Here is a 52,469-nt window from a genome sequence, read left to right as displayed (position 1 = left end):
GAACCCGGCGAAGCCGAGTGCGGAGACCAGCAGGCGCCTGATACCGGGGTCGTCGTCGATCACCAGCACGCGGTCTGCGGGGTCCTGTGCTTCGACGGCGTTCATGTGTGCTCCTTGTACGGGCCGGACGGGCCGTGGGACGTCCACCGGTGTCCGTACGCCGGAGGTCGCGCATGTCCCGGTATCGGCCGGGGATTTCATCGCCTCAGCGGCTCACGGGGGCGGGGGTCCTGACGGGGTCCTGCGGTGCCGCGTCGGGCGTGCGGCGGTTCCCGCCCTCGACGTCGAGATGCGGAAGGAGGCGGTCGAGCCGGCGGGGCAGCCACCAGGCTCGGTCGCCGAGGAGCGCGAGTGCCGCCGGTACCAGGGTCATCCGGACCAGGAAGGCGTCCACCAGGACGCCGAAGGCCAGCGCGAACGCGATCGGCATGATGTCGGCGTCGTGGGAGAACAGGAAGCCGATGAACACCGAGACCATGATGAGGGCGGCCGAGGTGACCACGCGGGCGGCGTTGCGGGCTCCCGCGAGGACGGCGGCGCGGGCGTCGCCGTGCCGTACGTAGTCCTCCCGGACGGCGGACACGAGGAAGACCTCGTAGTCCATGGCGAGGCCGAAGAGCACGGCCATGACGATGATGGGCATGAAGCTCGGGACCGGGCCCTCGCCGCTCACGCCCAGCAGTCCGGCGGCCCAGCCCCATTGGAAGACCGCGACGGTCGCGCCGAACGCGGCTCCGACGGACAGCAGGAATCCGATGGTCGCCTTGACCGGCACGGCGACGGACCGGAAGGCGATCATCAGGAGGAGCAGGGAGAGGCCGACCACGACGATCGCGAAGGGGACCAGTGCGCCGCCGAGTTTTTCGGAGACGTCGATGCTGACGGCGGTCATGCCGGTGACGGCGGCGTGGGCGCCGCCGGCTTCGGCGGCCCGACGCGCCTCGGTGCGCAGTCGGGAGACCAGCGCGCTCGTCTCCTCGGTCCGCGGCCCGGTGCTGGGGATGATCCGGATGCGCGCGGCCGTGCCGTCCTCCGCCGTGTCGACGTCGCCGATGTCCGCGATGCCGTCGACGTCGTGCAGCCCGGCCCGGACGTCGGTGGCGGCCGTGCCGACGGCGGCCGGGTCGTCGGCCTCGACGAGGACGACGAGGGGGCCGTTCGCCCCGGGCCCGAAGGCGTCGCCGATCACGTCGTAGGCCTGGCGGGCGGACGTGCCGGTGGGGCTGTTGCCCTCGTCGGTGACCGCGAGTCGGAGCTGCGTCGCCGGCAGGGCGAGGGCGGCGAGAAGGAGCGTTCCGAGGACGAGCGTACGCACCGGGCGGCGCAGCACGCCCGCGGTCCAGCGCTCCCCCAGGGTGACGCGCCCACCGTGTGTCGCGGTCCGCCCCGTACGGCCGTCGGACCCCGGGGTGCGCCCGCGGCCGGCCGTTCGTGCGGCGACGGAGGAGAGGCGACCGACCACGCGCAGGGGAAGGCGCAGCAGGCCCGGGACGCGGCGCGCGCCCGGCGTCCGGTCCCCGTGCCCTGCCGGCCGGTCCTTGCCGGGCCTCGGGGTCAGCCTGGTGCCGGCCATCCCCATGACCGCGGGGAGCAGACCCAGCGCGAGGACGACGGCCATGGCGACGGCTCCGGCGGACGCGAGTCCCATGGAGGTCAGCATGGGCACCCCGGCGACCGACAGGCCGGCGAGCGCGATGACGACGGTGGCACCGGCGAAGACGACGGCGCTGCCCGCGGTGGCGTTGGCCTCGGCGACGGACCGGGCGACGGGCATCCCCGCGGCGAGCTGCGCCCGGTGCCGCGAGACGATGAACAGGGCGTAGTCGATGCCGACGGCCAGTCCGAGCATGATCGACAGGGTGGGCGCGCTGTCGGTCACGCCGACCACGGTGGCCAGGCCCGTCATCGCGGCCATGGTGCCGACGACTCCGAGGACCGCGGTGACGAGCGGCAGTCCCGCGGCGACCAGCGAGCCGAAGGTGATCACGAGGATGACCAGGGCGACGCCGAGTCCGACCATCTCGGCGGGTCCGAAGGGTGAGGTGGACTCCTCGAAGGCGTCGCCTCCGTAGATGGTCACGAGGCCCGCCCGCTCGGCGTGCGCCCCGGCGGCCCTCACCGCGTCGAGCGTGCCGGCCGGTACGTCCTCGTCCTCCTTCGTGGTGAAGGCGACCTCCGCGACCGCGGTGCGTCCGTCCTCGGAGACGGCGCCCTCCTCGACCGGGTCGCCGACCTCGGCCACGCCTCGGACGTCACCCGTGGCCGCGAGGGTGGCGGCCAGCGGCTTCCGCAGTCCGGGGTCGGTCAGCCTCTGTCCCGGCGGGGCCCGGAAGACGATCTGCGCGGACTGGGTGTCCGGGGAGGGGAAGTGACGGTCCATCCTGTCGAGCGCCGTCTGGGCCGGTGACCCGGGAATGGAGCTGCTGTCCTCGAACGAGCCGGCCAGGGAGAAACCGAGGCCGATCACCGCGCCCAGGGCCAGGAGCCATCCGACCAACATCGTTCGCCAACGTCGGGCACCGAATGCGCCCAACCGGTACAGGAGCGTAGCCATGTCTGCATCCCTCATCGCCAGTGGATTGAGGTCCCGATCCTGCTCGGCGGACTTGACGGACCACCCCCGGCGAACCTGACGGTTCCTTGACGGCCGCGCGGTGCCGCCGTCAACTCCCTTGGCACCCAAACCGATTCGGGGGTGGGTACTCAGCCGCCCGACGCCAGGTCCACGCCGCGCACCAATCCGACGCGGGTCCTCGGCCGCCCGACGGCGGGGCCACGCCTTGCACCGCACCCGGCAGCACGACACGGCCGGGCCGTACGGTGGCGGTCCCGCGCGACCTCGGCCCGTGTCCGCCGGACGCCGGCAGTGATTCGCCCGGGATGCGCGAGGTCGCCTCCCCAGCCCCACGGCGGACCGGCGGCACGCGTCCCGGCCTGTCGACCGGTCCTGCGCGAAGCCGCTACGTGCCCGCTGCCGGCCGATTCGCCACGGGAGCGGCCCGCGAGGGGCGTGCCGCCCGGTCAGTCCGCGAAACGCCGCGCGATGCGGGAGACGTTGGAGCTGTGGCTGTGGGACCGCATCAGCTCCTCCGCCCGCTCTCCGTTGCCGGCGGCGATGGCGTCGTAGATGGCCCGGTGCTGCCGGTAGCGCTCGTCGAGCACGCGCCAGTGCTCACCGCGCACCTCGGACAGGACGCTGCTCCGGCGCTCGTCCGAATCGAAGGCGTCGACCGTGCACAGCATCTGCACCAGGGTCGCGTTGCCGCTGGCCTGGTCGACGAGAGCGTGGAAGTGCCGCATGAGGGCCAGGATTTCGAGGACCAGGTCCCGCTCCCTGTCGGTCCCCGGGTCGACGCCGCGCATCTCGCCGCGCAGCGCGTCAGCCGTGTCGAGGCACTCGGACATCTCGCGCCGCTGGGCCGCCGTGGACTTCTCCGCGGCGAGCCTCGCCGCGAGTGCCCGGAGAGCGTCCTCGATCATGGTGAACTCGCGCAGCTCCTCCTTGCCGAACTGCGCGATGCGGACCGACCTGGGTCCCGTGCGTTCCACCAGGCGGTCCTGCTCAAGGCGCCGCAGTGCCTCACGCACAGGGGTCGCACTGATGCTGAGCGACTCCGCCAGGCCCCGCTCGGTGACCTTCTCGCCACGCTTCAGGGTGCCGGTGATGATCGCCTCGCGAATGGCGGCGTACGCCTGATCGCCGAGCGTCACCGGTGACGAGAGTTGAGGTAGCTGAGCCATGAAGAGTATGTTATTTGCTACAGCATGAATGTCAACCCGCGAACGCGCTGTTCCGGCGCACCCACCCCGCCTCAGGTGACGGGGAACCGGGGCCGGCCCTCCAGCGCGGCGACGAGTTCGGCGGCACCCGCGAGTCCCGCCGCCCGCCGGGCCTCCGCGGTCTGGCCCGCGAGGTGCGAGTAGACCGTGATCCCCTCGACGTCCCGCAGCGCGCTGTCCGCCGGGAGGGGCTCCTCCCCGACAACGTCCAGCGCCGCACCCGCGATGGCACCCGTACGCACCGCGTCCGCGAGCGCCCGCTCGTCGACGACGGCGCCCCGCGCGGTGTTGACGAGCACCGCCCCCGGCTTCATACGGGCGAACGCCGAGGCGTCGAACAGCCCTCTGGTCCGGTCCGTGAGCGCGGTGTGGATCGAGACGTGGTCGGAGACCGCGAGCAACTCATCGAAGGGGACGAACCGCACGCCGGGGTCGGCCCGTCGACTCTGGGGGACGCCCGTGGTGCACACGACGTCCATCCCGAACGCCCGGGCCAACGGCACGACGGCGCGGGCGGCGGCACCGTACCCGACCAGCCCGAGCGTCGATCCCCGCAGTTCGCGGCCGTCCTCGCGGGGCCATCCCCCGCCGGCCACCCCGGCGGCGCTCTCCACGAGGCGGCGCGCCGAGGCGAGCAGCAGGCCGAGGGTGTACTCGGCCACGGCGTTCGCGTTGATCCCCGGCAGGTTGCTCACGCTGATCCCGAGCCGCCTCGCCGCTTCGACGTCGACGGAGTCGTAGCCGACCCCGGTGCGTACCACCACACGCAACTGCCCGGCGCGGGAAAGGACATCGGCCGTCAGCGGCTCGTGGGCGACGAGTGCCGCGTCGATCCCGTCGAGCACGGAGACGAGTTCCTCGGGATCGCGACGACCGGTCATCGGGGCGTGCACCGTTTCGAGACCGGCGGCCCGGAGCCGCGCGTCGACCTCGTCGCCGGGGCGCAGGTAGTCAGTGGTGATCAGGACACGGGGCACGTTCTTTCCCGTCCTTCCTTCTTCGGGTTCCCGCCGGCCGGGTTCGTGCGGGCGCTTGCGCGCAGCCGAGTCCGTACCGGCGGTGGGCGACTCGGTGCCGGCGGAGTGCCTGTCCGGCGAGTCCCTGCCGGCGGAGTGCGCGTCGGTCGAGTCCGCGCCGGAGGGAGCCGGACCCGCCGTCACCCGGTGCCCGCCGCCCCGCGCGCCGGGCGGTCGCCCGCGGCAGGCCGTGCACGGGTCCCGACCGCGATCTCGGCCGCGACGGCGGACCCCAGGGCCACGGTGGTGCCGCTGCCGCCGAGGTCGGGGGTGAGGACATCCGGCCGGCGCTCCAGGACCGACTCCACGGCGGCGACGACGCCGGCGGCGGCCTCGGTCTCGCCCAGGTGCTCCAGCATCATCGCCCCACTCCAGATCTGCCCGACCGGGTTGGCGATGCCGCGTCCCGCGATGTCGGGGGCCGACCCGTGCACGGGCTCGAACAGGCTCGGGAAGTGCCGCTCGGGGTTGATGTTCGCGCTCGGGGCGATCCCGATCGTGCCCGTGCAGGCGGGACCCAGGTCGGAGAGGATGTCGCCGAACAGATTGCTCGCCACGACGACGTCGTACCGGTCGGGCCGGAGCACGAACTTGGCCGCCAGGATGTCGATGTGGTCCTTGTCCGCGGTGACCCGCGGGTACCGCAGCGCCATCTCGCTCGCCCGCTCGTCCCAGTAGGGCATGGATATCGAGATCCCGTTGCTCTTCGTCGCCCAGGTCAGGTGTCTCCGCGGCCGCGAGTCGGCGAGTTCGAAGGCGAAGCGCAGCACCCGGTCGACACCGACGCGCGTCATCACGGTCTCCTGAAGCACGGTCTCGCGGTCGGTGCCCTCGAAGATGCGCCCGCCGATGCTGGAGTACTCGCCCTCGGTGTTCTCGCGCACCACATAGAAGTCGATGTCCCCGGGACCCCGGTCGCGCAGCGGACCGCGCACCCCCCGCAGCAGGCGGACGGGCCGCAGGTTGACGTACTGGTCGAAGCCCCTCCGCATCTGCAGGAGACTCCCCCACAGGGACACGTGGTCGGGTACGACCTCGGGCCACCCGACCGCGCCGAAGAAGATCGCGTCGAAGCCTCCCAGGACCTCCCGCCAGTCCTTCGGCATCATCTCGCCGTGCCGCACCCAGTAGTCGGCGCTCGCGAAGTCGAACTCGTCGACCGCCAGCTCGAAGCCGTACGCGTCGGCGGCGGCACGCAGGCACCGCAGCCCCTCGGGCACGACCTCCCTGCCGATGCCGTCCCCGGGAACGCTGGCGATGCGGTGGCGCTGTGGCACGGCTGGTGCTCCTCGCTCGACATACGGAGGGCGCCGGTCCGCCCGGCCCCCCGTCCGGGCTCCCACTCTGGGCCTCGGCAGGACCCGCCACAACAGCCGGTGCGGCAACTTACGCTTTCCACAACGGAAAGCCACTTCACACGTCGGGAACCCCATGAAGATGTCCATCGACGACCTGCGGTTCTTCCAGGTCGTGGCGGCCAGCGAGACGCTCACGGCGGCCTCGCGGCACCTCGGCTGCTCACTGCCGGTCACGAGCAAGCGGCTCAGCGCGCTCGAACGCCGCCTGGACGTCCGGCTGGTCCAGCGCGGCACGCGGCGGCTGGTGCTGACCTCCGAGGGCGCCCTGTACGCGAGCCGGCTCGACTCGATCCTCGACCAGGTCCGCGAGCTCGAGGACCTGGTGACCGACGGTTCCCGGGACCTGCGCGGAGCCCTGGTCGTCCAGGCGACCCTCGGGCTCGGCCGGGCGCATGTGGCCCCGCTGCTCGCGGAGTTCGCGGCCTCGCATCCCCAACTGCAGGTGCGACTGCACACCTCGGCGCTCCCCCTCCGGCCGCACCGGCAGAAGTTCGACGTGGCCGTCCACGTCGGCAGTCCGCCCGACTCCTCGCTGCGGATGCGCCGCCTGGCGGAGAACCGCCGCGTGCCGTGCGCGGCACCGTCGTACCTGGACCGCCGGGGCGCCCCCACCCGCGTCGAGGAGCTCGCGGACCACGACTGCATCGTGCTGCGCGAGAACGAGGGCGACTCCGCGCTCTGGCGGTTCGGCGACGTCAGCGACCCCCGCCATGTGCGGGTGCGCGGCTCCCTTTCGAGCAACGACGGTGACATCGTGACCGGTTGGGCCCTGGAGGGCCGCGGTGTGATCATGCGCTCCGAATGGCACGTCCGGCCCCACATCGAGCGCGGGGAACTGGTCCGCGTGCTCCCGCACGTCACGACGCCCGCAGCCGACATCTACGCGCTGACAGCGGACGACACGCATGTCCCCCGCCGTGTCACCGGGCTGATCGAGTACCTCGCGTCCCGTATGCCGGGCCGCCTGGGCCGGTCGGGATGACCGCTGCCTTTCCCTGGAGGAAAGGCCGCATTGCCGGATGACTCCGTCCCCGCTCCCACCCCGGACGACGCGCGCTCCTCCCGCTCGGCCCAAGTGCCGCTCCCCGCTTCACTATTGACTGCATGCTATAGCGCAGACTAGACACGACGACCACACAGAGTCGTCCTGTGCCCCTGCGGTGTCCGACGCCCCGGGCTCGACACGCATGCCGTGACACACCACGAAGGAGCGTTTCCTTGAAGACATCCGACGCACCCCCGCACGGCGCGCGGAGGAGTCCCGCCGGCCCGGCACGCCGAACGGCCGGCCGGCGCCGACCGGCGGTGCTGGCGGCGGTGATCACCGCGACGCTCCTCGGCACGCTCGGCAACGCCCCCGCCACCCGCGCGGACACGACCCGGCCGACGGCCACCGCCTGCCCGGCGGACCTGGCGGACCTGGCGGACAAGGCCGAGTGCTTCAACGGCCGCGACGCCAACGGCGCCTATTACACGATGGCCGTGCCCAGGCGCTGGAACGGCTCACTCGTCGTGCACGCCCACGGCGGACCCGACTTCTCCTACGACTCGTCCGGCCCCACGGAGGACCTGGCGCGCTGGGCCGTGATGGTCGACCAGGGCTACGCCTGGGCCGGCTCCTCGTACCGGCGCGGTGGCTACGGCGTCAGGATGGCCGCCGCCGACACCGAGAACGTGCGCCGCCTGTTCACGGACACCTTCGGCCGCCCGGACCGCACCTACCTCCACGGTCAGTCCTGGGGCGGCAACGTCGCGGCCAGGACGGCCGAGACCTACGGCCGGCAACCCGGCGCCTACGACGGGGTCCTGCTCACCAACGGCCTTCTCGCCGGCGGCTCCCGCGGCTACGACCACCGGGTCGACCTCCGGGTGGTCCACCAGTTCTACTGCCGCAACCTGCCTCGTGCCTCAGAGCCGCAGTACCCGCTCTGGCAGGGACTCCCCGCCGACTCCGACCTGTCCCCCGCCGACGTCCACGCCCGCCTGCAGGAGTGCACCGGCATCGACTCCGACCCGGCCGAACGGACCGCGCGGCAGCAGCGCAACCTCGACGACATCCTCGCCGTCACCGGCATCCCGGAACGCTCGCTGGACACGAACCTGCTGTACGCCACCTTCCTGTTCCAGGACATCGTGTCCAAGCGCCTCGGCGGTCGCAATCCCTTCACCAACCAGGGTGTGCGGTACGGGGGTTCTCATGACGACAGGGCACTCAACGCGGGTGTGGCCCGCTTCTCGGCCGACCCCACCGCCCGCCGTGACCTCTCCTACGACAGCGACCTCACGGGCCGCGTGCCGCTGCCCGTCCTGACCCTCCACGCCATCGACGATCCGCAGGTCGTCGTGGAGCACGAGGCGGCCTACCGCGCCACGCTCCGCAGCGCAAGCCAGGACGACCATCTCGTCCAGACGTTCACGACGGAGTCCGAGCACAGCGAGCTGAGCGACTCGGAGTACGCCAACTCCCTCTCGGCACTGGCCACATGGGTACGCACCGGACGGAAGCCGACTCCGCGGTCGATCGCGCGGACCTGCGAGGACTTCGACAGCGCCTACGGCACCGGCTGCCACTACGACCCGGGGTTCAGCCCAGCGCCGTACGCAACCCGGATTCTCCCGCGCCCGGGCGGTCTGCACTGGCCCGTGATGACGGCGGCCCAGGAGCGCGCCTGGAGCCGGATCGACGGCGTGGGAATAGCGCCCTGACCCTACCGGGACCTTGACCCTCGGCTCCGGCTCCGGCTCCGGCTCCGGCTCCGGCTCCGGCTCCGGCCGCAACGCCCGCGTCGCGGTCGGGGCGCTCCCGGTCAGGCATGAAAACCGCGTGGGCGGCAACCCACTCCCCATGGTGCGGCGATTCGGATTCGGACATGAGGACGCGCGGGAGAACCACCTGCCGCGGCAGGGCGCGGCAGGTGCAGACGGGTCCGGCCGCGCGGAGCACACGCACGGCCACAACCTGGCGTACGGCCCCGCGGACGATGTGGAGAAGGCCGCACCGGACACGCCCGCGAAGCTGCCGCGCGGCTCCTGGGGCAGGGTCCTGAAGGGCACGCTGCGGGAGTTCAAGGACGACGAGCTGACCGACCGCGCGGCGGCGCTGACGTACTACGGGGTGCTGTCGCTCTTCCCGGCGCTGCTCGTCCTGGTGTCGCTCCTGGGGGTGGCGGGCGAGGCCACCACCGACAAGGTGCTGGACAACGTACGGCAGCTCACGCCCGAATCCGCCCGCGGCATCATCACGCGAGCCGTCGAGGAGCTGCAGGGCAACGCCGGCACCGGCTCGCTCTTCGCCGTCGTCGGCCTGGTGCTGGCGGTGTGGTCGGCGTCGGGCTATGTCGCCGCGTTCATCCGGACCGCCAACGTCGTCTACGACATGCCCGAAGGGCGGCCCGTCTGGAAGGTCCTGCCCGTACGGATCGCGGTGACGGTCGTGCTGATGGCGCTGGCCGTGGCAAGCGCGCTGATCGTCGTCTTCACCGGTGCGATCGCCCGCCAGGTCGGCCGGTCCCTGGGCATCGGCGACGGCGCGCTGACCGTGTGGGAGATCGCCAAGTGGCCCGTGCTGGTGCTCCTCGTCACGGGCATCGTCGCGCTCCTGTACTGGGCGTGCCCGAACGCGAAGGTGAAGGGCTTCAAATGGATCACGCCGGGCAGTCTGGTCGCCCTGCTGATCTGGCTGGCCTCCTCCGCCGGGTTCGCCCTCTACGTGGCCAACTTCGCCTCGTACAACAGGACGTACGGCACGATGGCGGGCGTCGTCGTGTTCCTCGTGTGGCTGTGGATCAGCAACCTGGCCCTCCTGCTGGGCCTGGAGTTCGACGCGGAGACCGTACGCCAGCGGGCCATCGCCGGCGGGTATCCGCCCGATGCCGAGCCCTACACCCAGCCCCGTGACACCAGGACGTGGGACGAGGCGGACCGGCGCCGCATGGAGGACATCTGAGGCGGGCGGTGGCCAACCCGGCGTGCACCGGCCCGACTTCGCGGATCGCCATCCGTCGACGGCTCCGACGTCCCCGGCCGCCGCACGTGCGAGGCACCTTGCCTTGAGCGCCCCCGACGCCGGCCGGCGAGTCGGACCGGCGGCCCGCACGCTCGGCCGTCCACGGCACTGGTCGCCGTGCGGAGCCGTACGTGCGAGCATGGCCCCATGGGGTCTGGCATTCCGGCCGCGGACTGGGCCCGGCAGCAGGTCGCCTCGGTCCGCGACGACCCGGCAGGCCGGATGGCCCTCATGGAGCGCTGCTACTACGGCCCGCTCGGCAAGGCCCCGCGCCATCTGCCTTTCCGCCGAGCCGCGCTGTCGTTCATGCGCTGGCAGCTCCGCCGGGGTCTGCTGCAGCCCCTCTCCGACCATCGACCGGGCAGCCCGTGGTGGCGCGCGGTGAACGAGCGCATCCTGCGAGACGGCTGCGAGGCGGTGGCCCTGAGCGGGGAACTCGCCGGACCGCCCTCGTCACCCACCGTGGAGTCCTGGACCTCCTTCGCCGACCGCCCGACCGCCCGGGCCTGGTACCGGGCGCACAACGGGAGCGTGGTCGCCGCCTATCTGGAGCACCGCGACCTGGCCGAGGCGGAGAACGAGGCCGAGCGCTTCTTCATGAACGTGGTGCTCTGCCGCGTGCTGTACACCCACGCCCTTGTCGCGGCACCCCGGATCTCGCTGGGATGGCTGCGCCCTCTCGGCCCGCTCCTCGGCGACCCGCGGCTGGGCATGATCGGCGTCTTCCTGCAGCTCTCCCGCGTCCTCCCGGACGAGTACCCGCTCAGCGCCGGCGCCCGGTCCTACCTGAGCGACGAGCACAAGTTCGGCCGGCTCCTGGACTACGGGGTGATCACTCCGAGGCTGCGGCAGCTCTACGAGTGGTCGGCCCGCGAACTCGACGAGCCGGATCTGCTGGATTGCATCCGCGACGGGTCGTTGACCTACGCGTGGCCGTTCGAGGAGCGCGGGGTGTGGCAGCCGCCGAGGTCGTTCCTCGTCAGAACGGCGCACCGGGTACTTCCACCTGCCGCGTGACCGCCCGAGGCGGTCCCGTCCCGGCCTTCCCGTACAGCCCCGGCTCTCCGGGCAGCCCTTCCCTCCCAGGTTTGCGGTACCGAAATCACGGGACTCAGCACATGGGGGAAACGCCGGGATCGGAGAACATAATGATCATCCTCGGAATTGTTCTGCTCGTCATCGGTCTGGTGACCGGCATCGGCATCCTCTGGACCATCGGCATCATCCTGGCGGTCATCGGCCTGATCCTCTGGGTCCTCGGAGGTATCGGACACGCGGTCGGTGGTCGCCGCCACTACTGGTGACTGCGACCGGCCGTCAGTTCGGCGGGGCCGGGGCGTCGGACACCAGCCCCGCGGCGAGGGCCGCGATGTCGTCGTGCAACTGGTCGCCGCTGTACGCGACCAGGTCCCGGTGCAGACGGTCCAGGAGCGGGCGGGGTTCCAGCGGACCCCACCCGCGGACGCGTTCGAGCAGTGGGTAGAACACGCCGTCGGGACCCCGGGTCTCGGTGACGCCGTCCGTGTACAGGAGGAGCTGGTCGCCCGGCAGGAAGGAGTGCTCGTCCACGCGGCAGCGCTCGCCGACGAGCATGCCGAGATTGAGCGGCGGCGCGGACCGGCTGGGCTCCAGCTCCCGCACGTCGTCGCGCCGGATGAGCAGGGGCGGCGGGTGGCCGCAGTTGACGATGCGGACGACACGGTCCTCGACGGCGATCTCCGCGATGAGCACGGTGACGAACCGCTCGTCCATGTCGCTGCCCGCGAGCTGCGACGCCCTGCGGGTCATACTGGTGTCCAACCGGGCCGCCAGCGCGGCGAGATCGGGCACCTCGTGCACGACCTCGCGGAAGGAGCCGAGCAGTGTCGCCGCCGTCTCCACCGCGGGCAACCCCTTGCCGCGCACGTCCCCGATCAGCAGACGTACGCCGTGCGCCGTCCGGACCGCCTCGTACAGATCACCGCCGATGCGCGCCTCGGCCGCCGCCGACAGGTAGAGGCTCTCCACCAGTACGTCGCCGATCCGCCGCGGCACCGGCCTGAGCAGGACGCGTTGGGCGATCTCGGCCACGGACCGCACATTCGCGAGCGTGAGCTCCCGTCGCCTGCGGTGGACGGCGAGGAAGGTTCCCAGCGTGCCGATCAGCGCGGTGCAGACGTACGCGGCGACGTAGTGGCGGTCCCACATGTACCCGACGGATCGGCCCGCGCAGCACGGCGTTCCGGCGAGCACCCCCAGGAAGACGATGGCGAACACGGTGACACCGAGGACGCCGACAGGCCCGTGTCCGAAGGCGGCGACCAGCGGCAGGGCGATGAGGAGGAAGCTGACCGGCCATTCCACCGGCGTGATCGGTTCGAGCACCAGGACGCCCGCGACATAGAAGAGCGGCAGCCGGCGAAGCCACGTCGGCGGGGTCGGCGCGCCCGGTCCGACACCGACGGTCGCGCCCCGGCCGCGGCCTCCGTCCCGGCCTTGGCCTGCGCCGCGACCGCTCCCGGACCACCTCACCGCACCCTCCCGCGCCCAGGCCCGCGCGGGGAGTCGGCGGTCTCCGAGGAGGGCCCCGGAAGCGGTCGACCCACCTCGCGGCCGCGTGGTCGCTGCTTGCGCACTCGGAACTCCTGGCACGGACATGGATGAGGTGCCCAGCCTGCGGCACGTCACCGCGACCCGCCCGGCATTGCTCCACTCAAGGGCATGTCAGGCGACGCGGCCCGGTCGTCCACCGTCGGCCCGGGTGCCCTTTCACCGGCCCGCACGGGACGGCGGACCGGGAGGGCCGCGAGCACCGTCGGAAGGAGGGCCGTTCAGTCCAGGTCCGGCCGGCTCAGGAAGTTCCGCAGAGTGGCCCGGTCGCCCTCGCCGCGCAGGCTGTCCAGGGGGAGGCGGCCGTGCAGCGTCAGCAGCAGGTCGCTCGCCGGTCCGCGCAGACCCGCGTCCGTCCCGTCCCGGCCGCTGTCGACCACGCGCGATCCCGACGCCGTCAGCTCGACCACCCATGACCGGCCCTCGTCGGTGTGCAGACCGATCCGGACCGGTTCGTACGGCCAGGGACCGGCCGTCCCGTGCCCGACGCCGATGAACTCGTCGATGCCGTCGAGCGCGACGGGCGCGGGAACGGGCTGGGGCGCTCCGGCGGCCAACTGCGCGTCGAAGGCATGGACGGCGGCCTCGTGCACCTGATGGCGGGCCACGGCCCCACTGGTCATCGGCACGTCGGCGTCGCCCCACCAGGTCCAGCAGCCGGCCGCGGGACCGGCGGAGCGCAGGACGGCGACCAGCCTCTCGGTGGCGACGACGGAACGGTCCAGCAGGTCGGCCGACGCCGGCGCGTCGGCCGGTGCCTCGGCCGACGCCCCGGCGGGCGGCCTCCCGGCCGGTCCGGCCTCGACCGTGTCCGCCCAGAACCGATGGACCCCGGTCAGGTGCTCGACGAGGTCACCGAGCGACCAGTCGGGACAGCTCGGTACGCGGACGCCGGGATCGGGCGAGGCCGCGAACTCCGCACGCAACGCGGCGGAGCGGTCCTCGATCAGGGACAGCAGCTCTTCGAAGTCGGGTGTCGGGGTCATCCCCGCTTCGTATCACCCGGCGCCCGCGACGGGCATCCGGTTTCCCGGCCCGGGCCGCCGTTCGCCGTCACTCCTTGATGTACGCGTTCAACGGCGACAGTCCGTCCAGGTCCGCCTGGAGGCCCTTGAGCCTGGCGGAGTAGAGGAACGTGCGCACCGGCACGTACACCGGGACGGCGGCGGCCTCCTCCATCACCCGGCGGTCGACGGTGGACCACTTCTCGCCCGCGGCCGCCACGTCGGTCGTCGCGTTGGCCGCGTCGATCGCGCTGTTGACCTTCTCGCTGTCCAGCCGGGAGAAGTTGGACGTGGTCGGGTAGGTGTGGCGGCCGTCGAACGAGTCGGGCAGGTACGCCGACGCCAGCGGGAGGCCGTTCACGTTCATCGGCACGCGGAACAGGTCGTAGGAGCCCTCGCCCGCCTCCTCGTAGAGATCGGACACGTCGACGTTCTTGAGCGTCACCCGGAAGCCCGCATTGTCCAGAGCCTTCTTCACCGCCTTCGCCCGCGACTCGTCGGCCGTCGTCGCGTAGCCGATGGTGAGCGGATAGTCCTTCTCCCCCGCCTCGGTGAGCAGCTTGCGCGCGCCGCTCGGGTCGCCGTGCTCCCCCGCCCCGTACAGGTCGAAGTCGCGTGAACCGGGGATGCCCGGCGGCATGAGGTGGTGCGTGGCGACGCCGTCCTCTCCACTGGCCGCCAGCACATCGGCCGCCGGATAGGCGGTGGCGATGGCCTGACGCACCTTCAGCTCGGGCACGCGTTCGGTGTCGATCGAATACACGTGGACGTAGGGGGCCGGCGATGTCACCCGGACCGTGCCACTGCCGGGGGCACCGTCCGACTCCCCCAGCCCGTCCTTGTCCAGCGAGCCGGTGAACGTCATCACCGCGGACTTCGAACCCGCCGCGCGGATACGGGACTTGATCTCGTCGATCGTGAGTGAACCGGTGATCTGATACCGGTCGGGATACGCGGTGCGAACCGGGTCGGAGTCCGGCGACCACTTCGGATTGCGGGTGAGGGTCAGGTTCTTGGCCCCGGTGTAGGAGCGGATCTGGTACGGGCCCGTGGACGGCAGGAGTTCGGAGGTCGCGGCGATGTCGGAGACCCGCTCGGGGACGGGGGCGCCGTTCGGGCCCGCGAGGACCACGTTGAAGTCGGGGTGCGCGCCGTCGAGATGGAAGACGATCGTACGGTCGTCGGGCGTCTCGATGGCACCCGGCGGCATCGCGTGCTCGTCGCCGATGCCGTCCGCGTCCTCGGGCCCGAGCAGGAAGCTGCGCAGGGTGCGGTCGCCCAGCGGGAAGTCGTCCGGACTGAGGGTCCGTTTGATCGCGTGGGCGAAATCCTGCGCCCGCACGGGCGATCCGTCGTTGTAGGTGAGACCCGGTTTGAGCGTGAACGTCCAGTCGCGTCCCCCGACGGACGACCGGCCGGTGTCCTCGGCGAGATCCCCGACCAGGCGTACGGAGCCGTCGGGCAGGGTCTCGAACGTGGTCAGGCTGCGGTAGACGAGGCGTGAGATGAGCCGGTCCGTGCCGTACCACATGTTGCCGGGGTCGGCCGTGTTGATGCCGCCGGGTTCGAGCACCTCGACCGTGCCTCCCTTCCGGGCGCCCCGCACCTGGGGAGCGGGTCCCTTCGAGTCGGCGGCGGAGCCGAGGGTGAGCGTCTGGGTCCCGGCCACCGCGGCGACCGTCACGCTCTTCCCGCCGCCCGGTCCGCTCTTCCCGCCTCCTTCCTCACCGTCTCCGTCGCCGTCGAAGGGGTGGAGGACGGTGAGCCCGGCGACGAGCGCCGACACGGCGACCGAGGCGACGACCCACGCGGTACGCCGTCCGCGCAGGCGGGTGGCGGGCGGCCGTTTCGGAAGGGGCGGGGCGAGCACGTACGAGGTGGTGTCTCGGCTCGCGGGCACGGCGTCGGCGGCCGGATGCCGACCCGCGGCCGGAGTTGCGGCGGAACGCTGCTGCCCGGCGGCGCCACCCTTCATCTCCGGGGCGACCGGCGGCACTTCGGGCCCCGGTGCCCCCGCGGCGACGCCGGGCCTGTCCGTGGCCGCTCCGGGCGAAGGGCGCGCCGACGGGCCCTGGGCCAGTCTCTCGAACTCGGTTCTCGCCTCGTCGGCCGTCGGCCGCCGGCCGACCGTCTTCGCCAGCATCCGCCGCACCAGCGCGTCCCACTCGGGAGCGATCCCCGGTCGCCGGACCGACACCGGATCCGGAGTCTCGTACACATGGCAGTGCATGAGCGCGGGTGCCGACGTGGCGTCGAAGGGCGGCGCGCCGGTGAGCATCTCGTGCACCATGCAGCCCAGGGCGTACACGTCCGTACGGCCGTCCTCCGCGCCTCGCGTGAAGCGCTCCGGCGCCATGTAGGCGAGGGTGCCGATGGGCGAGTCGGCGGTCGCGGTGAGACGGCCGCTGCTCGTGGCGTCGAGGAACGTGGCGATGCCGAAGTCGAGCACCTTGACCATGTCCTCGCCCGTGAGCATGACGTTCGCGGGCTTGATGTCTCGATGCACGATGCCGGCCGTGTGCGCGGTCGCGAGGGCGCGGCAGATCTGCGCCGCGAGGACCGCGACCCGCTCAGGCGGCAGCGGGCCTGTCGCGAGGAGCTCGCGCACGGTCCGGCCGGAGAGCAACGGCATGACCAGATAGGGGACTTCACCGTCGGCCCCGTGGTCGAAGACCGGCACGATGTAGGAGCTGTCGAGCGCGGCCGCGGCCCGCGCCTCCCGCCCGAACATGGCGAGCAGCCGCCCGCGTTCGACAGGGTCCGTACCCGGAGGCAGCCTGAGCAGTTTGACCGCCACGGCACGGTCGAGCCGCCCGTCCCTGGCCCGCCACACCACACCCATGCCGCCCGCGCCGACCCGCTCCGTGAGCGTGTATCGGCCGTCCAGGACCATGCCGCGCATCCCCACCCCCTCGGTCGAGCAATTTCGATCTCAATGTACCTACGCAGAAGTGGAGTTGAGAGGTTCCGCGTCAGGTGTGAAACCTGGCCCGGAGCGGCACGGAAGCACACACCGGACGGCGCTGCGCGGAACGACGATCCGGCGGGCGGCGGCGAGCGTGTCCCCGTCGTCGTGGGCGGAGACGAGGGCAGAGGGCAGAGGGCAGAGGGCAGAGGGCAGAGGGCAGAGGGCAGATCGTCCCCCTGCCGGGCCCGCTTGTCCTCGACGATGCCGTGGAAGAAGCCCCGCAGGCTGCCCACCGCTTCCTTGGCCCGGTGCGGTCCGGCCGGGTCGGGCACGACCAGCGCGTCCGTCCGGGCCCGGAAGTCGGGCCGGTCCCGGACGGGGCCCGGTGCACCGGACCACGGGGACGGACGGCCTGCCGGCATGGCTCGTGACGCGGTACGACGACGTCGGGCAGGCGCTCTCCGACCCCGGCCGGCCCTGGACGAACGCCGTGCGGCGCAAGGGTCGGCGAACGCGGCCGCGGCGTCAAGGGAGTCGATGTTGTCGGGAGCCTTCGTCATGACTCATGCCCAAGCGGACTGCCACCGCGGATCGGTCGCCCGCGGTCCGCCCTCCGGCGGTCGCCGACTCCGTCGAGGGGCAGGCAACTCGACTACTGGAGGCTCCGGTTGAGCCCGGGCCCGGCAGGCCCTTCACGACGTCGGCGCCGGCCGTGGTTCAGCCGATGAGGTCGGGCGCGAGCAGCCGGTACCGTGCCAGGACCACGTTGAGTCCGGCGATGATCAGGACGGCGGCCGCGACGGCGAGCAGCGCGCGACCCGTTCCCCACGGCGTGATGAGGGTGCCGAGGACGCCGCCCGCGAAGATGCCGAGCACGGTCGCGACGAGCCGGACACGGATCGTGTGCCGGTGCGGTGTCTCGGGAGTGTCGCTCGTGAGGCCGTGGATGAGGCGGATCAGCGACACCTGGAGCAGCAGCGTCGGCATACCGGGAACTGCCGCGCGCAGTGCGGTGTCCGCGCGCATGCCCATGGCGAAGGCGACGATGGCGATGACCAGGTTGTCCGGGTCCTCGGTGAGTGAGCCGGAACCGTTGCGCGCCAGGGCCGTCGCGCCCGCGACCGCCAGGAGTGCTCCCTCGCCCGCCAGGGCTGCCGCGAACCAGTGCCTGCGGTGCGCGACGAGGCGGCTCGTGAGGAGGGATCCGGCCACCGCCCCCAGCACGAAGGCGAGCAGGGAGACCACGGGGCGCAGGGCCGACGACTGGCCCTCACCGGCGACCGCGAAGGACAGGAACAGCACATTGCCCGTGGCCAGCGCGGTGAAGACGTGCCCCATGGTCAGGAAGCTGATGGCGTCGACCGCCCCCGCCAGGACGGTGAGCGTCGACATGACGATCGTCTGCTCACGTTCGCGTCGACGAGCCGACGACGGCGACGGCGACGGCGACGGCGACGGCGACGGCGACGGTCGGGATTCTTCGTCCATGGGCTCAGTCTCGGGATCGCGTCCGCTCACGCGCCGGTGTCCGGGGCGACACGCGAACGCATGCCGCGAATGGCCGTCCGCGCGGTCCGGCCCTCACCGCGCCCACGGACATCCCCCGGCCCGAGTGTCAGTGCCACCTCCTACGCTGCACCTCGAATCGAACTGCGCGAGACGAGGAGAAGCATCACCATGGGTGGCGACTGCTGGACGCAAACAGGCCCCTACCAGCCGGATCTGGCAGCCGCGTTCCGCCGGGCCCAGGAAGTGCAACTGGCCGAGGACGACCACGGGTTCACCGGAACGACCGTGGAGGAGCTGTGGCGGGACCCCGAGTGGCACGAGTACATCTTCACCGGCGGCACGGGCACGGTCCTGGACCAGCCCGGGATGATCGACGCCGGTGACCTCTCCAACGACGGCCCCTACATGCGTCCCCTGACGGACGAGGAGGTCAGGGCCTGGGCGCCGGACGGACTGCCGACCTTCGCCGACTGGGAGGCCGCGCTGGACTCCGGCCGGCTGGACTTCCCCGACCGCGGGCAGGGGAGATGCACGGTGCTCCATACGGACGGCGAGCCCACGCACATCGGCTACTGGGGAGTCACGTCGGACTAGCCGTTCCGCCGGAGCCGCACCGCACGGCTCGTGTCCTCACCGAGGATAAGTAGTCCATAAGGGCGAGGCCCGTCCCGGTTGCGCCGCGGACGACCTCGCGCTTGGGTTGAGTGGTCTGTAGCTGTTCCGGGAGCCGCCATGTCGTTGCCGTCGCACAGTCCCGGCCCGTACGGCTCAGCGGGTGTCGCGCCGAACCGGCCGCCGGACCCGCCTCCCCGCATTCCCACCACGGGCTCGGCCCGTGCGCTCCTCCCCGGTGGTGGACCGTGTCGCCGCCGGGCTGCCCGATCGGGCCGGGCGACGGACAATGAAGGGCAGGCCGCCTCCGGCACCACCACGGACGGGACGGACCCCGGCAGACGCGCCGCCCCTCGGTCCGTGGCCGCTCCCCACCTCACCGAGCCGCCGACAGGCCCCGGCATCCTTCACGACCAGGACCCGGCACCGGACCGCAGGAGCACTCCTGACCCGTCGGAACGCACACGTGTACGGACCGACACTCGGGTACGCACTGGGAGGAGCACGTACACATGACGCATCACCACAAGTCCAACGCAGAGGTCGAGGGCGATCCGGACTACGGTCACAGCAGGGGAATGCCCCGGCGGCCGGACCAGGACCAGCTCGACGAGCGGACGGTACGTGCCCGGGAGGAGCTCGGCCTTTCCGCGAGCGCGCCCGAAGGCGCCGAGGGGAGCCGCATGCCCGGCGGGGCGTGACGCGAAGCGCGGCACGACCGACGGAGGGACCCCGAGGGCACGACCGACAGCGGGGAAACAGCGGACGGAGGCCGACCGGACAGGTGGACGGCACGGTGAGGCGGACACCCGCCGAACCGTGCCTGTCACCATGCCACGGACCACTTGGCGCTAATCGGCATCGCTGTGACGCCGCCGGTGCGGCGGTCGTCATGACGTGCGCGGGCGCGCAGCCGCCGTGGCCTCGACCGGGCCGCCCACCGACGGGAACGGCCGATCGGGCGGCCTGCCGGCGGAATGCAGGTCAGCCGGTCGGGCCGCCGATGGAGACGACCGTCGCGCTCTCCTCCCCCTCGGGAGCGTCGTAGACCACCGAGTCGCCCGGCTTGCCGCCGAGCAGCGCGCGTCCGAGCGGGCTGTCGGCCGTGACCAGCGTCCGATCCACATGCGCGGCCCCCGCGCCGATCTGGACCGTCTCCACCGAACCGTCCGCGAAGCGCACGGTGACCGTGCTGCCGATCCCGACCTCGTCCGTGGCGGGCGGGCCCGCCTCGGCCGCCTGCCGCAGCCGCGTGTCGATCTCCTCGATGCGGGCGTCGAGCCGGTCGAGGTCGTCGGCGCGCTGCAACTCGTCGGCCTCGTCCGCGCTGTCCCCGACCTCGTCGGGGTCCTTGAGAGTCGCCGCGACCTTGGCCCGTTCGGCACGGACGTCGTCACGCTCGTCCTCCAGAGCGCGCCGGGCGGCATCGCTGATCGGTGCGGGTTCGCTGGTCATACCGACTCCTGAGTTCGACAGCGGCGAAGGAAGCGAGTGGAGCTGATGCGCAAAACACCTGAAAGAGCACCAATTTCGACCATATTAGATCCGCGTCCGCGGCGGCACCGCCCCAGAGCCGGGCCCCGCCTCGAACGGCGTGCCGGCGGACTCCGCGCGCCGCCCCGGCGTCTCGCCGCCCCGGCGTCGCGCTGCCCCCGCTGCCCCGGCGCCCTGATTCAGCCGGGCTGCGGAGTGAGGCGCTTGTGGCCCTTGCGGTCGTAGTAGCGGGTCATCGCGAACCCGAAGAGCAGTGCGGCCGCCGATCCGACCGCGATCATCAGCCAGGCCCGGCCGAGCCCCGCGTCGGCCCGGGCGTCGAAGTACAGGATGGCCCGGACACCGTCGCTGAGTTGGCGCATGGGCTCGAACACGGACAGGAAGCGGTAGAAGTCGGGAACCGCCTGCAAGGGCACCGTGGCACCCGACGACGGCAGGCCGAGCACGATGAAGACGAACATGGACACGAGCTGCCCGATTCCGCCGAAAGCCGCGTTGATGGCTTGCACGCCCAGGCCGACCGCGAGGCTCGCGCAGTACGAGTAGACCCACAGGAGCGGCAGGTGAGAGGCGTCCATGTCGAGGATTCCGATCGTGACCAGCATGACCAGCGTCGTCGTCAGGGCGGCGATGCCGGCGGACATGGCCATCTTCAGCAGCAGGGTCTGGGTGCGGTTGATGGGCACGGTCGGACGGCGGGTGTGCCACGGGCCGATCTCGTTGTCGGCGTAGCCGAGAGCGGTGTCGACTCCGTTGCTGATGACGTTGCCGCCGAGGAATCCGCCCAGCACGAGCAGCAGGGTGTAGTAGAAGGCGCTCAGCCCCAGGCCGCTGTGTTCGCCGATGGGGTGGCCGACCTTGGTGACGACGGCAACCGGGTCGGCGATGAGCAGTTTCGCGGTGCCGCCGGGCTTCGCGTCGGCGGTGGCCTCGGTGAGCTGCTTGCCGATCGTCTGCGAGGCCTGGTGGGCGGCCTGTGTCGTGATCTGGGTGGCCAGGGAGGAGCCGAGGCTCCCCTTGCCCGGGTTGGTCAGCACGGTCAGTGTCGGTCGGGTCGAGGCGTCCGCGGTGGTGAGCGCGGTCACCGTGGCGGTGAAGTCCTCGGGGATGACCAGGGCGCCGTAGATCCTGCCGGTGTCCAGCTGGTCCTGGGCCTGCGCGCGGGTCAGCACGCGCCAGGCGGCCTTGTCGGAGGTGCCGGACGCGATGGCCCGGGCGAGCTGGGTGCCCACGTTCTGTCTCTGTCCGGGCGGCGGCTCGCCGTCGTCCGCGTTCACCAGGCCGATGGGGAGGTCGTGCAGTTCCCGGCCGGGGCTGACGACACCGCCCATGTAGAGCAGGGACAGCAGGAACGCGAGCAGTCCCGTGAGGACCGTCGGCACCAGCCACAGCTTGGGGCGCCGCACGAGCGTGGCGGCACGCACCTGGACGTCGGCTTCCGGAGGGGTGCTGTCGGCGGCCATGACTCTCCGTAGTTCTGGGACGGCACGGGTCGGCGGAGGCGCGGGGCCGTGCCGAGGGCGCGGTGATCGCCCGTGCCGTCATCATGGACGCGGGATCGCACGGCCTCTCGGGCGACTCGCCGGAGGCCCTCACCGGCTCGGCACCCCTGGACACGCGTGCGCGCAGGAGCTCAGGGGGCCCGAGTCATCACCGCAGCCGTCACGCCCCGTGCGCGAAGGACCCGCACTCCTCGGCAGCCGCGGACACGGCTGCCGGCCCGCCCGGCGCGCTTCGGGGGCGTCCCACCCGGTGGCATTCGGCGCGCGCCAGGCCTTCCGGCGGTCTACGCGCCGTGCACGATCTGGATCAGATTGCCGCAGGTGTCGTCGAGGACCGCGGTGGTGACGGGCCCCATCTCCAGCGGCTCCTGGGTGAAGTACACCCCGAGCCCGCTCAGCCGCTCGAACTCCGCCCGCACGTCGTCCACGGCGAACGAGGTCGCCGGGATGCCGTCCTGGACCAGTGCGGTCCTGTACGGCTGCACCGCGGGGTGACCGGAGGGTTCGAGGAGCAGCGCCGTCCCGTCGGGGTCCTCCGGCGAAACCACGGTCAGCCAGCGGTCCGTACCGACCGGGACGTCGTGCTGCTTCACGAAGCCCAGCACGTCGGTGTAGAAGCGCAGGGCCTTCTCCTGGTCGTCGACGAAGACGCTGGTGAGGTGGATCTTCATGGGGTGCTCTCCGGTGCGTCGGGTTTGAGCCATCGGGTCACGATGCGCTCCAGGGGTTCGGTGCGGAGGTCGTGGAACTTGTAGCGGCCCTGGCGTCGCGACACGACCAGCCCCGCCGACTCCAGTACGGCCAGGTGCTGGCTGACGGCCTGCCGGGACGAACCCAGGCCGTGCTTGGTCGTCAGCCTCGCGCAGATCTCGAACAGCGTCTGACCGTTCCGCTCCGTCAGCTCGTCGAGGATCTTCCTGCGGGTCGGGTCCGCCAGCGCCTTGAAGACATCCTCCGCCATGGCCCCACCATAGGCAAGTAGCGACTTGCCTATCAAGCCGGTCCCCCGGAGCCCTCCGCACACGCGCCCCGCGCAGGTTCACCGGAGGTCGGCGAACCCGTACTCCACAGGGGGTACTCACGGCGGCGTACCCCGATCAAGGTGGTGCGGCCAAGGCCGACGCGTCTCAGATGTGGGCCCTGACCTGCCGCACCGGATGCCCGAGCGCCTCCCCGATGACCGTCAGTTCCTCCTCGCCGAACCAGGTCCGGGCGGGGTTCCAGATTGCTGCCTCGAATCGGGCGAATCCGCAGGGCCAGTCGTATTCCAGCGCGTTCAGCGTGGTCGCGGTGCCGCAGCAGGGAACCACGGTGGCGAGTGTCGTGAAGCCGTCGTCGCAGTGGGCCTCCAACAGGTCGGCCCACCAGTCGACGCCGATGGACCCGCCGCAGTGCGGGCAGCCGATCCCCTGGAGGTTCCCACCGCAGTCGACGGCGGTGATCGTGTCGTACCAGGTGACGTCGATCTCCACCTCCGCGCCGTCCGGCAGCCCCGGTGCCAGGTCCTCCACGAGTGACGCCACCAGGTCGGCAGCGGCCCGCGTGGGCTGCCAGTGGGGGTCGGTCGGTATGACGGACAGAACGTCGTCGCTCATGACGCGTCACTCCTGGAGCACCCTCGGCAGCACGGAGGGAGAACGTACCAAGGGGCGCCACGGGTCCCGGCGGCGGTGGGGGCGGCCGGGACCAGACGCCCGGCCGGCGGCGGTCAGTCCTCGCCGAGGACGATCGTGGCGCCCTCCGCGGCGCACTCGTCCTCCTCGCCCGCTGCCGGCAGCGTCTCCGCCAGCATGGCGGGCCGGCAGGTGCGGACAGGTTCCCCGCTCATGTGCTGACTGGTTATCAAGCCGCTCTCGGCCGCTGACCCGTTCACCGTCGTGCGCCCCTCTCTCCGGTTGTCCGGTCGGTTTCCGGCCCTCCGCGCGCGGCGCGTGGACCCCTGTGTCCGGGTACCCCCGCACGGTCGCGCGAGGCACTGCTTCGCACGGCGCACGGGGCGGGCGCCCCGTTCAGTCCGCCTTCGTCAGGAGCCGCAGGTCGACCTCCTTCTCCTGGTCCCCCGACGCGGTGCCGGCCTCGTTCACGGTGAACGCGCCGTCCAGCGCCGCGCGGAGCCGGTCCACAGCCACGTATCCGCCCTGGAGCGTGGCGCTGACAGCGCCCTCCAGCGCGGTCGGACCGGTCGTGATGCGGTCCTCGGTGGGCTCGAACTCCGCGGTCCACACGGAGGGGCGACCCCCCGACTGGTCCTGGGCCACACTGCGGGCGGGCCTGTCGGTGGGAAACGCCGTCCGCAGGACGTCGAACACGGTGGTGACGTCCTCCGGGGACGTGGCGGTCAGTGACACGGTGACCATCGGGCGCGGTCCCTTCTCTGGGGTAGGACTCCGGCCGCGTGTTCCGCAGCCGCTGCTCTCCTCGCGAGCCTGTGCTCGCTGCACGCAATCCGGGACCACCCGTTCGGCGGTGTGCGGGCTCGTTCCGGACCATCGCGCGTGCGCTGTCGGCGCGGGCCCCTCGCCGTTCCTGACGGGCCGACCTGCATCTGTGCGGCCGGCCCCTCGCCTTCAGCGTTGCGCACCCCGGCTCCCGCGTCATGCGCAGCGGGTGAGGCGGGTGACCCGCCGGAGGCCGCGTGCCGGCGGCAGGACCGCATCCGGTGCACAGGGTTCTCCCTTCCTCGCTCGGTCGGGGGCGTGGCGGGGCATCGGGCGCGGGTACCCGGTGAGCCGACGATGACACGGTCGGATCCGCCGCACCTCCCGTGACCCGTTCGGGTGATCGCCGTCCGCGCATGCCCCTCCGGGCACCCCGGACGTCCTCACGACCAGGGCCAGGCAACCGCCTCTTCACCCCGTCCGCGCGACGGGCCCGCGTGCCCTCGTCAGTCCTCGCGGCTGGACAGGACCTCCTTGACCTTGGCGATGGCGAAGCCCCACCCCTGCGCGACCGTGGGCCTGCCCGGCACGGCCACCTCCTCGGGATTGGTCAGCACGTCGAGTACGACCGGTCCCGGCGTGTCGAACGCCCGGCGCACGCCGTCGTCGAGTTCCGCCGGGTCGGTGACGCGGATGCCGGTGAGCCCGAGAGCCGTCGCGACCGCTGCGAAGTCGGGGTTGTCGAGTTCCGTGCCGAACTCGGGCAGACCCGCCTGCTCCTGTTCCAGCTTGACCATGCCGAGGCGCCGGTTGTCGAAGACGACCAGTTTCACCGGCAGCCGGTACGTCCTGATCGTCATGAGGTCCCCCAGCAGCATGCTGAGTCCGCCGTCGCCGCAGAAGGCGACGACCTGGCGGTCCGGTGCCCACAGTTGCGCACCGAGGGCCTGCGGCATCGCGTTGGCCATCGAGCCGAGGTTGTAGGAGCCGATCAGTCGACGGGAGCCGCTCATCGTGACGAACCGTGAGAGCCACACGGTCGCCATGCCCGTGTCCGAGGTGAACACCGCGTCCCGGTCCGCACGGCTGTCGACCGCTGCCGCGAGGGCCTCCGGGCGGATCTCGTGGTGGCGGTTGTCCAGCGCCGCGCGCAGCTTCCCGGCCAAGCGGCGTTCGTGGCCCGGGTCGGCGAGCCGCCGCTGTCCTTCCTGCCAGGGGGCGAAGCGGTCCCGGCAGTCGTCCAGGTGCGCGCGGTCGGGTATCGCCTTCAGCAGGGGAAGCAGGGCCCGGAGGGTGGCTCCGACGTCGCCGGCGAGGCCCACGTCCACGGGTACCCGGCGGCCCAGGTGCTCCTCCCGGGCGTCGATCTGTACGACGCGGCAGTCCTTCGGATACCAGTCGCGGTACGGGAAGTCGGTGCCCAGCATCAGGAGTACGTCCCCCTTGGCGAGGGCGTGGGAGGCGGCCGGGTTGCCGATCAGACCGGTCTGGCCGACCTGGAAGGCGTTGCCGTCCTCGAAGCCCTCCTTCGCCTTGAGGGTGAGCACCATGGGCGCGGCGAGGAGTTCGGCTGCGCGCAGCACCTCGGCCCGGGCGTCGCGCGCGCCGCGTCCGACGAGCAGGGTCACGCGGGAGGCGGCGTTCAGGAGTTCGGCGGCCTCGGCGAGCGCCGGGTCGTCGGGCCGGGTGACCGCACGGTCGAGGGCGAAGCGCGTCGGGCGGTCCTCGGTCAGTTCCTGGTCGCCCAGGTCGCCGGGGACGGTCAGCACGGCGACCCCGTCCTGGCTGACGGCGGCGCGTACGGCGGACTCGAACATGCGCGGCATCTGGTCCGGGGAGGTGACAGTCGCTCGGTAGACGGCCACGTCGCGGAAGAGCAGGTCGTTGTCGACCTCCTGGAAGTACTCGCTGCCGAGTTCGGCGAGGGGGACCTGACCGCAGATCGCCAGCACCGGGGTACGGCTCTTCGCCGCGTCGTAGAGCCCGTTGAGGAGGTGGACGGAACCCGGTCCCACGGTTCCCATGCAGACTCCGAGGTTCCCGGAGAGCTGCGACTGGGCGCCCGCGGCGAAGGCCGCGGCCTCCTCGTGCCGGCAACCGACCCAGTTCACGTCGTCGGTGGTGCGGATGGCCTCCGTCAGTGGGTTCAGGGCGTCCCCGACGACTCCGAAGACGTGCCTGACGCCCAGTTCGTTGAGTGCGTCGACGATGACGCGGGCAACGGTACGTGCCACAGCGGTGCCTCTCGATCGGTCGCGGGCGCCCGGTCCGAGGGCCCGCGCTCAGCGGATGGAGCGATACGGGTCGTCTGCCTCCCGACCCGGTTTCCCAGGTCTCGGGGACCGATGCGGGCAGGCGCCCGGACTTGGGCCGCTCATGGGGTCGTTGGCGGATTCCGCTCGGCGGGGACGGTGTGATGGCCGGGCCGGCCGCGTCGGGCCGCGTGGCGTGGCATCGGGCCGGACCGGGTCGCGTCGGCCCGGGTCGCGTCGCGTCGCGTCCGCCCGGTCGAATCGAATCGGATCGGATCGGTCGCGTCGGGTCGTCCGGCCGCGGAAACGGCATGCGGGGGTGCGGGGCGGGGCGACGCGGGCGCACGGATCGGTCGTGCCCGTCGCCGTGCCGGAGCGGGAGGTCACCCGACGGGAACGGCGTTGTCAGTGGTCGCCCGTATGTTCATTCGTGTCCCGCCGATCAGGCGTGGACATCCCCCTGGATGCATAGGAGATGGTGCGTTGTCGCACTGGGAGAGGTCGAGCACGGCACGCGTGATTCCGAGCGCACGGCCGCGGAAGCTCGCCAAGGTCCCGTTCGTCGAACTGGCCGACGGACGTCTGCAGGGTGTCGTGTCCAGCGGCTCGGACATCGAGCGGGTCTACGTGTCGTCGGTCGCCGTCGGTACCTTCGCGTTCGCGTGCAGCACCAACAACAACCGCCCCTGCGGCGGCGCCCGGGGCTCGTTCTGCAATCACATCCGGGCCCTGGTCACCGAGGCGGTGCTGCAGTACGGGGCCTCCCGCGTCGCCCGCTACCTGAAGATCGACACCGGCACGGGTGAGGCCGACGCGCAGACCCTCACCGGCGTAATGATCAACTCGCGGCCGGCGCAGGGCGACACGACGGCCGCCGCGCCCGTCTTCAGCAGATTCCTGCGCCACTTGGCCTACTTGGAGCTCGCGCCCACCACGGCCCCGCTGCCGGAGATGCAGTGGTTCCCGCCGACCAGGGCGGTGGCATGATGCGCGCCGACCTCCTCAGCGAGAGCGTCGACGGACTGGACGAGGCGCTGGCTGCCGTCGACGCCTTCGACCGGGTCCTCGTCACCGGACTGCTCAGGCCTGGGCCCGCGCAGGCCGCGGGTCTCGCGGAAATCGCCCGGGCCGTCACGGGAACGCCGCTGGCCGCCAAGGTCTCAGAGGCTGCGGAGAAGGCGTCGGCCGGTGCCGCGGGCGAGGACCACTTCGTCGCCCTCGCGGCCGCGCGTGCGGCGCTGCTCGGCTCGGTCCACGACGCTCTGGCCGCCCGTACCGAGGAAGCGACCGGACGCCCTCGCGGCGAGCAGGGCACGCCCGAGCCCGCCGGACAGCAGCCCGCCAACCTACTGGCGGCCGCCCGCTCCTGGCTCTCCGACCTGGCGCGCCGCGGATGGCGGGGCCTCGACCACGACGTGGTGTCCGGTGCGGCACACGTGGTCTCCGCGATGCTCCCGGACCCCGGACTTCGCCGCCTGGCCACACTGCTCGACGGCTTCGCGGCCGAACTCGCCGCGTCCTGCCCCGGTGCGACGCTGGAGCGCGTGCCGGAACGGCGCTGGGCGGACCTGTGGTCGCGCGGGATGCTGCTGACGCTGCCCGGCGCGGCACAGGTGCCCGTGACCGGCACGGTGACCGGCCGTCTGCTGCCTCTCGGCGTCGACCTGCAGGAGCACGCGACCGCCGTACAGGCACAGGTCCACGCGGTGCTCGAACCCGCGGAGGGCGGCGCGTCCCGCCTGGTGCGCGCGAGCGTGTCGGTGCCGAAGCCGGACACCGTCGTGGGAGCGGGCCTGTGGCAGTTGCTGCGCCCGCACATGTCGCTCCTGGCGGCCGTCGGAGAGGGGTGCTCCATGGACCTCACCGACATGCCGGTCACCGTCGAGGGCGACCTCATATGGAGTGACGCCCACGCACGGCAGGGTGCGCCCGCCGACGCCTTCGCCACCGCCCGCGTCGCACTGCCGACGGCCGCCGACTCCTACGTGGCACCGCTGGACCGGCACCCGGCGCGCCTGGTCGTACCGGTGTTCCTGGAGGGCTACGCCGTCGGCGGGGACGACGACGCGGTCGTCCTCACAGCGGCAGGCAGTCCACTCGTCGTCGACACGGACCGCATCCCGTCCGCGGGCCCGTTGACGCCGGAGGCCGTCGCGGCGTCCGGCGCGTGCATCGGGCTGCTCCGCTGGGACGCCGGGTCGTTCCGCGTCCAGCCGTTGGCGGTCGAGACCACGGTTCGGAGGAAGGTCGTCCCGCTGCATGCCGGAGGCTGGGCAGGCGGCACCACCGACAAGACGGGCGTGCGGGCCGAGAAGGCGGCCACCGACGCAGTGACCGTACTGAGGGAGCGCGCCGGAAGGTTGCTGCGGAAATGACGGAGCACACGACCGGGCGACCGGTGGACGACGCGCAGCGAGAGGGCCACTCGGCCGACCCTCACGAGAACCGCAGGCAGGTCCTGTACTGGCGGCTGCTGGCCCGCCTCTTCGACCCGGAGGAGCAGGCCGGCCTGGAGTCGGCGAGCCTCGCCGTCGTCGAGGACATGGGCCTGCCCTCCGCGCTGCTGGATCCGCAGGCCTCGGTCGACTCGATCGTGCAGCGCCACCCGGAGCTGGCCGCCGAGTTCGACTCCCTGATGGTGCCGGCACCCGACGAGGACGCCACCTCCGGTCGAGCCGCCGAAGTGCGGCGCGCGGCACTGGTGTCCAAGGTGCTGCTCGGCGTCTTCGCCACCGGCTCAGGAGCGGTCAGCGCCGGAGAACTGGCGCGCTGGCAGTCGGACGCCGGCTGGCTCGAACGCGCACTGGGTTGCGAGCCCGGCGGGTTGCGCGGCGGCCGCCCGGGGGCGGGAGCGAGCGGCGCGGGAGGGGGTACGAGTCCTGTCGGCACCGGCGGGCGCCGTACGAGCCCCGATCTCAGCCGGCTGTTCCCGGAGATCGGCCCGGAGCTGGGCGCCATCGAGGCCGACCTCGTGAGGCGGATGCGTCTGCGCGAGGTGCTGGCCGATCCCCGGCTGGCCGCGCAGCTGACGCCGAGCATGTCACTGATCGAGCAGTTGCTCCGGGACAAGGGCAATCTGTCGGGCGTCGCCCTGGCCAACGCCAAGTCGTTGATTCGCCGGTTCGTCGACGAGGTCGCGGAGGTGCTGCGCACGCAGGTGGAGAAGGCGAGCGTGGGCGCTCTGGACCGCTCCGTCCCGCCCAAGCGGGTCTTCCGCAACCTCGACCTGGACCGCACGATCTGGAAGAACCTCACGAACTGGAGCCCGGAGGAGGAGCGGCTGTACGTCGACCGCCTCTACTACCGGCACACCGCCCGCAAGACGACACCCCAGCGGCTGATCGTCGTCGTGGACCAGTCGGGCTCGATGGTCGACTCGATGGTGAACTGCACCATCCTGGCGTCGATCTTCGCCGGGCTGCCGAAGGTCGACGTCCATCTGATCGCGTACGACACGCAGGCACTGGACCTGACCCCGTGGGTGCACGACCCCTTCGAGACCCTGCTGCGCACGAACCTCGGTGGCGGCACCGACGGCACGGTCGCCATGGCGCTGGCCCAGCCGAAGATCGCGGAGCCCCGCAACACCGTGGTGGTGTGGATCTCCGACTTCTACGAATGGCAGACCGAGCCGCTCTTCGAGAGCATGGCCGCCATTCACCGCTCGGGAGCGAAGTTCATTCCGGTCGGCTCGGTGACCAGCTCCGGCCGCGGGAGCGTCAACCCGTGGTTCCGCGAGCGGTTCAAGGACCTCGGCACTCCGGTGCTGTCCGGCCACGTCCGCAAGCTCGTCCATGAGCTCAAGACGTTCCTCACCTGAGCGTCGCCCGCCCGGTGCCCCTTGCCGCTCCGCTCTCCTCCCTTCCTCACCTCTTCGTCTGTCGTCACCCGTCCTCATCTGTTCACGCTTGAAAGGCCCTGACATGTCCGAACTGCTGCGCGCCCCCGCCGAGATCAAGTACGCCGAGGAGCTGGACTGGCTGGAGTCCGTCGACGACGGCCCGAAGCCGTTCTCCTGGCGTCTGTCCCCGAAGATGGTCCGCCTGTTCGTCCTGGGCTCCGAGCGCTCCGACGGCCTGGACCGGGAGATCTCCCAGAAGTGGTTCGGCGACCGCAGTTTCGTCGAGCGTTCCATCGTCACGCTGGCCTCGGACCGCGGCCTGCTGCTGATCGGCGACCCGGGCACCGGGAAGAGCTGGCTCGCCGAGCTGCTGTCCGCCGCGATCTCCCGCAACTCGACACTGGTCGTCCAGGGCACGGCCGGCACGACCGAGGACCACATCAAGTACTCCTGGAACGTGTCGATGGTCATCGCCAAGGGCCAGTCCCGGGAGTCGATGATCCCCTCGCCGATCATGAACGCGATGGAGACCGGCTCGATCGGCCGTTTCGAGGAACTCACCCGCTCCACCAGCGACGTTCAGGACGCGCTGATCTCGATCCTGTCGGAGAAGTACATCTCCGTGCCCGAACTGGACAGCGACGGCATCGTCTTCGCCAAGCCCGGCTTCTCCATCATCGCGACCGCCAACAGCCGCGACCGGGGTGTCAACGACCTCTCCTCGGCGCTCAAGCGCCGCTTCAACTTCGTCCGCATCCCGGTGGTGACGAACAAGAAGAGCGAGGCCGAGATCGTCCGCTTCCGCACCGAGGAGCTGCTGCGCCGCCACCAGCTCGAACTGGAGGTGCCGCCGACGCTGCTCGACGTACTCCTCCAGAGCTTCGCGGACCTGCGCGCCTCGGCGGCCGCGGCCGGCAGCGACGACGAGAAGCTGGAGTCCGCGCTGTCCACGGCCGAACAGATCGGCGTACTGGAGGACGCGATCCTGCACAGCAACTTCTTCGGCGAACGCGCCCTGTCCGCCCACACGCTCGCCTCCTCGCTCGTCGGCTCGCTGGCCCGGCGCGAACCCGAGGACCTGGCCATCCTCAACAAGTACCTGCACGGAGTCGTCGAGCCGCGCAGCAAGAAGGACGGCGGCTCCTGGCCGGAGTTCCTGGAGGGCGGCCGCGACGCGATCGCCACCCTGTCATGAGCGGCGCCCACGAAGGGACCTTCGACGCGCTGCGCTCCCAACTGCAGGAGGCCGCCGCGACCTTCGCCGACGGTCCCGACGCCCTCGAGAGCATCCTGCTCGGCCTCGTCGAGGACGTCGACCGCGCGGTGAGGGAACCGCTGGAGATCTTCCCCGTCTGCCACCACTCCCCCGCCTCGGCGATCGCCATGGCACGCCGGCTGCGCGAGAAGCAGCCGAAGGTCGTGTACCTGGAGCTGTGCGAGGACATGGCGCCGCTGCTCACCGAGCTGCGCAACTGCAGGCTCCCGGTGGCGGTGCAGGCCTTCGCGTCGGAGACCGACGGGTTCCCCGCCGACTGGGCCCCGCTGTCGGTGGTCGCGCCGATCACGGAGGCCTCGGCCGAGTACCAGGCGATCGCCTACGCCCTCGACACACCGGACGTCGAACTCGTCCTCGTCGACCGTTCGTCCGACCACGTCTTCCAGTGGGACGCCCGCGCCGAGGTGCCCACCGAGCCGGCCGACCCGGACGCGCCGCCCGCCGAGCAGGAGGCGGCGCTGCACGGTGACGCGGTCGGTGTGGAGATCGGCGACCTCCGTCCGCGCTTCGCCGAACTGGAGGAGCACCTGCTGCGCCACGGGAAGGTGCGGCACTGGTCGGAGTGGTGGCACCAGTACGTCGAACTTCCGCTCGGCGACGGTGACCACGACACCTACCGACAGGTCATGCTGCTGATCGGCAGCCTCTTCCGGCGTCTGGCGCCCGGCGAACCCCACCGGGTACAAGTCGACGAGGACCGCGAGCGCTACATGTGGACCAGGATGCGTGAGCACCTGGCCGCGACCGGCACCGATCCCGCGGACTGCCTGTACGTCTGCGGCGCCTTCCACGCGTCGAGCCGTGTCGCGGAGTTCGGCGTCCACGGCACCGACTCCTTCGAGATCGGCCCGCGTACCGCCACCAAGTGGCAGCACGGTCTGATCCCGTCGAGCCACTCGGCGATCGAGGCGCAGTTCGGCCTCGCCGCCGGCTCGGTGTCGATCGCCGCGACGCTCTGGGCGAAGAACATCCGCCGCACACGCGTGAAGCCCTACCGCCTCGCGGGGCAGACGGGGGCCAAGAAGTCCGGAGCCCGGAAGGCCGTGCCGCCGGCGGCTCCCGTACCGGCCCTGCCGCCCGCGGACAGGCTCACGGGCTTCCTCCGGAAGCCGCCCGTCCTGGACCGGCTCGACGAGGCGGAACTGCTCGGCTGGTCCGTGGAGATCGTGCAGGCGGCACGCCGCAACGGCTATCTCGCGTCCACCGCCGACGCCATCGCCGTCTTCGAGACGTCGATCCTGCTCGCCGGGATGCGGGACCGGGCCAAGCCGACGCCGTACGACTTCCAGGACGCGGCCGTCACCTGCATCGAGAAGGACAGCGTGCCGGGCCGCCGGGACGTCCGCCGCCTCGTGGAGATCATGCTCGGCGGCGACCGGATCGGCCAGGTCGGCTACGACGCCCTGCCGCCACTGGCCCGCGATGTGCACGACCGGCTCGCGCCGCTGAACCTCAGGCTCCAGCAGCGCGGAGTGCAGCGGGCGCTGCTCGACATATCCGGTCGGCCCGAACTCGAGCAGTGCTCCGACGTGCTGTGGATGCTGCGCTACCTGATGCCTCAGGGCACCGCACGGCCGATCATGGGTGAGCGGAAACTCGGCGAGCGGCCGATCCAGGAGTCGTGGGACCTCGCGCTCGGCACCCACCAGCGCGCGCTCATCGAGCTCGGCTACGAAGGCGTCAGCATCGAGCAGGTCCTGGAACAGCGTCTGCGCCGCAAGGCGTACGCTCCCCGGGCCACCGCCGCGACCGTCCTGGAGGCCGTCGAGGACGCGACGCTCCACCTGGGCGGCCGCCGCCTCGCCGACGAGCTGGGCACCCGGGCCCTGGAGGTGCTGGCGGGCGAACGGAGCGTCGACGGCGCGCCGGAGGTACTGCGCCGGGCGCGGCGGCTGCTGGGCCACTACCGCACCAGTGAGCCGGTGCTCCCCCCGTGGATCGAGTCCTTCGTCAAGGCCGGTTACGCGCACTACTGCACGCTGCTGCCGACGGCGTTCAGCGACGAGGACGCCACGGTCCGGCAGGTGGCGGCGATGCTGGGCTTCCTGTTCAGCATGGAGGGCCTGGCCCTTTCGCTCGGCTGCGACCGGACCCAACTGGAGCTGGCCGTGGCCCAGTCGCACCCGCAGGACCCCGCCAGGACCGCGCTGCTGTGGGCCGCCCAGGTGCACCTCGGTCGCCTCTCCCGGACGGAACTCCGTTCCAGGTGCGACGAGTTGCTCGGCAACCCCTTGGTCGTGCCCGCCTACCCCCGCTATCTGAGCGGCTTCCTCCATGCCCTGGAGCCCGTCCCGGGTCTCAGCGACTTCGTCGTGGAGGCGGTGTCCAACGCCTTCGGCCGACTGCCGGACCCGGTGCTCCTGCCGTGGCTGCCCAGTCTGATCACCAGTCTGCGTGCCGAGGGCGCGGAGCTGGCCCCGCTCCTGATCCGTGAGGCAGGACGGATCTTCCCGGGCAGGCTCGCCGAGCTGGACGCCTGGGTGCCGCCGTGGCTGGCGCAGCCCATCCCGCAGACGACGGATGCCTCGCGGCAGGCCGAGGGCAGCGCGGGCGTGGCGCTGCTCGCCGCCCACCCGGGGACGTGCGACGCGGTGGCGGGCCTGCTGGGCTGCGACGAACCGTGGCAGGTGACGGAACCCGGCCCGCGGGGCGCGGCCCTGGTCGCCCGCCACCCGGACACGGCGACGGCCCTGGGGGCGCTGCTGACGAGCGCGTGACGGGGCGGCGGAAGCACCCGGAACACGGCGGCATCACCGACGGCACCCGCGGCCGGTGATGCCGCCGTGCTCATCACGGGCGCCGCCTGCTGGCACTCAGGTCATGCCCCCCGCTCAAGGAGACCGGCGCCCACCCCCTCCCGGGCCGACCCCGCACCCGGCTGCCCTGCCGGAACCGTGCCCGTGCCGTGCGTCTCCGGACATACCCTCAGCCATGCACGTGATGAAGACGATGAAGTCTCCGATTCTGGAGATCCGCCCGCTGCTGCCCGCAGTTGCGCAGACCGTGGTGTCGGGGACATCGGCCGCGGGGGCCGAGGCCACGCTGTCGGAGCGGCGGATCTGCTCCCTGGCCACGGCGGGAGAGTGCGAAGGCCTGCTGGTCGCCGAGGTCTACGTACGGTTCGCCGACGGCATCGTTCATCGGTGGCTGGTCTGCGCCGAGTGGCTGACGGGTCATCCGGACTCGCTGGCGCACATCGCGGCACACGGCTTCTCGGAGCCCCGCAGCGAGAAGCCCACCGGCGCCTGACAGCAGCGGGCCCCGCCGGGCATCACTCCGGCGGGGCCTCAGCAGCATCCCCGACTTGGTCGGTGTGGATGCTTGTCCGTTCAGCGTAGACGGCACCACTGACAGCGCCCGTGCACGAGCCGGGCAGCCTCCGGCCGCGACCGCTCAGCGCAGCGTCAGCCGCGTCTCCGAGTCCACCCGCGTGAGCTTGTCCGGGTTGCGGACGTAGTAGAGGCCGGTGATCCGGGCGTTCTCGACGCGGACCGCCATGATGCCGTCGAGCCCGCCGTGCAGCCGTACGAGCAGCGCCGGGCTGCCGTTGATCACCGTGGGATGACCGGTGAGGCCGCCGTCGGCCTTGCCGGTGCCGCCGATGAGGAACGGGCCCACCTTGCCCGCGCCGCTGATCGGCCGCAGCGCCGCCTGCTTGACTCCGCCGCCGTCGTTCACCATGACGACCTCGGGGGCGAGTACGTCGAGAAGACCCTGCAGGTCCCCGCTCTCCAGCGCGTGCTGGAACGACTCCAGGGCCGCCCGTGTCTCGCTCGGGGAGACGACCTCGCGGGGGCGGCGGGCATCGACGTGCCGGCGGGCGCGGTGCGCGATCTGGCGTACGGCGTCGGGGCTCTTGTCGACGGCGGCCGCGATCTCGTCGTACCCGACGTCGAAGGCCTCGCGCAGCACGAAGACCGCGCGCTCGGTCGGCGACAGCGTCTCCAGCACGAGCATGAGCGCCATCGACACGCTCTCGGCGAGTTCGACGTCGTCGGCGACGTCCGGCGCGGTCAGCAGCGGCTCGGGGAGCCAGGGGCCGACGTAGGCCTCCTTGCGGCGTTTGAGGGTACGCAGCCGGTTGAGGGCCTGCCGGGTCGTGATGCGCACCAGATAGGCGCGTTGGTCGCGGACCTGGTCCAGGTCGACGTCCGCCCACCTCAACCAGGTCTCCTGCAGCACGTCCTCGGCGTCGGCCGCAGATCCGAGCATCTCGTAGGCGACCGTGAAGAGCAGGTTCCGGTAGGCGACGAACGTGTCGGTCGCCGCGTCGGTGCTGTCCTGGCTCATGGCCCGGCCTCCAGGTCTCGCAGCCGGCCCCGGTTGCCGAAGACCTTCAAACGTACGTTCACTGCATGGTCCATTTCATTGGCGGCCCTTCGATCCGACCACCTGTCCGGTGCCGTCGCCACCGGACGCCACCGCCGTGCCCTGGAGGTGACTCGTCGTCATCCGGTGAACGGCTCGACTCCCAGGCGGCCCCACACGACGAAGGCCGCGAGCGCCAGGTACGCCAGGTTGAGCGCGACGAACGCGAACTGCCCCAGGCGGCCATGGGTGATCATCGCACCGACCATCAGCACGACCCAACACGCGGCGGTCACCGGCACCATGATCGGTGCGATGCCCAGGACGGCAGGCAGGATCAGGCCCACGGCGGCCAGCAGCTCCAGGACCCCGAGGGACTTGACGAATCCGGCGCCGACGCGTCCGGTCCATTCGCCGCCGTGGTGCGCCGCCAGGGTCTCCCGGGGCACGAACGCCTTGCTGACGCCGCCCGCCAGCGCGACGGCGGCCAGCAGACCGGTGGCGATCCACAGAGTGGTGTTCATCGAGGGCTCCTTACGAGGTGGGAGGGCCCGCGTGGGCCGCCCGGGGCCTGGCGGCCCGATCAGTTCTACGAGGCGACGGCGTACGGCCCCTGCGGCGGCACGGTCCGGCCGCGGTGCCGCGACGGCGGCGGCGCCAACGTTCGCGACGACAGCCGCACACGAGACAACCAACGAACAACCGGACCGACAGTCACATCGGTGACAGCGAGCCACGGGAGCCGGTGGCGCCCGGCGCGGGCCGTACGCCGCCACTCTCGGCGCGACGGGCCGCCGTCGCCCGCTTCCAGCACCGCACCGCGCGCCGGGGCCCGCCGTCACCGGCACCCGGCACCACACGGACACGGCGGACACGGCGGACACGGCGGACAGGCATCCGCACCTGCCCGCCGGCACCGGACCTACGCCGCCCGTTCGGCGGTCGCCGCGGCCTCGCCGCGCTTCGCCTCCACCAGTTGGCGGCGCTTGCCGTCCTTGAACGGCCAGGTGTGCGAACCGGGCTTGCGCGCCTCGTCCGACAGGTGCTTCAGCAGGCCCGCGTAGCTGCTCTCCTTCACCTTCAGCGCCAGCCGGCCGCCGATGGCGAACCTCTTCGCGTGGTCGTCCTTGGACGCGAGTTGTACGGTCGCGGCGCGCCGCCCCACGCTGACGCACAGGCCGAAGAACCCGACGCTGATGTCCGCCGGCAGTCGGCCCGCGATCCGGTTCAGCACCGTGTCGGCGGCATGCGCGCCCAGCGGACCCGCGGACTGGCAGCTCATCCGCAGCGGGAGGTCCGAGGGGGCGGCGGAGTCCCCGGCGGCAACGATGCGCACGTCGTCCACGCTGGTCAGCGTCTCGTCCGTGAGGAGGCGACCCAGCGCGTCGGTGCTCAGCCCGCTGCGCGCGGCCAGGTCCGGCACGCCGAATCCGGTGGTCCACACGGTCACCCGGCTCGGCAGTTCGCGGCCGCCGCCGAGCCGGACGGCATCGCGCGTCACCGCCGTCACCTTCGTGTCGGGGCCCTCGAGGACGGTCACTCCGAGCCCGGTCAGGCGCTTGGCGACCGAGCGCCGGACCCGCGGGTGCAGGTACGGGCCGAGTACCTCGCCGCAGACCAGCGTCACCGCGCGGCCGGCCTCCGCCAGTTCCCCGGCGACCTCGATGCCGAGCGTGCCCCCTCCGACCACCGTCACCGCGGGCTCACCGGGCTCCGCGTCGAGGACCGACCGCAGTCGTTCCGCTTCCTCCAGGGTGGCGATCGGGTGGGCGAACTCGGCCGCGCCGGGTACGCGCGGGTCGGCGCTGCCGCTGCCCACCGCGTAGACCAGGTAGTCGTAGCCGATCGTCGTGCCGCCAGCCAGGGTCGTCCTGCGTCCGGCCGTGTCGATCCGGGTCACGGTGTCGGTCACCAGGCGAACGCCCTGGTGAAGGACGTCCTCGTAGGCGACGACCGCGCCGTCGGATCCGGTCGCCAGCTGGTGGAGGCGGATCCGGTGGACGAAGGTCGGGCGCGGGTTGACCAGCGTCACCGTCACGTCGTCGCGCTGCATCAGGCGGTTGGCCGCCATGACGCCGGCATAGCCGCCGCCGATCACGACCACATCGATGTTCTCGGTCATGGTGTCTCCTCCATTTGCGGGCGTTCAACCCCAGGACACCGCCTCATCGATCTTTGTGACAGCACGTGCGGCAGATCACTCCCATGGCCCATTCCCGCGATCAATGGAACAGATGTCTGAGTATTGACAGCCGGACGCGTAGGCCCCTCCAGGTCCTGGAAAATACCCCGGGGGGTATAGCTGCTACAGTGCGGAACAGATACCCCCCGGGGTAAACGACGATCGAGGGAGCCGACCGTGTTCTTCGTGGACACCATCGAGACCGAGGGCCTGGGCAACCGCGGCTACCTGGCGGGCGGAAGCACGACCGCGGTCGCCGTCGACCCCCCGCGCGACGTGGAGCGGGTCCTGGCGGCCGCCGCCGCCCGCGGGGTGCGTATCGGCCACGTGGTGGAGACGCACGTCCACAACGACTACGTCACCGGCGGTCTGGAGCTGTCGCGCCTGACCGGTGCGCACTACCTGGTCCCGGCCGCGGCCAGGGTCTCCTTCGACCGGGTGCCGGTCACCGACGGCGACAGCGTCGTCGTCGACACCGGACTGACCCTGCGGGCACTCGCCACCCCGGGCCACACCCCGCACCACACCTCCTACGTACTGGCCGAGGACGGACGCGAGGTGGCCGCCTTCACCGGCGGCTCGCTCCTGATCGGCACGGTGGGTCGACCGGACCTGGTGGAACCGCGCCTGACCGCCGAACTGGCCCGCGCCCAACACGCCTCGGTGCACCGACTGGCCCGCGAACTCCACGACGACGTACGGGTTCTGCCCACCCACGGCTTCGGCAGTTTCTGCTCGGCCTCGCCTCCCCGGGACGGCGGCGGGACCCTCGGCGAGGAGCGGACCGGCAATGACGCGCTCACCCAGGACGTCGACACCTTCACCGAACGGCTGCTGGCCGGACTGGACGACGTACCCGCCCACTACGCGCGGATGGGCCCGATCAACGCGGCGGGTCCGGCACCGGTGGACCTGACACCACCGGGGGTCGCCGACGGGGAGGAGATCGCGGAGCGGCTGGCCGCCGGGGAATGGGTCGTGGACGTGCGGAGCCGTACGGCGTTCTCGCGAGGGCATGTGGCCGGGACCTACAACTTCGAGGCCGAGGGCAGGCTCGCCACCTATCTGGGCTGGCTCCTGCCGTGGGGCAGGCCCGTCACGCTTCTCGCGGAGACCCGCGGCCAGCTCGCCGACGCCCAGCGGGAACTGGTCCGGGTCGGCATCGACCGCCCCGCTGCCGCCGCCACGGGCGGGCCGTCCTCGTGGCTGCGGGCCGGCGAGGAGCCGCGCTCCTTCCCCCGTGCCGACTTCGGCGCCCTGAAGCGGGCGCGCGAGCGCGGCGAGCACCTGGTCGTACTGGATGTGCGCCGCGACTCCGAACGCGCGCGGGGCCATGTGCGGGACTCGGTGCACATACCCGTCCACGAACTGCACGGCCGTTCCGGCGAGATACCGGCCGGGACGGTCTGGGTGCACTGCGCCGGCGGGATGCGTGCCGCCATCGCCGCGTCCCTGCTCGACGCGGCGGGCCGCGACGTGGTCGCCGTCGACGACGGCTTCGACGCGGCCCGGACCGCCGGGCTGACCGTCGATGACTGCGGCGAGGACGGTCACGCGGCGTGAGCGCCCTGCTCCTGGCCCTGGCGGCCGGTGCCGTGGTCGGTCTCGCGCTCGGCGCGCTCGGGGGCGGCGGCAGCGTCCTGGCCGTTCCGGCCCTGATCTACCTCCTCGGCTTCACCGCGGAGGCCGCCACCACCGCGAGCCTGCTCATCGTCGCCGCCACCTCGGCGACCTCCCTGTACGCGTACGCGGGCTCCGGCCACGTCCGCTGGAGGGCCGGAGCCGCGTTCGCCGCGGCGGGCATCGTGCCCGCGGCCCTCGCCGGGTTGATCGCCACGCGCCTCCCCCAGCCGACGCTCACCGCGGGATTCGCGGCCGTGGCGGCCGTCGCCGCCCTGAGGATGCTGCGCCCCGCAGCGGGGCCCGCCGACGGAACCGCGCGGGCCGTGCGCCCCCTGGAGGCAGGGGGCGCGGGGGCGGGCCTGGGCGCGGTGACGGGGCTCCTCGGAGTGGGCGGCGGATTCCTCGCGGTGCCCGTACTGGTGGCCGTCCTGGCGTTCGAGATGCAGGTGGCCGTGGGGACCAGCCTGCTGGTCATCACGGTGAACTCGCTGGCGTCCCTGGTCACCCGTTCCGGCGGGGCGGCGGGGCTGGACTGGGCGGTGGTCGCGCCCTTCACCGGCGCCGCGATCCTGGGCGCCTGGGACGGCAGACGACTGGCGGCGAAGGTGTCCGGGCGACGGCTGCAGCGGCTGTTCGCCTTCGCGCTGCTGTCCGTCGCCGCGTTCATGTTCGCCGACGCGCTGGTGTGACCGACGGTGTCAGGCCAGGGACAGGAACAGCTTCTCCAGGCGGGCCCGCATCTGGTCCCGGTCCCCCGCCGCCTGCCCGCCCTCGGCCATGCAGTGCTGGAGACCGGTCGCGATGATCGCGAACCCGGCCCGGTCCAGGGCGCGGGACACCGCGGCGAGCTGGGTGATCACGTCCTCGCAGTCGCGACCCTCCTCGATCATCCTGATGATCCCCGCGATCTGGCCCTGCGCCCGCTTGAGCCGGTTGAGCACGGACTTGAGCTCGGCGGCCGCCATGTCCAGCTCCACGCTTCCTCCTCCGTTGACATCCCATTGATACCCCTAGGGGTATTCTAGCCTGTTCCGGGCCCATCACCCCGGTCCCACAAGGAAAGGGAACACCGCGCATGAGCACCCCCTCCCCCGTGCTGCCGGCCCAGGCCGCCGCACGGATCGGCCACTACACCGTCATCGACGTGCGCACCCCGGGCGAGTACGCCTCCGGCCACGTGCCCGGCGCCCACAACGTCCCCCTCGACCATCTGCGCGCGGCGCTGCCCGCGCTGAAGGCGGCCGCCGCCCGCGGAGACCTGCTGATGGTCTGCGCCTCGGGCAACCGCTCCGCCACCGCGTGCGGCGAACTCGCCGCCGCCGACATCCCGGCCGCCACCCTCACCGGTGGCACCGCCGCCTGGGCGGAGCAGGGCCACACCCTCCACCGGCCCGAGGGCGCCGCCCGCGCGTGGGCCATGGAACGCCAGGTCCGCCTGACCGCCGGTTCCCTCGTCCTCCTCGGCATCGCCGCGGGCACCCGCTACCGCCCCGCGCGCTGGCTCGCCGCCGGCATCGGCGGCGGCCTCGTCTTCTCGGCGCTCACCGACACCTGCGGCATGGCGGCCGTCCTGTCCAAGCTCCCCCACAACCGCCCTCGCCCCGACGACCTCACCGCCACGCTCACGGCCCTGGAGCGGGGGTACGCCTGAGCGCACGGCCCGGCGGACGGGGCCTGCGACGGCCCTGGGCCGGACGGTGACAGGGTGCGGAGCGCGATGCGCCGGGGCGACGCCGTCACTTCCATCCGTAGGCGTACGCCGCGACCCAGGTGATGTCGAGTTGCGCGCTGCTGCCCGGCGCGGCACCGGGACCCTCCAGGGCGCTCTCGTTCTGCAGGACCCAGGACAGCGGATGGTCCGGGACGGAGCGGGTGTCGTGGCCGGTCTGCCGGCCGTCGACGAAGAAGCGCACGTTCCCCGGTGTCCATTCCGTGGACACGGTGTGCCATCGGGTCCAGCTGTCGCTCCCCGGGAAGTAGCCCTGTTCACCTCCGTCGCACGGATGGTGGAAGGCGGTGAGGGCGCCGGTCCACTCCCCTTCGGGGTGGTCCATCTCGCAGCCCCCGCCGTAGTGCAGCCAGGCCGACTTGTAGCCCGGCGCCGGCTTCGTCACCTTGATCCGCGCGCTGTACTTGCCGTACTTCATCTGCATCACCGCCCGTGGCACCACAGCCGCGGCGTGTACGGGGCCCCCGTCCGCCGGCCGCCACATGCGGATGGACATCCGGCCGTCGCCGCCCGGCGCGGGCCCGACGCTGACGGTGTCCTCCGGGTGGTGGACACCGGCCACGTCCCGGTCCCGGCTGTTCGCGGTGTCGAGCCAACCACTCGGGTACGCCCACCAGTTGTCGCGGTACTCGCCGGTGAGGCCGCCGCAGTACGCGGCGGAGGTGTCGGCGTGGTGGTCGCAGTCGTCGAACGCGCCCAGCGGCACCCGGTCGCCGTTGAAGTCCTCCGCGAGGACCTGCCAGAAGGGCCCGCAGTCACCGCGCGGCAGGGCCACTCCCGTGGAGCGGCAGGCATCGGCCGGGGCGGGGGCCCCGTCGGCGCGGGGAAGCCACACCAGCGCCGCCACGAGGACGAGGCCCGCGCAGAGGAACAGCATGCGCCTTCCGTGGCGCGGCGCCGCGTGTGAACCCATGCCAGGCTCCCTCGGGACTCGGCTGCCGGCGCGCCCGCCCTCGCCGCGGAAGGATTCGCGGGAGCCCCCGCGAACGGTCCTCGAACGGGCTGCCGGTGGGCCCGTGGCGGGTCCTCCGGGAGCCCCGCTACGAGCGGGTCGACCGACTCTGCGAAGGGGTATCGTCGCCCGCCGGCGCGTGCGGCGCCATCCCCCGGACGGCGCCCGATCCGGACGATCCTGCTCCGATGGCGGTCCTCGGCCGCCGGACGGGCCCGCGGGCACGCACGCCCGGGCCGACCGCTCGACCCGCGTCCGCGGACATCGGAGAGGCGACGGCCGAGGCCGCGTCGACTTCCGCCGTACGCGGCGGAGTTCAGGCGAACGCGACCACCGGCCGGCTCGACCGGGGCAGCACCCGCGGAGCCCCGCTTCACGGCGGCGCCCACCGGACCCGGACCGTCACCGCGGGCCCCTGCGGGCGTTCAGACGGGCGGCCTGGCGCGTCAGGTGGTCCCGCTCGGCGAGGTTGGGTGCCTTGCCGGCCGCCTCGGCGTACAGGCGTGCCGCCGTCCCCAGGTCGCCGTCGCGTTCGCGGAGCCAGGCCTCCACGGCGGTGCGGCGGGGCAGCGAGCCGTCCAGTGCCGCGAGCGCGGCGAGTCCGGCGCGCGGTCCGTCCGCCTGGCCGACGGCCACCGCGCGGTTGAGCCGGACCACCGGACTGTCGGTCAGGCGCGCGAGTTCGTCGTACCACTCGACGATCTGCACCCAGTCGGTCTCCTCGGCGGTCGGCGCGTCGGCGTGGAGTGCCGCGACCGCCGCCTGCGCCTGGTACTCGCCGAGGCGGTCGCGGGCCAGGGCCGTCTGAAGCACCTCCACCCCCTCGGCGATCGACGCGGTGTCCCACCGGCCGCGGTCCTGCTCCGCGAGCGGCACCAGGCTGCCGTCCGGAGCGGTCCGTGCGGCACGCCTCGCGTGGTGGAGCAGCATGAGTGCGAGCAGCCCTGCGACCTCGGGGTGGTCGATCGCGGCCGCGAGCTGCCGGGTGAGCCGGATGGCCTCCGCCGAGAGGTCGACGTCTCCCGAGTACCCCTCGTTGAAGACCAGGTAGAGGACGCGCAGCACGGTGGCGACATCGCCGGGCTGGTCGAACCGCACGCCCGAGACGGTCCTCTTGGCACGGCTGATGCGCTGCGCCATGGTCGCCTCGGGCACCAGGTAGGCCTGGGCGATCTGGCGGGTGGTCAGTCCGCCGACGGCACGCAGCGTGAGTGCCACGGCGGACGACGGCGTCAGCGAGGGGTGGGCGCAGAGGAAGTAGAGCTGGAGGGTGTCGTCCACCGCGGACGCGGGCCCGGGCGCCGGCTCCTCGTCGACGAGGTCCTCACGCCGGCGGCGGGCGGTGTCCGAGCGGGTGGCGTCGAGGAACTTGCGCCACGCCACGGTGACCAGCCAGCCCTTCGCGTCCCGCGGCGGGTCGGCGGGCCAGACGCGCACCGCCTCGACCAGGGCGTCCTGCACGGCGTCCTCGGCCACCGCGAAGTCGGCTCCGCGGCGGACGAGGACTCCGAGCACGCTCGGCGTGAGACCGCGCAGAAGCGCCTCGTTCACCTGAGTCGTCACTCCGTGATGGTGGGCGGCTCGGTCAGGAACGGGCGCAGTTCGAGCCACTCGTGGATGGGCTTGCCGCCCGCCCCGGGAGCGGCCGACAGTTCCCCGGCCAGTTCGACGGCGCGCTCGTAGCCGTCGACGTCGATCACCATCCAGCCGGCGATGAGGTCCTTCGTCTCGGCGAACGGTCCGTCGGTGACCGGCGGGCGCCCCTCGCCGTCGTACCGCACCCACGTCCCCTCCGGAGCGAGGGCCTGGCCGTCCACGAACTCGCCGGTCTCCTCGAGCCGGGCCGCGAAGTCCTTCATGTACTGGATGTGCGCCGTGATCTCCTCCGGTGCCCACCGGTCCATGGGCACGTCGTTGACGGCGGCGGGGGCGCCCCGGTAGTGCTTGAGCAGCAGGTACTTGGCCATCGTGCTTCTCCTCGGTGCCGGTGCGGCCCATTCTGGCCGCCTTCACCACGGGGACGGAGCCGGTCGCGGGTTCTCGACATCCGCGTCCGAACTATTTCGCTCGCGTGGAAGCGCGGGTCGAACGGGCAGGCCGAAGGGCCAGGCCGAACGGGCCGGACCAGTCCTGGCGGAGGAGCGGTGCGCCGGCCGACGGAGGCCGTTCCGGAAGCAGGGTCGCCCGAGCGGTCCGGGAGAGCCGGGTCCGAGGGAGCCGAGTCCTGGAGCCGGGTCCTGGAGGCGGGCCCTGGAGGCGGGCCCTGGAAACGGAGGGCGGGAGAAGGGCAAGGAGGCGCCGACTCCTTGCCACTCCCAACCTATGGCGTACGGAGGGGCTTGCCGCAAGACCCGGGGCCTCCCGCAGAATCGTCGGCCGATGCCCGAACCGACGGAAATGGGCGCTCGATGATGGATGTGATCGTGGTCGGCGGCGGCCCGACGGGCCTGATGCTGGCCGGAGAGCTTCGGCTGCAGGGTGTTCGGGTGGCCGTGCTGGAGAAGGAGGGGGAACCCAATGGGTTCTCCCGGGCGCGCGGCCTGCACGCGCGCAGCATCGAGATCATGGACCAGCGCGGCCTGCTCGACCGGTTCCTCGCTCTCGGCGAGAAGTTCACGGTCGGCGGCTTCTTCGGCGGGATCAGCGCGTCCTGGCCGGACCTCGACACCTCCCATTCGTACGTCCTCGCGGTCCCGCAGACCGTCACCGAACGCCTGCTGGCCGAGCGTGCCACGGAACTCGGCGCCGAGATCCGCCGTGGCAGCGAACTGGTCGGGCTGAGTCAGGACGGGAGCGGAGTGACCGCCGAGCTGGCCGACGGCACCCGGCTGCGTTCGCGCTACCTCGTCGGCTGCGACGGCGGCCGCAGCGTGGTGCGCGGGCTGCTCGGTGTCGGCTTCCCCGGTGAGCCCTCCAAGGTCGAGACGCTGCTGGGCGAGATGCGGCTGACCGAGGACCCGGCGACGATCGCCGCCGTGGTCGCGGAGGTGCGCGGGAGGCAGGCCCGGTTCGGCGCCGATCCCGACGTGGACGGGAAAGCGGGGCTGTACCGCGTCGTCGTACCCGCCGAAGGTGTGTCCGAGGACCGGACGGCCGCGCCGACCCTCGACGAGTTCAGGCGGCAGCTCCGGGCCTACGCGGGCACGGACTTCGGCGCGCACTCACCAGGGCGGCTCTCGCGTTTCGGTGACGCGACCCGGTTGGCGGAGCACTACCGAGTCGATCGGGTGCTGCTGGCCGGTGACGCGGCGCACATCCATCCGCCGACCGGCGGTCAGGGGCTCAACCTCGGTGTCCAGGACGCGTTCAACCTCGGCTGGAAGCTGGCGGCCCAGGTCAACGGATGGGCGCCGGAGGGCCTGTTGGACAGCTACCACTGCGAACGGCACGCGGTGGCGGCCGACGTGCTGGACAACACCCGCGCGCAGATGCACTTGCTCTCCCCCGAGCCGGGCCCCCGGGCCGTCCGCCGGCTCCTGGCCGAGCTGATGGAGTTCCCCGCGGTCAACCGCCACGTGATGGGGAGGGTCACCGCCATCGACGTGCGCTACGACGTGGGCGGGGACGACGAGTTGCTCGGCCGGCGGATGCGGGACGTGGAGCTGGGGAGGGGACGCCTGTACGAGCTGACGCGCGAGGGCCGCGGACTGCTGCTCGACCGGACCGGCCGCCTGTCGGTGGCGGGTTGGTCGGACCGGGTCGACCATGTCGTCGACACCGGGGTGCAGTTGGACGCTCCCGCGGTCCTGCTGCGGCCGGACGGCCATGTCGCGTGGGCCGGTGAGCGTCAGGACGATCTGCTCGGCCCGCTCACGCGCTGGTTCGGCGTCCCGAACTGACCGGCCTCCTCGTGGCCGGGCCCCGTGCTCGTGCCCTCCGTGGGAGCGGTCACGTGAACGGGGCCCGGATACGGGCGGCAGGGGCAGTCGCGCGGCCCGCCATGACGCGGGGGGCCTCGGCTACGACACCGGCGGCCAGTTCCGGGTGGCGTGCTGGATCCAGCGCTGAACGCAGTCGCTCACGCTGTCGGGGAGGTCGCTGAGGTGATCGATCGCCTCCCGGTCGTTGCACTGGGGCGGGACGCCCGCGCTGGTCAGCGCGGCGTGCAGGTCGAGCCGCCGGCGGTCGCGCGGACCGACCATCAGGTTGAAGCGCTGGGCGGGGTCCGGGGGCGGCAGGTGGCCACCGTGGCTCTGCGTCACCGGCTCCTCGTGGGGCAGCGCGATCCCGTGGTGGGCGTACGGGTCGAAGAAGGTCTGCGCCGCGCCTGACTCGATCGATGTGGCGGTCATGGACATCTCCTCACACGGGGGTACCGGTTCTGCATGCCAGGAGTCGGTCCACCCCCGTGCCGGTTGCGGCGCGGGCCCGGGTTCACACGGACGGCGGCACGGCAGCCCGTTCCGGACCTCCGCGAGGGCGCCGCACGAACTGCCGCATCCGGCCCCAGCGCCCTCGACGCCCAGGCGTCGACCGCCAGAGCCACCTGCGCGGGCATCGAATGCCGTACCAAGTCCGGCGGTCGGAAATGCCTGTGCGTTCCCGCTCCGCGCGATGATCGATCAACTCCGCACCACTGCGCGCCACTTCCTCTTCACCGGCCGTTCCCCGCCTCCTCGGTACGCCGAATCCCGTTCGCCACGCCGCATTCATCCGGTGTGCGGCCACAACAGGGAAAGCTCCCTTTGAGCCGGGGATGAGGGATGTGAGGCGATCGGTGGCCGACCCGTCTGTCCCACTAGTCCAGTTCGCTCTCCGATTGCCGATTACAAGAAAAAGTTAATTGGCAATTCCCGTGCACGAGACGTGTGAAATGGCGTCCGAGAGCCGATCATCTTGTCATGAACCTGCGACCCGACGGGCGGGCCGCAGCCCTCATGGAGGTGTGGGATGCACCGCAGTGCCGCTCTTGGACTTGCCGCCTCGGCCCTGGCCCTGGCAACCGTCACAGTCAACGCCACCGCCGCCACCGCGGCCCCGGCCGACAAGCCCCAGGTACTCTCCAGTTGGACCCAGACCAGCGCGGCCAGCTACAACTCCTGGGTGTCGGCCCGGGCCAACCAGGGCGCATGGGCCGCCTACCAGTTCGACTGGTCCACCGACTACTGCTCCACGTCGCCGGACAACCCCTTCGGGTTCCCGTTCGCCACCTCCTGCGCCCGGCACGACTTCGGGTACCGCAACTACAAGGCCGCCGGCTCCTTCAGCGCCAACAAGTCCCGCCTCGACAGCGCCTTCTACGAGGACCTGAAGCGCGTCTGCAACGGCTACAGCGGCGCCACGAAGACCGCCTGCAACAGCACCGCCTGGACCTACTACCAGGCCGTGAAGGCGCTCGGCTGACGCATGCCCGACTGACGGGGAGGAACCGGTACCGGGCATCGCCCGCGACGGCGGCCGCTGCCGGCCGGACCGCCGGTACCGGTTCCTCCCCGAGCGCCCAGGCCCCCAGCAGCAACGGCCTTGGGCGCGCAGCCATGCCCGGGCGGCCGCGCACGCCGACACCACCGGTCGACCGCCGCACGGTACCCGCGCACCACACTCCCGGACACGGCCGGCACCGCCGGCCGGAAGCCGTCGGGATCCGGCCGGGGACCGCTCCGCCGCCGCCCACCTGCACCGAACGGGCCGACTCCCTACCGATCAGTACGAACCGCGCCGGACAATGTTCCCGGACTCGCCCCACGCCCCAACAACGCAAGGCCGCAGCATGGTTGACGCGCGTAACATCCAGCCGCCAAGCTTCGTCTCGTCCGCCCCACACCTCCCGGCATGGAGACCACGTGCTGCAACGCGCCGCAAGACTCTTGGCTGCCATTGTCATGACCATGGCGGGTGCCCTGGTGGGCACCGTCGCCACCGCGGGAACCGCGCACGCCGACGGTTGCTACACCTGGACCCGCACCCTGTCCCAGGGCGCCTCGGGCGCCGACGTCACCCAGCTCCAGATCCGTCTCGGCGGCTACCCGGGCTACGGCTCGGTCCTGTCCGTGGACGGCGTGTTCGGACCCGCCACCGCCGCCGCCCTCACACGCTTCCAGTCGGCCTACGGCCTGGCGGCCGACGGCGTGGCCGGCCCGAACACGTTCAGCAAGCTCTACGCCCTCCAGGACGACGACTGCACGCCGATCCACTTCACGTACAGCGAGTTGAACGACTGCAACACGACCTGGGCCGGCGGCGCGGTCAGCGCCTCGGCGGCGAAGGCCAACGCCCTGCGCACCATGTGGAAGCTGGAGGCCCTGCGCCACGCACTCGGTGACCAGCCGATCAGGGTGACCAGCGGGTTCCGCTCGACCACCTGCAACCAGAACGCCGGTGGAGCCTCCAGCAGCCGCCACCTGTACGGGGACGCCGCCGACCTGGGCTCCGGCCCGCACTCCCTGTGCAGGCTCGCCCAGCAGGCCCGCAACCACGGGTTCCGGGGCATCCTCGGCCCCGGCTACCCCGACCACAACGACCACACCCACCTGGACCACCGCTCCGGCCAGTTCTGGTCGGCCCCCACCTGCGGCATCTGACGCCACCGGGCGGGTCGCACCGCGACGCGGGGGTGATTCCGCGACGCGGGGCGCCGGCAGTCCGGCAGGCCTGTTCCGGCATTCCGTCCGCCGCCACCCGAATTCCACATCGCCGGGTGGCGGCGGGCGGCAGCCCGAAAAGCCGTTCGCACAAGGCTCGTACCGGCTCAGGGCCCGAGAAGGCGATACTCAATCGAAATTCCCACCGCCGTTCGATATCCGTTCGCATTTCATCGCCGAGCAATAGGTTCGACGAGGCTTCCCGGCCCGTCCGCACAAGCAATACGGGAAGGGCTCGGGAATGCTCCGGAAATGCCTCAGGAGATCGCACGAGTGACGTGGTGATGCACAACGTTGTTTCCGTAGACGGCTTCATCGTCGACGCCCGGGACGATGTCGGTCCGTTGTTCGAATGGTATTCAAACAGTGATGCCTCTCTCGGTGGAGTGGGGCACCTCTCGCAGGTGTCGGCCGAGTACGTCGAGCCCGTGTGGACCCGCATCGGGACGCCGGTGACCGGGCGCCGTCTCCTCGACATCACCAACGGCTGGTAGGGCGCCCCGCCGACCGGCGAGCACGCGGTCGCGGTGTCGCACAGGCCCAGGCCCGAGGGCCGGCACCCCGAGGCCTCGTACCGCTTCGTCGACGACGTGACGCGGGCGATCGCGAAGGCGAAGGAGCCGGCCGAGGAACGTACCGTCGCCGTGGCCGCCGGCGACATGGGCGGGCCGGCCTTCGCCCTCGGCCTCGTGGACGAGGTGGCGACGGACGAGGTGCCCGTGGCCCTCGGCACCGGGACGCGCCACTTCGGCGCGACGGACGCCCACCATGTGCCGGAGGACCCGCACGTCGTGGTCCGGGGCGACCGGGTGCCGCACCTGCTGTACCGGGTCCGCCGCTGACGTGGGGGCGCGGCGGCGCCGGTCTGCGCGTCCCGGGCCGTACGGCCGGTGATGGACGGGGGGGGCCGGCCGCCCGGTGGGGCGCGGGCGCGAACTCCGCATCATGGGCGGGCACTTCGCGCCGGAGTCGCGAACCTCGCTCCGGCCCCGCGCCGCCCTGGGCCCTTCCGGCCGCGGCCCGGGCACTTCGCGGGTCGTCAGTAGCGGCTTCTGAACAGCCCCCGCTCGCCCGCGAACTGGCCGGTCATGGCCGCTGCCGCGAGCCGGTCCGCGAAGCGGTCGTAGGCCGCGTACTCCCGGTCGGTGAGATCGACGCGCCGCGTCCCGGCGCCGAACCGCTCGGGGGCCAGGGCCGAGGCCAGGACCGCCACGTCCTCGTCGGGCGCCAGGGTCAGGACGGCCACGGTCCGGTCCACGGTGCCCCGGTAGTCCCCGGGGCTCGCCACACTCTCGATGTCCGCCGAACCGTCGACGTGGCGGGTCACCACCAGCGAGGGCGTGGCCTTCGCGGCGGCGCGGATGACCCGGCGCACGCGCCTCAGCACCCGCAGGTCGGCCTCGTCGACCGTGACGGGGTGCAGCGGGACCAGTCGCCTGCCGTCGGGGGCCCGCAGCGCGCTGCGGTGGGCCGGGGAGGCGTGCGGGACGGACACCGCCCTGCGGCTGCGCAGGGGCGGCGGAAAGGCTCCGTGGACGTTGCTCCAGGCATCGAGGGCGGCCGCGGCGTCCAGGCCCGCGAGCTCCTCCAGCCCGGCCGGGTATGCGGGCGCCAGGTGCTCGCCCACGCCGTGCTCCCGGACGGCCCGGGCGGCGTGGTACGGCGCGAGGACGAGGTCGTGGGTCATGTGGAAGTCGTGGAGCCACTCGGGGTCCTGCGGGACGAGGCGGACCGTGGCGGTCCCGCTTCCGGACCGGTCGGGAGTACGGCGTGCGGTGGCCATGGGAGACCTCTCGGGTGGATTCGGGCGGGCGGAGCGCACCGGGTTCGACCGGCGGCGGGTCCGGGGAGTTCGCCGGTCCGGTCGCGCTCACTGACACGGACAAGATATCGTCACTTCGACGATATTCCTAGGCGCGGGGGAAAACCCATGGCGGACACGCTGTTGGCGGGGCGGTACCGGTTGCACGACATCCTGGGCAGAGGCGGCATGGGCGTGGTCTGGCGGGCGGTGGACGAGCGGATCGACCGGACGGTGGCACTGAAGGTGCTGCCGCCCGCGTACGGCGCACCCGCCGCGCAGCAGCGGCTCGCCGCGGAGGCCCGGGCGCTGGGACGGCTCTGGGACCCGCGCGTGGTCGCGGTGCTGGACTACGGGCAGGACCGGGACGGCACGGTGTTCGTGGTGATGGAGCTGGTCACGGGGCGCACCCTGGACGAGGCGGCGGCGAACGCCCCGGTTCCCGTGGTCCTGGACTGGGCGGCGCAGATCTGCCAGGCACTGGAGGTGACGCACGCGGCCGGTCTGCTGCACCGGGACATCAAGCCCCGCAATGTGATGGTCACTTCGGCGGGCGCGGTCAAACTCCTGGACTTCGGCATCGCCCGCTTCGTCCGGGACACGGACCGGCCGAGCGGACTCACCCTCGACGGGCAGGTCCTCGGCACCCCCGCCTACATGGCCCCCGAGCAACTCGGGCCGCCCGACGCTGTCGACGGAAGGGCCGACCTGTACGCCCTCGGGGGTGTTCTGTACGAACTGCTGACGGGTGCCCTTCCGCAGTGCGGAGGCCTCTACGACAGGACGCTCCCGCCTCCCCCGTCCGCCCTCACCGGCGGAGCGCGGTGTCCCGAACTCGACGCCCTCGTCCTCGCCCTGCTCGCCCCGTCGGCCGGGGACCGGCCCGAAGACGCGGCCGCGGCCCGCCGGTCCGTCGCCGCCGCCATGGACGCGTGGACGCGGGAGCACGGCCCGGGCGCCCTGCCGGGAGCACCGGTCGGCCCCGTCGCGGAGAGGCCGCCGGTCGCCTCGTACGATCCGACCGTCGTCCTGGGCGCACAGGGGGCCGACGGGACGCGCACGGTCCCCGTACCGGGGTCCCGGCCCGTTCTCGCGGCCACGCGCCGGCTGCCCCGGCACACGGCCGTTCCTGCGTCCCCGCTCGCCCGCGTGCGCGAACTCGCGGACTGGCAGCGCGCGCACCCCGACGCGAGCCGTGACCCGCGGACCCCTGCCGTCAGGGAACTCCGGCACCTGGTCGAGGAACTGGCGACGCCACCGCAGGAGTTGCTGACCGGCTGCGACCTGTCCGGTCTCAACCTGGACGGCTCGGTCCTGATCCACGGCAGACTGGCCGGAGCCCGGCTCACGGCGACCGGCCTGTCCTTCGCCCTGATGTCCTTCGCCGACCTGCGCGGCGCGCGTCCGGTCGGGTGCGACTTCTCCGGCGCCTACCTGGGCGGTGCGGTGCTGGCGGGCGCCGACCTCACGGACGCCCGGTTCTACGCCGCGCACCTCACCGAGGCCGACCTGACCGACGCGTGCCTGCGGCGCGCCGATCTCACGGGCGCCCGGCTCTCCGACGCCCGGCTCGTGACGGCCGACCTGAGAGACGCGGTCCTGCGCGGGGCAGCGCTGCGCGAAGCCCTCCTGTGCGGCGCGGACCTGTCGGGCGCCGACCTCCGGGGTGCCGACCTCACGGGCTCCGATCCGAGCGGGGCGCGGTGGTCGGTGGACACCCACTGGCCGTTCGAGCAGTCCGCGCTGCGCAGGCTCTCCCGGCCCTCGG

The 52,469-nt window shown here is 72.3% G+C and carries 46 protein-coding genes and 1 pseudogene (1 of these 47 running past the window's edge); 23 read left to right on the top strand and 24 right to left on the bottom strand.

Going from position 1 to position 52,469, the window contains the following annotated elements:
* Positions 1-205 precede the first annotated feature (205 nt).
* From IE265_RS16745 to IE265_RS16730, 4 genes are all read right to left on the bottom strand, one after another.
* Complete coding sequence (locus IE265_RS16745; protein ID WP_190036366.1) at positions 206-2,500, bottom strand: MMPL family transporter; 2,295 nt, start codon at positions 2,498-2,500, stop codon at positions 206-208.
* Between the two features lie 521 nt (positions 2,501-3,021).
* Entirely contained in the window at positions 3,022-3,741 is a 720-nt protein-coding gene (locus IE265_RS16740) for a GntR family transcriptional regulator (RefSeq protein ID WP_190036365.1), read from the bottom strand.
* 71 nt (positions 3,742-3,812) lie between these two features.
* Positions 3,813-4,757, bottom strand: a complete 945-nt coding sequence (locus tag IE265_RS16735; protein ID WP_190036364.1) for a phosphoglycerate dehydrogenase — start codon at positions 4,755-4,757, stop codon at positions 3,813-3,815.
* A 179-nt stretch (positions 4,758-4,936) separates the two neighbouring features.
* Positions 4,937-6,073, bottom strand: a complete 1,137-nt coding sequence (locus IE265_RS16730; RefSeq protein WP_190036363.1) for a tartrate dehydrogenase — start codon at positions 6,071-6,073, stop codon at positions 4,937-4,939.
* A gap of 154 nt (positions 6,074-6,227) precedes the next feature.
* Here IE265_RS16730 and IE265_RS16725 point away from each other — a divergent pair, with 154 nt between their 5' ends.
* The 5 genes from IE265_RS16725 (at position 6,228) to IE265_RS16705 (ending at position 11,464) form a co-directional block, all read left to right on the top strand.
* Positions 6,228-7,136: a LysR substrate-binding domain-containing protein gene (locus IE265_RS16725; RefSeq protein WP_190036362.1), complete on the top strand. Its 909-nt coding sequence runs from the start codon at positions 6,228-6,230 to the stop codon at positions 7,134-7,136.
* 236 nt (positions 7,137-7,372) lie between these two features.
* A complete protein-coding gene (locus IE265_RS16720; RefSeq protein WP_373302968.1) occupies positions 7,373-8,860 on the top strand; it encodes an alpha/beta hydrolase family protein in 1,488 nt (495 codons plus the stop codon).
* Positions 8,861-8,999: 139 nt separating this feature from the next.
* The gene (locus IE265_RS16715) at positions 9,000-10,100 is read left to right on the top strand and encodes a YihY/virulence factor BrkB family protein (protein ID WP_190036432.1); all 1,101 of its coding nucleotides are present in this window, start codon (positions 9,000-9,002) and stop codon (positions 10,098-10,100) included.
* Positions 10,101-10,307: 207 nt separating this feature from the next.
* A complete protein-coding gene (locus IE265_RS16710; protein ID WP_190036361.1) occupies positions 10,308-11,177 on the top strand; it encodes a hypothetical protein in 870 nt (289 codons plus the stop codon).
* A 131-nt stretch (positions 11,178-11,308) separates the two neighbouring features.
* Positions 11,309-11,464: a DUF6131 family protein gene (locus tag IE265_RS16705; protein WP_190036360.1), complete on the top strand. Its 156-nt coding sequence runs from the start codon at positions 11,309-11,311 to the stop codon at positions 11,462-11,464.
* A 13-nt stretch (positions 11,465-11,477) separates the two neighbouring features.
* Here IE265_RS16705 and IE265_RS16700 read toward each other — a convergent pair whose 3' ends face one another.
* The 3 genes from IE265_RS16700 to IE265_RS16690 form a co-directional block, all read right to left on the bottom strand.
* Complete coding sequence (locus tag IE265_RS16700) at positions 11,478-12,524, bottom strand: PP2C family protein-serine/threonine phosphatase (protein ID WP_229916227.1); 1,047 nt, start codon at positions 12,522-12,524, stop codon at positions 11,478-11,480.
* A gap of 446 nt (positions 12,525-12,970) precedes the next feature.
* Positions 12,971-13,735 (bottom strand): maleylpyruvate isomerase family mycothiol-dependent enzyme, encoded by a 765-nt coding sequence (locus IE265_RS16695; RefSeq protein WP_190036358.1) that lies wholly within the window; start codon positions 13,733-13,735, stop codon positions 12,971-12,973.
* A 67-nt stretch (positions 13,736-13,802) separates the two neighbouring features.
* Entirely contained in the window at positions 13,803-16,655 is a 2,853-nt protein-coding gene (locus IE265_RS16690; RefSeq protein WP_190036357.1) for a protein kinase domain-containing protein, read from the bottom strand.
* A 391-nt stretch (positions 16,656-17,046) separates the two neighbouring features.
* Here IE265_RS16690 and IE265_RS38380 point away from each other — a divergent pair.
* Positions 17,047-17,168: pseudogene (locus IE265_RS38380) on the top strand (cytochrome P450); the annotation flags it as partial.
* A gap of 210 nt (positions 17,169-17,378) precedes the next feature.
* On the opposite strand, the gene IE265_RS16685 reads toward IE265_RS38380, so the two are convergent.
* Complete coding sequence (locus IE265_RS16685; RefSeq protein WP_190036356.1) at positions 17,379-18,053, bottom strand: YoaK family protein; 675 nt, start codon at positions 18,051-18,053, stop codon at positions 17,379-17,381.
* A gap of 285 nt (positions 18,054-18,338) precedes the next feature.
* Between IE265_RS16685 and IE265_RS16680 the strand changes: the two genes are divergently transcribed.
* Both IE265_RS16680 and IE265_RS16675 read left to right on the top strand, forming a co-directional pair.
* Positions 18,339-18,764, top strand: a complete 426-nt coding sequence (locus IE265_RS16680; RefSeq protein ID WP_190036355.1) for a hypothetical protein — start codon at positions 18,339-18,341, stop codon at positions 18,762-18,764.
* Between the two features lie 530 nt (positions 18,765-19,294).
* Positions 19,295-19,483, top strand: coding sequence for a hypothetical protein (locus tag IE265_RS16675; protein WP_190036354.1), 189 nt, complete (start codon positions 19,295-19,297; stop codon positions 19,481-19,483).
* Between the two features lie 283 nt (positions 19,484-19,766).
* Here IE265_RS16675 and IE265_RS16670 read toward each other — a convergent pair whose 3' ends face one another.
* The 7 genes from IE265_RS16670 to IE265_RS16640 all read right to left on the bottom strand — a co-directional run bounded on the left by IE265_RS16670 (position 19,767) and on the right by IE265_RS16640 (position 26,390).
* A complete protein-coding gene (locus IE265_RS16670; RefSeq protein WP_190036353.1) occupies positions 19,767-20,237 on the bottom strand; it encodes a GreA/GreB family elongation factor in 471 nt (156 codons plus the stop codon).
* A 218-nt stretch (positions 20,238-20,455) separates the two neighbouring features.
* Positions 20,456-21,739 (bottom strand): DUF3533 domain-containing protein, encoded by a 1,284-nt coding sequence (locus IE265_RS16665; RefSeq protein WP_190036352.1) that lies wholly within the window; start codon positions 21,737-21,739, stop codon positions 20,456-20,458.
* A 323-nt stretch (positions 21,740-22,062) separates the two neighbouring features.
* Positions 22,063-22,449, bottom strand: a complete 387-nt coding sequence (locus IE265_RS16660) for a VOC family protein (protein WP_190036431.1) — start codon at positions 22,447-22,449, stop codon at positions 22,063-22,065.
* A complete protein-coding gene (locus IE265_RS16655; protein ID WP_190036351.1) occupies positions 22,446-22,739 on the bottom strand; it encodes an ArsR/SmtB family transcription factor in 294 nt (97 codons plus the stop codon). The genes IE265_RS16660 and IE265_RS16655 overlap by 4 nt, the downstream gene beginning before the upstream one ends.
* Positions 22,740-22,905: 166 nt before the next feature.
* Positions 22,906-23,373 (bottom strand): hypothetical protein, encoded by a 468-nt coding sequence (locus IE265_RS16650; RefSeq protein WP_190036350.1) that lies wholly within the window; start codon positions 23,371-23,373, stop codon positions 22,906-22,908.
* Positions 23,374-23,787: 414 nt separating this feature from the next.
* A complete protein-coding gene (locus IE265_RS16645; RefSeq protein WP_190036349.1) occupies positions 23,788-24,135 on the bottom strand; it encodes a hypothetical protein in 348 nt (115 codons plus the stop codon).
* Positions 24,136-24,662: 527 nt separating this feature from the next.
* Positions 24,663-26,390, bottom strand: a complete 1,728-nt coding sequence (locus IE265_RS16640; RefSeq protein WP_190036348.1) for a thiamine pyrophosphate-dependent enzyme — start codon at positions 26,388-26,390, stop codon at positions 24,663-24,665.
* Between the two features lie 501 nt (positions 26,391-26,891).
* Here IE265_RS16640 and IE265_RS16635 point away from each other — a divergent pair.
* From IE265_RS16635 to IE265_RS16610, 6 genes are all read left to right on the top strand, one after another.
* Entirely contained in the window at positions 26,892-27,395 is a 504-nt protein-coding gene (locus IE265_RS16635; protein WP_190036347.1) for a hypothetical protein, read from the top strand.
* The gene (locus tag IE265_RS16630) at positions 27,365-28,783 is read left to right on the top strand and encodes a hypothetical protein (RefSeq protein WP_190036346.1); all 1,419 of its coding nucleotides are present in this window, start codon (positions 27,365-27,367) and stop codon (positions 28,781-28,783) included. The genes IE265_RS16635 and IE265_RS16630 overlap by 31 nt, the downstream gene beginning before the upstream one ends.
* Positions 28,780-30,228, top strand: a complete 1,449-nt coding sequence (locus tag IE265_RS16625) for a vWA domain-containing protein (RefSeq protein ID WP_190036345.1) — start codon at positions 28,780-28,782, stop codon at positions 30,226-30,228. Before IE265_RS16630 ends, IE265_RS16625 begins: the two co-directional genes overlap by 4 nt.
* A 103-nt stretch (positions 30,229-30,331) precedes the next feature.
* Complete coding sequence (locus IE265_RS16620) at positions 30,332-31,444, top strand: ATP-binding protein (protein ID WP_190036344.1); 1,113 nt, start codon at positions 30,332-30,334, stop codon at positions 31,442-31,444.
* Positions 31,441-34,242, top strand: a complete 2,802-nt coding sequence (locus IE265_RS16615) for a DUF5682 family protein (protein ID WP_190036343.1) — start codon at positions 31,441-31,443, stop codon at positions 34,240-34,242. The genes IE265_RS16620 and IE265_RS16615 overlap by 4 nt, the downstream gene beginning before the upstream one ends.
* Before the next feature lie 232 nt (positions 34,243-34,474).
* Positions 34,475-34,774, top strand: coding sequence for a hypothetical protein (locus IE265_RS16610; RefSeq protein ID WP_190036342.1), 300 nt, complete (start codon positions 34,475-34,477; stop codon positions 34,772-34,774).
* A gap of 144 nt (positions 34,775-34,918) precedes the next feature.
* Here the strand turns inward: IE265_RS16610 and IE265_RS16605 are convergent, their stop codons facing one another.
* From IE265_RS16605 to IE265_RS16595, 3 genes are all read right to left on the bottom strand, one after another.
* On the bottom strand, positions 34,919-35,815 hold the full coding sequence (locus IE265_RS16605) for an RNA polymerase sigma-70 factor (RefSeq protein WP_190036341.1): 897 nt from the start codon (positions 35,813-35,815) through the stop codon (positions 34,919-34,921).
* Positions 35,816-35,973: 158 nt separating this feature from the next.
* Positions 35,974-36,357 (bottom strand): DoxX family protein, encoded by a 384-nt coding sequence (locus tag IE265_RS16600; protein WP_190036340.1) that lies wholly within the window; start codon positions 36,355-36,357, stop codon positions 35,974-35,976.
* Between the two features lie 398 nt (positions 36,358-36,755).
* Complete coding sequence (locus IE265_RS16595; protein WP_190036339.1) at positions 36,756-37,955, bottom strand: NAD(P)/FAD-dependent oxidoreductase; 1,200 nt, start codon at positions 37,953-37,955, stop codon at positions 36,756-36,758.
* Positions 37,956-38,192: 237 nt separating this feature from the next.
* Here IE265_RS16595 and IE265_RS16590 point away from each other — a divergent pair, with 237 nt between their 5' ends.
* On the top strand, positions 38,193-39,578 hold the full coding sequence (locus IE265_RS16590) for an MBL fold metallo-hydrolase (RefSeq protein ID WP_190036338.1): 1,386 nt from the start codon (positions 38,193-38,195) through the stop codon (positions 39,576-39,578).
* The gene (locus IE265_RS16585) at positions 39,575-40,327 is read left to right on the top strand and encodes a sulfite exporter TauE/SafE family protein (RefSeq protein WP_190036337.1); all 753 of its coding nucleotides are present in this window, start codon (positions 39,575-39,577) and stop codon (positions 40,325-40,327) included. The genes IE265_RS16590 and IE265_RS16585 overlap by 4 nt, the downstream gene beginning before the upstream one ends.
* Positions 40,328-40,336: 9 nt before the next feature.
* On the opposite strand, the gene IE265_RS16580 is transcribed toward IE265_RS16585, so the two are convergent.
* Complete coding sequence (locus IE265_RS16580; RefSeq protein WP_190036336.1) at positions 40,337-40,615, bottom strand: metal-sensitive transcriptional regulator; 279 nt, start codon at positions 40,613-40,615, stop codon at positions 40,337-40,339.
* A 98-nt stretch (positions 40,616-40,713) separates the two neighbouring features.
* Between IE265_RS16580 and IE265_RS16575 the strand changes: the two genes are divergently transcribed.
* Positions 40,714-41,289 (top strand): rhodanese-like domain-containing protein, encoded by a 576-nt coding sequence (locus tag IE265_RS16575; protein WP_190036335.1) that lies wholly within the window; start codon positions 40,714-40,716, stop codon positions 41,287-41,289.
* An 85-nt stretch (positions 41,290-41,374) separates the two neighbouring features.
* Here the strand turns inward: IE265_RS16575 and IE265_RS16570 are convergent, their stop codons facing one another.
* The 3 genes from IE265_RS16570 to IE265_RS16560 all read right to left on the bottom strand — a co-directional run bounded on the left by IE265_RS16570 (position 41,375) and on the right by IE265_RS16560 (position 44,286).
* On the bottom strand, positions 41,375-42,280 hold the full coding sequence (locus tag IE265_RS16570) for a glycoside hydrolase family 16 protein (RefSeq protein WP_190036334.1): 906 nt from the start codon (positions 42,278-42,280) through the stop codon (positions 41,375-41,377).
* A gap of 441 nt (positions 42,281-42,721) precedes the next feature.
* On the bottom strand, positions 42,722-43,870 hold the full coding sequence (locus IE265_RS16565; protein WP_190036430.1) for an RNA polymerase sigma factor: 1,149 nt from the start codon (positions 43,868-43,870) through the stop codon (positions 42,722-42,724).
* Between the two features lie 8 nt (positions 43,871-43,878).
* On the bottom strand, positions 43,879-44,286 hold the full coding sequence (locus tag IE265_RS16560; RefSeq protein ID WP_190036333.1) for a YciI family protein: 408 nt from the start codon (positions 44,284-44,286) through the stop codon (positions 43,879-43,881).
* 441 nt (positions 44,287-44,727) lie between these two features.
* On the opposite strand from IE265_RS16560, the gene rox reads away from it, so the two are divergent.
* Positions 44,728-46,158: a rifampin monooxygenase gene (gene rox, locus IE265_RS16555; RefSeq protein ID WP_190036332.1), complete on the top strand. Its 1,431-nt coding sequence runs from the start codon at positions 44,728-44,730 to the stop codon at positions 46,156-46,158.
* A gap of 120 nt (positions 46,159-46,278) precedes the next feature.
* Here rox and IE265_RS16550 read toward each other — a convergent pair whose 3' ends face one another.
* A complete protein-coding gene (locus tag IE265_RS16550) occupies positions 46,279-46,611 on the bottom strand; it encodes a hypothetical protein (RefSeq protein WP_229916226.1) in 333 nt (110 codons plus the stop codon).
* Between the two features lie 598 nt (positions 46,612-47,209).
* Here IE265_RS16550 and IE265_RS16545 point away from each other — a divergent pair.
* From IE265_RS16545 to IE265_RS39305, 4 genes are all read left to right on the top strand, one after another.
* Entirely contained in the window at positions 47,210-47,662 is a 453-nt protein-coding gene (locus IE265_RS16545; protein ID WP_190036331.1) for a phospholipase, read from the top strand.
* Positions 47,663-48,102: 440 nt separating this feature from the next.
* Entirely contained in the window at positions 48,103-48,840 is a 738-nt protein-coding gene (locus tag IE265_RS16540; RefSeq protein WP_229916225.1) for a D-Ala-D-Ala carboxypeptidase family metallohydrolase, read from the top strand.
* Between the two features lie 338 nt (positions 48,841-49,178).
* Complete coding sequence (locus IE265_RS39310; RefSeq protein ID WP_373302965.1) at positions 49,179-49,394, top strand: hypothetical protein; 216 nt, start codon at positions 49,179-49,181, stop codon at positions 49,392-49,394.
* Positions 49,395-49,427: 33 nt separating this feature from the next.
* Positions 49,428-49,742, top strand: coding sequence for a dihydrofolate reductase family protein (locus IE265_RS39305; protein ID WP_373302964.1), 315 nt, complete (start codon positions 49,428-49,430; stop codon positions 49,740-49,742).
* Between the two features lie 197 nt (positions 49,743-49,939).
* On the opposite strand, the gene IE265_RS16530 is transcribed toward IE265_RS39305, so the two are convergent.
* The gene (locus IE265_RS16530) at positions 49,940-50,683 is read right to left on the bottom strand and encodes a hypothetical protein (RefSeq protein WP_190036329.1); all 744 of its coding nucleotides are present in this window, start codon (positions 50,681-50,683) and stop codon (positions 49,940-49,942) included.
* A gap of 147 nt (positions 50,684-50,830) precedes the next feature.
* Between IE265_RS16530 and IE265_RS16525 the strand changes: the two genes are divergently transcribed.
* Positions 50,831-52,469, top strand: the 5' portion of a protein-coding gene (locus IE265_RS16525; protein ID WP_190036328.1) for a serine/threonine-protein kinase. It continues 77 nt past the right edge of the window; 1,639 of the gene's 1,716 nt are visible here — the first part of the coding sequence; its start codon is at positions 50,831-50,833; its stop codon lies beyond the right edge, outside the window.

Origin of the sequence: Streptomyces fructofermentans, from assembly GCF_014651055.1 — a bacterium.
Taxonomy (GTDB): Bacteria; Actinomycetota; Actinomycetes; order Streptomycetales; family Streptomycetaceae; genus Streptomyces; species Streptomyces fructofermentans.
Note: the sequence above shows the minus strand (reverse complement) of the source record. Positions and strands in the feature narration are given on the sequence as shown.

What these genes read in the sequence shown, in the direction of transcription:
- IE265_RS16745 (WP_190036366.1), bottom strand. Translation starts at nt 2,500, where the DNA reads ATGTTGGTCGGATGGCTCCTGGCCCTGGGCGCGGTGATCGGCCTCGGT.
- IE265_RS16740 (WP_190036365.1), bottom strand. Translation starts at nt 3,741, where the DNA reads ATGGCTCAGCTACCTCAACTCTCGTCACCGGTGACGCTCGGCGATCAG.
- IE265_RS16725 (WP_190036362.1), top strand. Translation starts at nt 6,228, where the DNA reads ATGAAGATGTCCATCGACGACCTGCGGTTCTTCCAGGTCGTGGCGGCC.
- IE265_RS16715 (WP_190036432.1), top strand. Translation starts at nt 9,000, where the DNA reads ATGGTGCGGCGATTCGGATTCGGACATGAGGACGCGCGGGAGAACCAC.
- IE265_RS16710 (WP_190036361.1), top strand. Translation starts at nt 10,308, where the DNA reads ATGGGGTCTGGCATTCCGGCCGCGGACTGGGCCCGGCAGCAGGTCGCC.
- IE265_RS16705 (WP_190036360.1), top strand. Translation starts at nt 11,309, where the DNA reads ATGATCATCCTCGGAATTGTTCTGCTCGTCATCGGTCTGGTGACCGGC.
- IE265_RS16695 (WP_190036358.1), bottom strand. Translation starts at nt 13,735, where the DNA reads ATGACCCCGACACCCGACTTCGAAGAGCTGCTGTCCCTGATCGAGGAC.
- IE265_RS16690 (WP_190036357.1), bottom strand. Translation starts at nt 16,655, where the DNA reads ATGCGCGGCATGGTCCTGGACGGCCGATACACGCTCACGGAGCGGGTC.
- IE265_RS16685 (WP_190036356.1), bottom strand. Translation starts at nt 18,053, where the DNA reads ATGTCGACGCTCACCGTCCTGGCGGGGGCGGTCGACGCCATCAGCTTC.
- IE265_RS16680 (WP_190036355.1), top strand. Translation starts at nt 18,339, where the DNA reads ATGGGTGGCGACTGCTGGACGCAAACAGGCCCCTACCAGCCGGATCTG.
- IE265_RS16675 (WP_190036354.1), top strand. Translation starts at nt 19,295, where the DNA reads ATGACGCATCACCACAAGTCCAACGCAGAGGTCGAGGGCGATCCGGAC.
- IE265_RS16670 (WP_190036353.1), bottom strand. Translation starts at nt 20,237, where the DNA reads ATGACCAGCGAACCCGCACCGATCAGCGATGCCGCCCGGCGCGCTCTG.
- IE265_RS16665 (WP_190036352.1), bottom strand. Translation starts at nt 21,739, where the DNA reads ATGGCCGCCGACAGCACCCCTCCGGAAGCCGACGTCCAGGTGCGTGCC.
- IE265_RS16660 (WP_190036431.1), bottom strand. Translation starts at nt 22,449, where the DNA reads ATGAAGATCCACCTCACCAGCGTCTTCGTCGACGACCAGGAGAAGGCC.
- IE265_RS16655 (WP_190036351.1), bottom strand. Translation starts at nt 22,739, where the DNA reads ATGGCGGAGGATGTCTTCAAGGCGCTGGCGGACCCGACCCGCAGGAAG.
- IE265_RS16650 (WP_190036350.1), bottom strand. Translation starts at nt 23,373, where the DNA reads ATGAGCGACGACGTTCTGTCCGTCATACCGACCGACCCCCACTGGCAG.
- IE265_RS16645 (WP_190036349.1), bottom strand. Translation starts at nt 24,135, where the DNA reads ATGGTCACCGTGTCACTGACCGCCACGTCCCCGGAGGACGTCACCACC.
- IE265_RS16625 (WP_190036345.1), top strand. Translation starts at nt 28,780, where the DNA reads ATGACGGAGCACACGACCGGGCGACCGGTGGACGACGCGCAGCGAGAG.
- IE265_RS16620 (WP_190036344.1), top strand. Translation starts at nt 30,332, where the DNA reads ATGTCCGAACTGCTGCGCGCCCCCGCCGAGATCAAGTACGCCGAGGAG.
- IE265_RS16615 (WP_190036343.1), top strand. Translation starts at nt 31,441, where the DNA reads ATGAGCGGCGCCCACGAAGGGACCTTCGACGCGCTGCGCTCCCAACTG.
- IE265_RS16610 (WP_190036342.1), top strand. Translation starts at nt 34,475, where the DNA reads ATGAAGTCTCCGATTCTGGAGATCCGCCCGCTGCTGCCCGCAGTTGCG.
- IE265_RS16605 (WP_190036341.1), bottom strand. Translation starts at nt 35,815, where the DNA reads ATGAGCCAGGACAGCACCGACGCGGCGACCGACACGTTCGTCGCCTAC.
- IE265_RS16600 (WP_190036340.1), bottom strand. Translation starts at nt 36,357, where the DNA reads ATGAACACCACTCTGTGGATCGCCACCGGTCTGCTGGCCGCCGTCGCG.
- IE265_RS16595 (WP_190036339.1), bottom strand. Translation starts at nt 37,955, where the DNA reads ATGACCGAGAACATCGATGTGGTCGTGATCGGCGGCGGCTATGCCGGC.
- IE265_RS16575 (WP_190036335.1), top strand. Translation starts at nt 40,714, where the DNA reads ATGAGCACCCCCTCCCCCGTGCTGCCGGCCCAGGCCGCCGCACGGATC.
- IE265_RS16570 (WP_190036334.1), bottom strand. Translation starts at nt 42,280, where the DNA reads ATGGGTTCACACGCGGCGCCGCGCCACGGAAGGCGCATGCTGTTCCTC.
- IE265_RS16560 (WP_190036333.1), bottom strand. Translation starts at nt 44,286, where the DNA reads ATGGCCAAGTACCTGCTGCTCAAGCACTACCGGGGCGCCCCCGCCGCC.
- rox (WP_190036332.1), top strand. Translation starts at nt 44,728, where the DNA reads ATGATGGATGTGATCGTGGTCGGCGGCGGCCCGACGGGCCTGATGCTG.
- IE265_RS16550 (WP_229916226.1), bottom strand. Translation starts at nt 46,611, where the DNA reads ATGACCGCCACATCGATCGAGTCAGGCGCGGCGCAGACCTTCTTCGAC.
- IE265_RS16545 (WP_190036331.1), top strand. Translation starts at nt 47,210, where the DNA reads ATGCACCGCAGTGCCGCTCTTGGACTTGCCGCCTCGGCCCTGGCCCTG.
- IE265_RS16530 (WP_190036329.1), bottom strand. Translation starts at nt 50,683, where the DNA reads ATGGCCACCGCACGCCGTACTCCCGACCGGTCCGGAAGCGGGACCGCC.